Here is a 57,671-nt window from a genome sequence, read left to right on the forward strand (position 1 = left end):
ACCCATTCTAATTGGGCATTAGAATAAAGATAATTTAGAGCCTTCTCATAATTCCCCAGCTCACCGCAAACACTTCCCCGCAACAAATCACTATACGCAATGTAAAAAAACATCGGACGGCTGGGCTGCTTCTCCGCCTCCTTCACCTTACGCTGCGGTCTGTGCATCATCTCGTACTGAATCCGCGCTTTATGTCCCATCTTCTCGGCGAGCTCGTCGACTTTGTCCCAGCGCTGCAGGGAACGGTAGGTGTTCGCAAGCTCTTTCAGCGCATCGAGCTGATCAACTTCGTCAAGACGCTCCACAAAGGGCTCGAAGCGGTTGGCCGCCCACAGGTTCTGATCCTGATCGTCGCCAAGGGCGATGGTGAACAGGCGGAATTGACACTGGGCCAGTCGCTCCGAATGCTGGAAGCGCTCACCTTCCGCCACACAGTCATACAGAATCGCGGCGGCTTCCAGTTGTCCGCTGGCGAACATTTCCTCGGCCGTATCGAACAGCAGCGGCGAATAAATCAGATTATCCATAATGTGCTGGGCAATCTTCCGTACGCACTCCAGCTTGCCGAGCTCTGCGCACCGGACCAGCAGCGGTCCGACTCTGCGCCAGTCGGCAGATCCCTCAATAACATAATTATTAATGAACAGTTCATAAAAGAACCCTTCAGGGTAACCCATTGCTTCGGTGATCCGATCCAGCTGCTGCATCGCAATCGGTCTGCGTCCGCGCATAATATTGCTTAGCGTACCGGAATGCAGACTGGCATACTTCGCAAACTGGGATATCGTCAGAGATTCCTTTTTTAAATACTCTTCCAGTTCCGTAACTATCGTAAGAGCAGCTTCCAAGACATAACCCACCTTTCCTCATCGACCAGACAAACATGGTTGTTTATGTAGTGCTAATACAAAATATACCAGTGGTCGATAATAATTACAAGGTAATATTATGGCTATTTCTGGAATTAAATTAGCATTATCCTAATTTCCAGCTTTCCGGGCGTGGGCCGCTGCTTCGGCGTACTCCTGAATAATCATTCGTCCGCCGCTGTTCTCCCACTCCGACACCTCCTCCGCAAATTGCTCCGCATTCATCTCTCCGAGAATGTAGTTATAGGTGGCATCGGTAATAATCATCGACAGCTCCATATTCTTCTCGTCAAAGGTAGGGGAGCTTAAAGACACAGTCGGGTCGTCCACCAGAAACTGCTCATTGTCTTTGCTGAGCTGGTCCGCCAGGGCAGTGAGCTGCTCTTTCTTGGCAACCTCCATTATATTCTCGTTGCCGATGTCGGCAATCATCAGCGAATAGAGCGGGCTAACCTCATTGACCCGCAGCTGCGACGTCGCTTCCGGCAGGATGACCTTTCCGTCCTCCACTTTGTAATGACGGCCTTCAAAGCCGTACATCATCAGATTGGCCACATCCTTATCCATCGAACGGTCGAAGAATCCGAGCACTTGCTTCAGCTCATCTTCGGTGGCGATTGCTTTCTTGGAGAACAGGTACAAGCCGTTATAGTTCGGAATCGACCACACCTTATAACCGTATGGCCCCTCTATCCGGTTAACCAGGGTGAACTCGGCCTGCGGGTTAATCATCTTCGCTTCGATGGAGAGACGCTGCGCGTCCATCATACTGCCGATGAACACGCCGGCCTTCCCGCGGATGATTTTGTCCCGCTGCACTTCTTTGCTGGTCAGGGCAAAGTCCTGGTTAATGATTCCCTCCTGATACAATTTGCGCATGTAATTCATAGTGTTCATATACTCAGGTGTCGCGAATTCCGGAATAAACTGCCCGTTCTCCAGCTTCCAGTTATTCGGCGTGCCGAAATAAGAGCCAAGGGTCTTGAATACACCGTACACCAGATCATTGCGGTCAACTAAGCCGAAGGTATCCTGCTTGCCGTTTCCGTCCGGATCATTAAAGGTAAACTGTCTCATTACCTCATAGAGTTCATCCAGGTTCTTGGGCTGTTCGAGCTGCAGCCGGTCCAGCCAGTCCTGGCGGATGATAATGCCCTGTCTGGAGGATGGACGTTCGGTATACAGACCGTACACCTTGCCATCAACGGCCGTTTGACCTAGAATATCGCTGTCCAGCTCTTTCAAATTCGGAAACTGCTCAAGATAAGGCCCGATCTCCCAGAAAGCGCCGGAGCGGATTGCACTCTTCAGCAGATTGTAATCGGTGAATTTGACGAAGGTAACCTTCGCCAGCGTGCCTGTAGTCAGCGCCGTATTCATCTTGTCGGTATACACGCCCTCCGGCACCCAGGTAATCTCCAGATCCGTTTCGGTCAGCCTCTCAATCTCCGCAACCAGCTCCTTGGATGGAGTCTGCGGAAAATGCAGGGGAGCGAGAATCGAGATTACCGGCCCTCCCCTGGAATGCTGCGAATCAGCGTCCCCGTCATCACTGCAAGCGCTTAACAAAACAAGCATCAGGACAAGCGGCAGAATGAAGTAACACCAAGGCGAGCGGCGAGCAGATTTTCTGAACATACATATCCCCCTAAACATTAGGCACCACTATCCGCGCCGGCCGATTATTAATCCTGCGCCATGAATTTCAGTACCCAATTAACTGCTAATAATAGAATAATCTTCTTTACATAGTGATGATTTGAGATAATGATTATTGCGGCACCAGATGATTATTGTTATTATCCTAGCTGATGCATACACTAAGATAGAACAATGTTTTCCATAAAAAAGAGGTGCTGAAATCTGTGAGACATTTGAGCTTTCTGAGCAAACTGACCCTTTTCGCCTTTGTTATCAGCACGCTGCCTGTGCTGTTCATCGGCTCTTTCTCTTATCTCACATCTTCACGCGAGATTCAAAAAAATGTTAACAAAAGCAAAATGGAACTCATTTTACAAATTAACTCAAATGTAGAGCATAAGCTTACGACTGTCAACCAGACTTTGAATCAGGTGGTAAGCTCCTCGGTGCTCAAAAAAGCGTTGAACAGCGCATTAAATGTAAACGATTTCATTTTATATAATGATCTTAGATCGGAAATCCGCAATATGCAATCCTTTGATACGAAACTGGAGGATGTCATCCTGCTCAACCAACGCCAGAATTGGATGATCAAGAACTCCGGCCTGTATCGCCTGAATGAGTATCCGAATTATGAACAATTAACGAACTTGATGAATATTCCCGACAGTACCTCCTGGGTGCTTAACCCTTCCTCTCTGTTCTACAGCGAAGAGAGCGTCAATGTCACCGGCTGCGATTACAGCATCAGCCTCATCAAGAAGCTGCCGACGGCCAAGCTGCAGAAATACGGGCTGGCCCTGGCCAACATCCCGGCTTGCAGCCTGCAGGACTTCATCAATATATCCGATGTGGAGCCGCTTGACAGTATAATGGTGCTTAATGAATCCGGCATCATACTGCTGCACCCCGACCGCAGCCTGATCGGCAAACCGGCCAGCGCAGGCGGGCTAAGCGATCTACAGATTATCAAGAGCAGCAACAGCTCCTCCGGCCAGTTCCAGACAGTGATGAACAAGCAGGATTATTCGGTGTCTTATTTTCGCTCGCCTATGAACGGGTGGATCTATCTGTCCGTAACCTCGATCGACGGGCTGACCAAGCAGTCAGATAAGATCGGGCTCTATACCATCCTGGTATGCGCAGTAATGCTGAGTCTGTCTGTACTGCTGGCCTGGCTCGGCTCCCGCAAAATGTACACCCCGATCGAGCGGCTGCTCAATCAGATGGGACAGCGCCGTCCCGGCATCAAAGCCGGCCAGCGGGATGAGTTCCAGTTCATCGGCGAGCAGATGCACCATCTGTTCCAGTCCAAGTCACAGCTGGAGCGCGAGGTGAGCCAGCACATCCGCAATGTGCGGACCTTCTTCCTGATCAAGGCCTTCCAGGGCCAGGTCAAAAAACGCGAGCTGTTCGAGGAGCTGGAGCAATTCGGTTACCGTGAACAGGTGGAAGAATGGCAGACGATGGCTGTGATCATTCTCAGCATCGACTACGCCGGGGAAGACGGCTATGAGAAGAAAGATGTGAACCTGCTGCTGTTCGCGGCCCATAATATGATCGAAGAGTTAATCAGTCCCGACCGCCGGCTGGCTCCGGTCATTGTGGACGGTTCTGTTGTAACATTGATCGGCAGCCGCGAGGATCACCCGGAATCTTTTCACCGGATGCTCTATTCATTGACGGAGAATCTGCAGCAGCAAATCAACAGCTACCTGAAGCTTGCCGTCAGCATCGGCATGAGTCTTCCGTTCCATACCATTGAGAAGCTCCCTCTTGCCTATAAGGAAGGGCTGGAGGCATTGAAATACCGGATTACGCTCGGCAAGGGAATTATCATTCAATACGAACATATTAATTCCGGCAAGCACTATCTGGGGCTGAACTATCCCGTGCATACCGAGAACGATCTGATGGACGCGATCAAGCTGGCGGATGAGGCGAAAGCGAAAGAGCTGCTGGAAAAGCTGATGCGAAGTATTTTTGCACCAGGACTGCCGCCGCAGGAGTATCAGATTCCGCTGACCCGCCTGCTGAACAATATCCTGATTATGATGCAGGAGTCGGGCATTACCCTGAATCAAATCTACCATGTAAATGGCTCGCTGTTTGAAGAGCTGACCGATTTGCAGATCGCTGCAGAGATCGAGGATTGGTTCTGGAATGTTATCGTCCAGCCGATGATATCCGTCTTCCACAGCCGACAGAATGCCCAATATCATAATATATCCGAGAAAATCATTGATATCATCCAGCATGATTACGACAAGGATCTGACGCTCGAGGAATGTGCCTCGCGGCTGCATTACAACGCCAACTATATCAGCAGCGTATTCCGCAAGGAGACGCAATATTATTTCAGTGAATACCTGGCGATGTACCGCTTCAAGATGGCCAAGAAGTGGCTGGAGGAGACCGATATGCCAATCAAGGATATCGCCGCGAAGCTCCGGTACAATAACTCGCAGAACTTCATCCGCTCTTTCCGCAAGCAGGAAGGCATGACTCCCGGCCAGTACCGCGACAGCGCCGGCGGCCGGCAGCGGGCGGTGCCGGAGGAGTATTGACAGAACAAGTCCAGCTCATCCGCGGTCAATGAACAGCAGCGCCCCCGTTCCTCCGGCTGTGCAAGCCGAAGGAACGGGGGCGCTATGTCATTCATGCTTTTGGTCAGGATGGCTTAGGCCTTTCGCTTCTTGCGCGAACGGATGAACAGAATGATGGCAATGGTTATTACCAGTACAGCACCGCCGGCGACGATAACAATGTTCCGGAGGTTCGGCACCATCAGCTCCAGCTCCAGAGGCTGTGAATCGGTCAGTGTCAGATGCCAGGTCAGGGTATTGCCATCCTGGGAAACGGCGTTATTCGCCCCATAGAGATCAAAGGGCAGAGTTAATTTGAAATCAATCGCGAAGCCCTGCAGCAGCAGCCTTACAAGCGACTGCGGTACACCGACATCTCCCAGGCTGCTCAGAATCTCATCGGTATAAGCATTGAACCGGGGCTGCGCCACAATGCTGTATTTCGTATACAGCCATTTGTCCTCCTGCGTGATCCGGGTATCTACAATATCCAGATTTCCCGCAGTATCCATGGCCGGAAGATCCTTGTAGGAGGCATACACTTTCCGGAACATATACTCGGTATCGTCACCGTTCCGGGTCTTCTGCAGGACGATCCCTTCGGGCTCCAGCTTATCGGTCAATACTTCCTCCAGCTTATCGCCCACCAGTGATTCTGCACGCGCACTCAGTACCAGGCTGAACGCCAGTTCCAGACTCCCGTTCTTCTTCACGGTAACATGCGCCGTGCTCTGGGCGCAGCCGGTCAGCGCCAGCATCATTACAACCAAAAGTGCAGCAACGGCCGCTCGTATCCCTCTCAATTCAACTCCCCCATTTACGCTTCGCCAGGATTTTCTCCGCTATGCACTTATCATAGCGGGTACACGGCAGGCACTGCAACTCGCCCGGAGCAATCCCCCCCCCCGCTGTCAACCAGTTCCCTTCGGCAGCGTCTTCCGCAGATAGCAAGCCAATTGCAGATGCAGAAGATGCTCCTGATTGCTGAAGGACATGCCCAGTATCTCTTCAATCTTGTGAATCCGCTGATAGAGCGTGTTGATATGGATGTGCAGAGCGGCCGCCGTCTGCGCAGCCGATCCTCCGCTTGCCATATAAGCGGTCAGCGTATCCTCCAGCACCGCAGCCGCTCCTTTGGCCGGGCGCAGCGGCTCGAAGATTTCGTCCATGAATGCAGTCAGATCTTCAGCCGGCTGGCGGATGAACAGCCGGTTCACGCCGATGTCGGCATAACGGATGGGACCGGCCTTGCCCCTGGTCTTCTGGTAAGCCAGCGCTTTATCCGCTTCCTGATAGCTGGTGTTGACCGCCTCCACCCCCGTCCGTACAGAGCCGATCCCCCCGAACAGCGCAATCCCCGCCTTACGCTCCCATTCGGCCAGGGAGGCGATGAACCGCCGTTCCAGCTCCCCGGGCTTATATCCTTCCTGGACCATCAGCAGGAAGGTAATCCGCCGTTCGCTCGCGAAGGCCAGGGGAAGCGCCGGATGGGTCACATATTCCCGAACAAAGGAGATCAGCTGAAGGGAAAGCGTGCCGAGCGCAGCCGGGTCCCCGGACTCCGGAAATTCCAGCAGCCCTACCGCGACGCGGGTGGCCGGTCCGATGCCGATCTCTCCCGAGCGTTCCCAATACTCGGCGGAATCCTTGCTCAGACGCAGATCGTTGAAGAGCTGCTGGGTCTTCTTGAAATACAGCTCGGCAAGCGACTGCTTGCGCATCAGCTCCAGTGCGAGAATGGAGCTTCCCTGCTCCAGCGCCACCAATTGCAGCGGCGTCAGCCGGCCCTCTGCCTGAACCAGCAGGTATCCCAGGCACTGCCTTGCGGAAGCGATCGGATACAGATGGAGCAGCGGCCCTTCCCCCTCGCTTTCTACAGTCGTCAAATAGTCGGGAGGCTGCAGCGACTGGTACAGCTTCACAAGCGTCTCCATGCTCCAGCCTGGCGCCCATTCGGCACGCCGCGGGTGCCACTGCCGGTCGATGAAATCGACAAAAACCAGCGGCAGCCCGGTCACCCGCGCCATTTCGCCGGCAATGGAGCCGACCCCTTTGTTCTGCAGGGACAGCTTCATCAGCGATGAGTGAATCTCATCCCGCCGGATCAGCGCCTCATTCTGCTCACTTAATTCCGCATAAAGCTTCGCGTTGGTAATGGCAATCGACACCTGGTCCGCGAAGCTCTGCAAGAGCCGCACCTCCGCCTCGCCGAACAGCGGAATCTGGCCTTTTTGATAAAAGATCAGCACGCATTCGGTCCGCCCCTCAATCTTGATCGGCACCGAAATAATGGAGCAGACATTCTCGAAATGATAGGCCGTGTACAGATGCCGCCGGTTGTCCTCGGACATATTGCCTACATCTTCCTCCAATAGGCGCATGCTGTCGTAGAGACGCGGCTCGCCCCGCAGGAAGGTCTTGCCGATGATCCCCTCGCCCGGCTTCATCCGCATCAGAAGCATCTCTTCACCCATCTCTCCGGCCCGGGCCTTGACCTTCAAGGCGTCGGCCGCAGGCTCGTAGCTCCACAGCACCCCGATGCTGTCATAGGGGATTACGGCCAGCGCACTTGCCAGGATGCGTTCCAGCAGCTCGTCCAAATCCAGCAGCTGTGTCACATCGCGGAAACTGTTCATCATCGTATTAAGGGCTTGCTCATGTTTAGCGGCCATAAACTCGGTATAACATGGATACAGCAGAGAGGTAAGCTCCGCCAGTTCTTCCTCCGAAAGCTCCATCACTCTATAAATACGGATCGCAATGCATACATTTTGATCATATGGAAGGTAAGCTAACGTACACTCTTTCATTTCTATTATAGCTTGCGGCTTCCTTAACGTCTGCCCGGCCAACAACACAGGAGGGAGCATCTGCCGGCCTTCCGTTTGATAAATCCCCTGCCACTCCGTCCAATTCCGGCTGATCCAGAGAGCAAAGTCGGCAGTTCCCAGCCGTTCCCTTAACATTTTTTCAAAAAAAGCCTGCATACTATCCACCCCTGTCAATGTAGGTTTCCATATCAGAATGAACTTTATTATATAGGAACCTACATTGTAAAGAAAGCTGCGATCCTGTAATTTGAATATAATAAATCAATATAAATAACAATCCATGAGAAAGAAGGTAACACGATGTCGAAAGTGATCCACAGCAAGCACTTCAAGCACATTATTTTGGCCCTGTTGTTTCTCGGATGGTGCCTCGGAAATCTGGACCGCTTCGTCATCAACTACGCTGTAGTCAGCATTTCTGAGGATTTGGGGCTGAGCGCTTCCTCGCAGGGGATTATCCTCAGCAGCTTTTTTCTCGGTTATGCGATCATGCAAATTCCCGGCGGTGCGCTGGCTGACCGGTTCGGCTACCGGAAGGTGATCCTGTTCTCCCTCTTCTCATGGTCGGTCTTCACAATGATTACCGGCTCTGCCTGGTCCCTGATCTCACTTGTGCTCGTCCGGTTTCTGTTCGGTCTTGGCGAGGGCGGCTTCTTCCCCTCCGGCTCGAAGGCCATTGCCGTTAATTTCCCCGTCAACCAGCGCAGCAGTGCGATGTCTGTGATGCTGGCTTCCGGCGCCATTATGGGCGTAGTTACACCGCTGGTCTCCGGCTTCGCACTCGAATCCATCGGCTGGCGCAGTCTGTTCCACATTTTCGGCATCATCGGAATTGTCATTACGATTCTGATGTTCTTTTTCCTCAAAGAGCCCGCCCGTACTCCCGTACCATCCGCTTCCCCCGAAGCCAGAAAGAATGTCTCATTAAAAACAGTACTCCGGAATCCGATGATCTGGGGCCTGTTCCTCAGCTATTTCAGCATTTACGCCGTCAACTGGGGCCTGTCTTCCTGGATGCCTACCTACATGGTCAATGTCCGCGGACTGAATCTGAAGGAAATGGGCATGCTCTCAGCCATTCCGGCGATTATCGGCATCGTCACCATGCTGCTGGGCGGTTATGTCATGGACCGTATTCCTGCAGGCAAAGACCGTAAAATTTCCGCCGCTTTCGGATTGATCGTAGCTGTTGCCCTTTACCTGATGAGTACTGCGGAGAGCATCGCCCTGTTCATAACCTATGAGACCGTCGTCCGGATCGCCGCCGGCTTCGTGTCCACGCTGATCATCTCCAAATCCGTGAAGTCGATGCCCGAAACCGTTGCGGCGACAGCCAGCGGCTTCGTCAATACAGGCGCCCAGCTGGCCGGCTTCCTGACGCCGATGCTGATCGGCTTCCTGGTCGATGCCTCCGGAGGCTCGTATACCACCGCCTTTACGATGCTGATCGCCTTTGCCGTAATTTGCTCCGCATCGCTGCTGTTCAGCCGCCGTACCCAGCCCGATCTGCCGGCCGAGCCGCAAACGACTTGAGCACATATGGAAAAGGCCCGCTGACGTTGGCCAAGCTCATGCTTAACAGCCACACCATTTCTAATGAACGAGGTGCCTTCATACATGAATATGACGATCGACTTGACCCGTTTTGTATCTGAAGCCATTGAGCTGAAAAAAGAGCGTTTCACCTCTGCCAGTGACCTGATCTGGTCGTTTGCGGAAACGCGGTTTGATGAATATCAGTCTGCCGATACCTTGATCGGAGTGCTGGAAGCCGAGGGCTTCAGCATAGAGAGAGGGGTTGCGGGCCTGGCGACGGGCTTCATCGCTTCCTACCGCTCCGGTAGCGGCGGTCCCGTGATTGCGCTGCTTGGCGAATACGATGCGCTGGCGGATCTCAGCCAGGAGGCCGGCGTCAGCGAATACCAGCCGGTGCATCCGCGCGGCAACGGCCACGGCTGCGGCCACAATCTGCTGGGCGTTGGCGCGCTCGCCGCTGCGGTGGCGGTCAAGGATTATATGGCCGGGCATCCGGAGGCTGCCGGTGAAGTGCGTTTCTATGGCTGTCCGGCCGAGGAGAGCGGCTACGGCAAGACCTACCTTGCCCGCGAAGGGTACTTCAAGGACGTCGACGCCGCCTATTCCTGGCATCCGCATGCGCTGAATGCCGTTATGCACGGCAGCTCCAACGCAGTGATCCACGCCACCTTTGCCTTCAAGGGCATCAGCGCCCATGCCGCCGCCGCTCCGCATCTGGGACGCAGCGCGCTGGACGCCGTGGAGCTGATGAACATCGGCGCCAATTATATGCGCGAGCACATGGTGGACCAGGCCCGCCTTCATTATGCCATTACCAATTCGGGCGGCTTCGCCCCGAATGTGGTGCAGGCCGATGCGGAGGTGACCTATCTCGTCCGGGCGCCGAAATCGGCCCAGGTCCGCGAGCTGTTCGCGCGGCTCGTCAAGGTCGCCGAAGGCGCCGCGCTGATGACCGGCACGCAGATGAGCTACCGCTACGAAGGCGCCTGCGCCAATCTGATTCCCAACAGCACACTGGAGCGGGTGCTGTATAAGCATCTCAGCGCACTCGGGGCTCCGGCTTACGAGGAGACGGAGTACGCCTATGCCCGGGCGATCTATGAGACGCTGCCGGAGAGCAACAAGCAGGACGCGGCGGCCATGGTTGGTCCCAAGCTGGCGCCGCTGCTGGCCGGGCAACCGCTGGCAGGCTTCATCGTGCCTTACTCCGATGAGAAGGAAATCTTCATGGGCGGCTCCACCGATGTCGCCGATGTAAGCTGGAACGTGCCTACCGCCCAGTGCGGAGTCACCACCATGGCCTTCGGAACTCCGCTTCATGCCTGGCAGACCGTTGCCCAGGGCAAAACCTCTTACGCCCACAAAGGAATGCTCCTGGCGGCCAAGGCTATGGCGGCAGCGGCCATCGAGACGCTGCTGGAGCCGGAGCTGGTAACGAAGGCACAAGCCGAACTGCAGGAGCGTCTGGGCGGCGAAGTCTACGATTGCCTCGTGCCGGACGATGTGCAGCCGCCTAAGCAAGGAGCGGACACCCTTGCGGTTTAAGGATGTCTTCTCGATCATCGGCCCGGCCATGGTTGGCCCATCCAGCTCCCATACAGCCGGTGCCGCCCGCATCGGGCGCGTAGCCAGGCTGCTGTTCGGGGAATGCCCGGCGCAGGCCGATATTCTGCTCTACGGCTCGTTTGCCGCCACCTACCGGGGGCACGGCACAGATACGGCACTGGTCGGCGGGCTGCTGGATATGGGCACCGACGATCCGCGCCTGCCGGATGCGTTCGCGCATGCCGAAGCCGCGGGGATGTCTGTATCCATAGCCCGGGGCACAGGGCTGTACCCCCATCCCAATACTGCGGAGCTGGAGCTATCCAGCGCGGACGGGAGCAGAGCGCTGCAATTGACCGGCACCTCCATAGGCGGCGGCAATGTGGAGATCGTCAGGATTAACGGCTTCAGCCTGAAGCTGTCGGCCTCTTATCCCACCCTGACGATCCGCCACCGGGACGAGACCGGCGTAATTGCCTTCGTCACCGGCCTGCTCGGCGGCGGCGGCATCAACATCGCCCACATGTCGGTGGACCGCCGCTCCCGGCGCGGCGAAGCGATGATGGTGCTGGAATGCGACGGCGTCCCGGGAGCTGACACACTGCAGGCGATATCCGCGCTGCCGGCGGTTGAGGAGCTGCGGTTGTTGGCGATATAGGCCAGGCAGCCCCTTTCCAGCGGTCTTGCCCGCGGAATGCGGACGTGCCTGACAGACCATCTAACTTGAGCATTCAGTATGTAACCAATACTGTGGCTATCACCAGCAAAAGCGTCTCTTCTTCCATTCTGCACCGTAAAGGAGCGTCACCATGAATTTCCAAACACTGAAACAGCTGTCTGAATTAGCGGAAGCCAAAAACTGTTCGTTGGGGCAGCTGATGCTCGAGGAGCAATGCGGGGAAGCCGGGGAAGACCAAGAGACCGTCCTCGCCCGGATGTATGACTATTATCAGATCATGAAGGATGCCGTGTATAAAGGGATTAACTCCGATACGACCTCCAAGAGCGGACTGACCGGCGGCGACGCCCGCCGGATGAACAGCTACCGCAGCGGAGGGGAGCCGCTGCTCGGCGGTCCGGCTGCGCTGGCCATGACCTACGCCCTTGCCGTCTCGGAGGTCAATGCCTCGATGGGCCGGATTATCGCCACACCGACCGCAGGCTCCTGCGGCATCATCCCCGGCGTGCTGATCAGCAGCCAGGAGCGCTTCGGCTGGAGCGACGAGCAGATGGTGTATGGCCTGTTCGCTTCTGGAGCCATCGGCTATGTCATTGCCAATAACTCCTTTATCTCCGGAGCGGAAGGCGGCTGCCAGGCCGAGGTTGGCTCGGCAATCGGCATGGCGGCGGGAGCGCTCGTCGATATTCGCGGCGGCACGCCCGCCCAGGCCATTCATGCCGTCGGACTGGCGCTGAAGAATACGCTGGGCCTGATCTGCGATCCCGTTGCCGGGCTGGTGGAGATTCCCTGCATCGTCCGCAACGGCTTCGGCGCCATAACGGCGCTGGGCGCAGCCGATATGGCGCTCGCAGGCGTACGCAGCATCATCCCGTCCGACGAAGTCGTACAGGTGATGCTGGAGGTCGGCTCCGCCATGCCGGAATCGCTGCGCGAGACGGCGGGCGGAGGACTGGCCCAGACACCGACGGGCCGCAGAATTACCCGCGCGGTGCAGCAGAACGCCTGACCACTACTGCAACTGTATAGACAGCCGCCTGCAGACTGGCCCAGACACCAGAAGCCGATGGGCTGCAGGCTTAGATACAAGCTGCCCGACGCCTTTCTGTCAGCTGCTGCATGCGAACTGCCCGACGCCCTTCTCTCGGCTACTGCATGCGACCTGCCCGACGCCTTACTGTTGCCGCTGCATGCAACCGGCACAGCAAAGACCGTGAACCTGCCCGTCCAGGCGCAGATTCACGGTCTTTGTCAGGTTTCACGCGGGAATGCTCTCACTGTTCCTGCCTGGTCCCGTCAGGGCAGGGGAAGTTCGGATACTTGTCCAGGAAGAACCGGTTCGCCGCCTCCAGCTCAGCACTGTATGCACGGTAAGACGGGCTGAGCCGTTTCATCGCCGGGATGAAAATATCCCGGTAACCGGAAGCCTGCTGGAATTCAGAGAGCAGCTCCTGGAGCCTTGAAGCCGTACTGCCGCTGTAAGCGGCGGAGCGGCGGAAATCAATGTAGGCGTCTATCTTCTCCTTGTTTTCCTCCAAGTACTCGCCGATATTCTGCAGAGCCTGTCCCATTAACGCCACTGCCTCCTCCTCTAGAGCCTCATGCTCCGCAGGCATGCTTTGCTCCAGCAGCTCCACCAGCTCATCCGTCATGGGCATGGACATTTCCATCTTATCCAGCCAGGCGATCATATCGGCATAGGCCTGCCGCTGCTCCTGGCCGTTCTCCCTGAACTCCAGGAACCGGCCGAAATGTGCCGACAGAACCCTCCCGTAGCTGCCCGGAAACGCCAGCTGCAGCTTCTCTCGGATGGTAAAGGCAGCCTCGATATTGGCCGCCAGCACAGCGAGCTCGTCCGGGCCGTAACCGCCGATCAGCATGTCCATCGCCTGCAGACGCGCCTCCCCCTGCCGCTGGCGCAGCTCCATCCCGGCCCTGACAGCAGCAAGCCGCTTCGGCCTGTCCTCACTCTGCAGAATTTCCCGGATGTCTGACACTCCTACGCCCAGCTTGCGCAGCAGCGAAATCTCCTTCAGTCTCGCCACATCATCCGCACGGTACAGCCGGTAGCCATTGGCTTCAATCTCCGGGGCAATCAGGCCCTGCCGCTCGTAGTACTCCACTGCTTTACGCGTCAGACCGCAGGCGGCACACACCTCTTTGATTCTCACTGCCATCACCTCCAGTCCAGCATATAGCAGCCCCTTGGGGCCGGGTCAAGCCTGCAGACATCCTGAAAATCATTCAGTTCCTGCCGCTGTTCCAATTCATGCAGCGGGCTCCCGTAACTGAAACAGGTAATAAATTGCCCCAGCGCTACTATTCCGGTGGGAACAACAACAGCCCGGACCAGGAAATCCCTTCCCCGGTCCGGGCTGCGTCCGCTATGTCGCCTGCCAGATCAGCAGGATACCGACAATGATAAAAAACGCCCCTATCCACACGCCCACCGCCCCGGAGAATTTGCGCGCCTCCAGATAGGCTTCACTCGGCTCGCTCTCTCCGTCCACCTTCCAGCCCTCATTCATTCGCCAAGCGGATTCCGGATGCCGCCGGATGTACAGACTGTAGGCAATTATGGCAATTGCAATCAGTAGTATGAATATTCCGCCGCCCATAAGCAATCAGCTCCTTTTCCGGATTATACGCTAACAGATGGTAAAAGTTGCTTGAAGGTCAGTGACAGCAGCGGCATGCCGGTTATTTTTTCAAATGATAGGGCACTGTAGTAATAATTACATCCCTGCGGTACAGCAGATGAGCCCGGAGCAGCAGGCTGGACTGGTTATGCAAAATATTGTGCCACCCCTTGCGCGGAATGAATTGCGGCACAATGACGGTCACGTGGTAATCCGACTCGCAGGCTTTGCGCTGCACGGTGTCAATGAATTTGGTCAAGGGCTGGATAATGCTGCGGTAAGGCGAGTACAGCGTGACCAGCCGGATATCGGGATGGAACCTCTTCCACTTCTCCTCGAAGGTATGCTCTTCATCCCGTTCAAACGGAACATGTACAGCAATGATCTGGCTGGCATTCAGCGACTTGGCATAACGCAGCGAATTCTCCACCACATGGGTGACCCCCGCCACCGGCAGAATAATGACGTTGCCGTCAAATTTCATCAAAGGTTCTTCATTGTTGCTGATACTGAGCTGATCGGCGACTGCTTCATAATGCTTGCGGATCCGGTAGAACAGCAGAATAATCAGCGGCAGGAAGATCAGCACCGGCCACACCTGCGGGAATTTGGTCAGGAAGAACACAATCGTGACGATGAAGCTGATTGCCGCGCCCGTCGTATTGATGGCCAGCTTGGTGCCCCAGCCCTGCGGCTTCTCGCGGAGCCATTTAATCATCATCCCGCTCTGGGACAAGGTGAAGGGAATGAATACTCCCACGGCATACAGCGGAATCAGGTGCTCTGTACGCCCCTTGAAGGCAATAATCAGAATGATCGAAAGAATGCCCAGGCTCAGAATGCCGTTGGAATAGCCCAGCCGGTCGCCGCGCACGGTGAACATCCGGGGGATATATTTGTCCTTGGCCAGATTAACCGCCAGCAGCGGAAAGGCGGAATAGCCCGTATTCGCGGCCAGAATAAGAATCAATGCGGTCGTCCCCTGAATAAAGAAATACATCCCGCCCCGGCCAAAGATTTGCTCGGCGATTTGCGATACGACCGTAACCTCTTCTTTTGGCGTAACCCCGTAGTAATAAGCGAGCAGCACGATCCCGGAGAACAGCAGGGCCAGCAGCATCCCCATGGCCGCCAGCGTCTTGGCCGCATTGTTCGGTGCAGGCTCTTTGAAGTTGGGAATGGCGTTGGAGATCGCCTCCACCCCGGTCAGCGCCGAGCTCCCGGAGGAGAAAGCCCGCAGAAGCAGGAACAGGCTGATACCCGCCACCTGCGTGCCGAGCGGCGTATGCAGCTCAGGCGGCACATCGCCCGCCAGCACCTTGAAGATTCCGACACCGATCATAATAAATAAGGCCAGCACAAACAGATATACCGGATAAGCCAGGAACGAGGCTGATTCCGTAACCCCGCGCAGGTTCAGCGTCGTAATCACCAGCACGAACAAAATCGCAATCGGCACATTGTACGGATGCAGCTCCGGAAAAGCCGAAGTGATGGCGTCCGTACCCGCAGATACGCTGACTGCAACCGTGAGTATATAATCGACCAGCAGAGAGCCGCCGGCGATGAGGCCGGGGTATTTGCCCAGGTTCTCCTTGGAGACGACATACGCGCCGCCGCCGTGGGGATAAGCAAATATAATCTGGCGATAAGACAGGATTAAAGCCAGCAATAGCACAAGTACCCCGATGGCAATCGGAATCGAATACCAGAAGGCTGCGGCGCTGAGGGTAATCAGCACGATCAGGATTTGCTCGGGACCGTATGCAACGGAGGATAAGGCATCCGAAGAGAGGATCGCCAGCGCCTTCGTTTTGTTCAGCTTCTGCTCGCCCAATTGGTTCGATTTGAGCGGCCGTCCGATCAGAAATCTTTTCAACGAAGACATCATCAGCCTCACCCGACTTTTTTAATGTTATATTACCCTTGGCGCCCCTTAATAATCTGAGCCTAACCCACGCATATTTTGGGAAAATATCCGCCACTGATCATCATACGGTAAAATCCCGGTGATCGTAGCATAAGGACTCATAGACAGATGGTAATTTTTTGAATACAATAGCCTTTCAGTTCTCCAGCTACCCTCTCTTGAATAAATGAAACAGCGTATCTATGATATACACACCGGTATAGACAAAGATATTGGTGATTAAAAGCCCAATGTTGATATCAAAATACGATTCAAACGTGAGATAACCAGCCAGCAGGAGGAGATGCAGCCACACAAAAGTCAGATACACCCATCCCTGAAAGACAACGGTAAAGAGCGGGACTTTACTGCTATAATGTCTAAAAAACAGCAGCCTGCTGAGCCAGGAAGCAATCCGCACACGGACAAAACTCTCCTCATACCCTGCAATTCTTGCGGTAACCACCCAAAACAATACATAATTCACGACAATCGTTAAGACAAGCTTCCCCAGCATATCCATTGGCCTCACCCTTCTCTGACGGTTTAGTCTGCCGCAAATATTTTCTCAAAGATAAGTATAACAACATTCGCACCGGAATCCTGCGGGTAGAGCCAAATGCTTATGATCAACGAAAGAACAATGGCTGCTCCCCATATATAAGCATTGTTAAACCTCCGGGAAAAGTAATTTCCGGTCAGGAATATCGCAATATTGACGACATATGCAACCGGAATCGCCAGGATAAGACCCAGCCCGGTGTTCGGAAAATAGCGCCACAAAATCAGCAGCAGCAGTGTGCTGGGAATCAACGCCAATACTATTTTACGGAGAACTGCAAATGTATTCATAGCCCTACCTCCGTCAGTCATTTATTCCCATCTAATTTTTATATAACAACAATTACACATAAATAGATTCGTTTGCATCTATCTCAATCATTCACTTTCCGACAAAATCTATCAAAAATTTACATGTTTTTAGTTCTTTTGGTTTATTGTTTATATATATACCAATAATATACATTAATAGATGTAAGGTTTTTAAAAGAATACATCATAGGAGGCGGTGATTAAACCTTAAAGAAACTTTTTTGTAAGCGGACACAATTGCCCTGATGAAATTCACACTAAAATTTTATATATGTTGAAAGGAATGACATACATTGAAGAAAGTAATAAATGCTATGCTAGCAGCTACCTTGGTAAGCGCTATAGGTATACCTGTTGTTGCTCAGGCTCAAAGCAACTCGTCTGCAATTGCTGAAAGTATGGTTTCACCTGTTTCTGACACCCCTTCTGATACTCAGGCTGCGACATTTAATTTATACTCGGTTGAAACCTGCTTTTCCTTAGCACAAGATATTTTGAGGAATTACTATGAGAACATTGAGCTCGGCACAGCCCTATCCGCTAAACGATCCTTTGTTGATACAAAGTCACTGGATGCATCACTATCCAATTATCTTCAAAATAAAATAACCACAAAACAGTTTGTCGTAGACGCCGCAAATGCCCAAAAAGAGAACTACACCCTGAAATTCAACTTGCTGTCCTCCGAGGTAACCAAAGAAGGTATTCTCTTGACCATCAGCACAGAGGCGTCATTCAATTACGTTGGCTTGGATGTACAGTCCGGATTCGGCGAAGTGTCCAATATCCTGTTTAAAAATACAGATGCAGGTTTGATCGTTACCGATTTACAAATGCCGTATGACTATTACGATGAATATGTTAGAGGCCAAGAAGATCATTCCCGCGATCTTGCTTCAATCTACTCAAAGTCTAATAACGCTTCTATTACAGAAAGACAGGCTGAACTTCACAGTAGAATAACCCAGTATTTCTCGGTTGACCGCGAATTACCTGTTCAAATGAATAGTATCGATGGTGAAAAAACAACCAATCGATCCATAACACCATACGCCACGCTAACAGCACTGAATAAGACATCGATAGCAACTTATGCGAAAAACAACAAAGCCAAAACCTCCCCTTCAAGCGGCGGATCCAGTGTCCCTTATTACGATTTCTCCCAATTAACTGGAAACTGGGATTGCACAAACTTCGTATCTCATGCATTGCTAGCCGGTGGAGCAGTCCCTTATGATACAAATGGATCCGGCATTGCTTCGACGGGCTGGTACTATAGAAGCTTGAGCAACCGTGCTTCCTCATGGTCCGGTGTTCCAAATTTGTACAGTTTTCTTGTAAACAACACCACAAAAGGACCGGCAGGAACGTCCACAACATATTCGACGTTCAGATATAACTCCAACACCGGTTACCCTTATGCCGTTGGTGATATCCTGCAGTTCTATTTAAGCGGCTCCTATAACAATTGGCGGCATTCCACAATCATTACTGAATACTATGAGACAACCACAGATTTCGTCTTTGGCGCACTGGTCACCGGACGTTCCGGTCAAGGCACCTATAACGACAATCAAAAGGCTGAAGAAATTTACCCGGGGGATAGCAAAAGAGTAATAAAATTAACTGGTTATTATAAATAATATTTGAAGTAGGATGCACACCACTCCAATCATTTGTTTGAAGTGGTGTGCATCAAACATTATTGTAGATTTAAGGTAAACTCATGGTGTCCAAGAGTATTGGAGGAATGATAATGAATCGTGTTTTGCTGCTATTGCTGTTGTTACTGACTCTAACCGCGTGTAATAATACAGAGTCCCCGCCTGATACCAAAGAAAATAAATTGGAGGACCCTTCCGGATTTCCGGCCGCAGATGAAGCGGGCCTGTCCGCCTGGGATTTCGAAACGGCTTATACCATGTGCTCGGAAGCCCTGTCTGAATACTACAAGGCCGTCTGGAACCGAGCCGAGATGGATTTAGATGCTTATGTCAATAACGACAACCTTAAACAATATATGAACAAGAAGATTACATTCCAGTATGACCAGTTCCTTAAGAACAAGCTTACGGATAATCTGGTAACTGGTGTTGATATAGGTGTCAGTCATGCAGAGTTTGCCGGAGGGGATCACCCTTATTACTATTTAAAATTAGATGCCCGGGTTACAAAGGATGTGGGCAGTTACGCCGAACCTACTGAATTTCTTGTGCAGAGTCTAAATGGAAAGCTCGTTATTGCGGATTGGTATACGCCTGCCAAGGATAGCTATGACTCCCTCACCCGTGGAGAGCAGCAGACCATCAACAATCCTGAAATCTGGAACGATAGCGAATGGGTGAAGAGATTAGGAGTGCTAACGGAGTGATTGTATCTGCTACAAGTGCCCTGCTGCTTCGTGCTGCGTCCCCGCCTTGTCCTCCCCCCGCCCGCCGGGATATAATGGCCCATATATTGGGGGGATCGACTGATGAAGCTGTTTAACCGGAGAACGGTCCATGTGCCGTATGCCAAACTGAAGAAAGCCAACATGCTGCGCAATGAGTCCACCAAAGACGACTGGGTGCATTGGGCGGATTACCGTGAGCAGATCCGCGAAGTTATCGCGAAGACGGTGGATGAATATCAGCCGGGCCGTGGACACATTCTGCTGCTGGGTGCAGGGAACGGCAACGATGTGCCGATTTCGTATATTGAGACCGTCTTTGACCGGATCACCATCGTCGACATTGATGAACAGGCGCTTGACCGCCTGATTGCCAAGTCGGCTTACCCCGGCAAGTTCCGCAAAGCCGTCATTGATTTGACGGGGCTGGGTCAGACGGTGACTTCACTGGCTGATCTGAAAAATAATATCGACGCGCTGGAGCCTGCCGTCGACCTGTCCAGGATTGCGGCTCCGGTGGATGTGGCGATGAATTTATGCTTCACCACCCAGCTCTTGTCGGCTTATTTCCACCGGGAGAAGGATAAGGAAATCTCGGCCGAATTCAGCGCCGGACTGGACCGGCTGCTGGAGCGGATACACTTCAGCCTCTTCGAAGGCCTTGCCGGGCTGCTGGCTGATAACGGGCTGGTCATCCACCTGACCGACACCCTGCTGCTGCAGACCAAGCAGGATTATGTCAGTCCGGCGACGCCCAAGGTGGATGCTGTGGTTAAGGGAGACCGTAAGGGTAACGCCCACCTGCTGTATGGGCATCTCAAGGAGTGGGACCGCCAGGGTCTGTGCCTCCCGGGAGCCTTCATTCCCAGACACCCCGGCATTCTGAGCCGCTTTGCAGCCGGGCCGCATTACTCCCTGCTGTGGCAGTTCGTTCATGATGAATATGAAGACAGGGACTATTATGTGACGGCGCATGTGCTGGTCAAGAGAATCAAGGACTAGCACCCGCTAATCTTAGGGACTTTCAAGGGACTTCATGTGTGGAGGCCTCCCGGCCTTTCTCGCCAGAAAGATGGTGCATAGTTGCGGTTGATGCCGCAAAGGGACTAATTGGATAGGGACTAATTGGATTTTTGCTACTTAATTCCCGCGTAGCAGGCTATATTCCGATTCTAGTTGGATTTCCGCCACCTATTTGGACGATAGTACGCTCCAATGGCCGTTTTGGCTGATATTAAGTGGCGATTTTCCAATTAGGCTGCAGCTAACCGGCATATAGGAGCATTTTAAGTGACGAAAATCAAACTAGTTTATGAATCCAATCAATCCAGTAAGGACTACATAGGAGTTCACCGGGGTTTGGCGGCAATTCCTTGCGGTCATGCCAAGGTATAGCTATTACCGCGACTCCAACAAAGAAGCCTTTCCCGCATTCAGCGTGGAAAGGCTTCTTGTGATCTAAAGGTTTCTAATGCTCGACCCTTACCGTTACCGTTGCCGTGGTCCGGTTGCCCGCTCCATCCACCGCCTCATAGGTGATGGTATAGATCCGGCCGCTGCCCTTGCCCGAACGCTCGGCGCGCAGCTCGAAGTCAAAGTCGGCAGTGCCGTAGGCTGCGCCCTGAATATCATTGTCGGTGTTGCCGTCTCCCTGGCCGTTGTCCGGTTCATTGCTGGTGATGGACAGCAGGGTTACCGCGGCCACCCCTGAATCGGCATCATACACATCGGCCGTAACCTGAATCCGCTCCATCCGGTGGCCTTTGGCCTTAAGCACCGGCTTGTCGACTGTCAGCCGGAGGATCGGAGGCTCGGTGTCTGTAACTTCAGGCTCCTTCACCGTGAACTTGATGGTATAGACCTGCGCGCTGCCGTCCTGTGCGGTGACCGTAATCACGGCCGTGCCGGGGAGCGCTGCCGCCTGCTCTACCGTGACCGTTGCCGCAGCCGCTATGGCTTCGGCTGCTACCACGGGAACCGCGCTGCCAGCTTCGACGATCACCGTATACTCCGTCACGGAGTGGTCAAAGCCGGGCAAAGCGCTGCCGTCCACCGTGAGCCCTGCCAGCTCGCGGCTGCTTCCGGCAAGGCCGGGCAGCGCCGCCGGGTTCCAGCCGTCGCTGCCCGCCAGCAAGCTGGCCGGAATGTACAGCGCCGCTTCCTCCGGCGTCAGCTGCTGCGACCAGCCGGCTCTGGCTGCGGGAGCCGCTCCCGGGCCGGAGCTGGCGAATTCGCCGTAGCGGGCCGTCTTCTCATTGGCGGCATTGCCCCAGTTGTTCCAGCCCGCAGGGGCAATATGCCCGCCCAGGTAGCTGTTGATATAGACGACATTGGCATCGGGGCGCCAAGGTCTGCCCAGGGCTACGCCGGTAATACCGGGCTCGGCGGTCACCCGGGAGTTCAGGAAGATGTAGCCCGGCTTGCCTGCACCGGTGGAGGCCGCTGTCACATATCCGCCGCCGAGGCTGTGCAGGGTGCTGTTCTCGAAGACGGCGGTGGCATTGCCGAAGATGAAGTCGACCGTGCCCTCTATATAACTATCGAGGTAATATTGCCGTCCGTTATTGGCATACAGCGTATCCTGATGTCCGCGCAGGCTGACATCCTTGAACACCAGCCGGTCAGCGTTGGCATACAGCGCCACCGCCTGCCCGGCATTGATTCCGGCGTCATTCTGGATCGTCAGGTGCTCGGCTGTGAAATCGCTGGCCTGCACCCGGAAGCTGTAGCTGCCCGAGGTGCCGAGCGCATTGCCGCTGGCATCCAGCGTGCTTGCTGCATCCCCGTACAGCAGCACCGTGCCCTCCCGGCTCTCGCCGATCATCCGCACCTTGACCTTCTGGGACGAAAGGTCAAGCTTCTCACGGTAGATGCCGTCCCGGATCTTGATAACCGTTGGCACGGTACTGTTCGCCGGGACGGCATTGATGGCCTCCTGCACCTTCGTGAACTGTCCGCTGCCATCCTTGGCAACGGTCAGTACCGGCGCAGGCACTTCGCTGGCAATCGCCGAAGAAGGCCCTTCCCCCGCTGCGTTCGCTGCGGAGACAAGATAATAGTAGCGGGTGCCGTTCACAAGACCGGCATCGGTATAGGACATGCCCGTGAGACCGGAGGCAACCGCTTCGAACGGACCGGCCGGAGCTACGCCCCGCCGCACGGTGTAGGACACGGCGTCCGGCACAGACTCCCAGCTTACTGCAACGCTGGCGTCATCCGGGACGGCCGTAACTCCCGCAGGTGCGGCAGGCTTGCCGTCGACAGCCACGGGCCGTACACTTGCCGCCGCAGAGTCCAGACTGTGTGTGCTGCTGTTCGCGGCTGCCACCTTATAATAGTACGGCGTGCCGTTCACAAGGCCCGCGTCGGTGTATGCCGCTTGCGTAACCGTGGCAATGGCAGCATACGGGCCTTCAAGCGTCTCCGCTCGCTTCACCTCATAGGAGACGGCTCCGGCAATGGCCTCCCACTGCAGCTGCGCCGCATTCGGCAAGGACTGCGCCGACACCGACGGCGTGGTCAGATGAGCAGTCGGTGTTAAGGCGACCGGAGCCGAATCCGGTCCCTCCCCGCCGATGCCGGTCGCCGATACCACATAATAATACGTGGTACCGTTCGTCAGTCCGGCATCCCGGAAGTAAGCCGCTGTAACGGCGGCAGCCACCGCCGTATACGGTCCCTCCGCAGTCAGGCTGCGCTTGACGGTATACCGGATCGCATTCTCCACTTCCTGCCACTGCAGGTCCGCCTGCGCACTGCGTGCCGAGGCAGTCAGCCCCAGCGGGGCAGCCGGAGTCACCGCAGCCGTGGATGGCATTGCCGACACCTGGTTGGACGGGCCGCTCTCGCCGGTGGATCCGGTGGCTGTAACGACATAATAATAGGCTGTGTCATTCTGCACCGTCTCGTCGATATAGGTGACATCGGTCAGGCCAGAAGCAACCGCCGTGTACGGACCACCGTCCGTCGTACTGCGTTTCACCGTATAGGTGGACGCTCCATCGGCGGCGGACCATTCCAGCTTGATTTTGCCGTTGCCGGGGGTTGCGCTCAGGCCGTTAGGACTCTCTGCCGGCTCCACGTACACCTTAAGGTTGTCGAAATACAGCGTACCTTTGCCGGTGCCCGGCGTCTTGGCGGAAATCCGGGCGATGCCGCCCGCCGTCAGATCGGACTCCAGCGGCGCATCATCCTGAACGAGTACATCGTCGATGTAGATGTCGGCCGTCTTCGCCGGCACGTTCACGATCAGCTTCAGGCTGTACCACTGATTATTCACCGGCGGGTCCATCAGCTTGTAATCGGCGCCGTTCCTCTTGTAGATCAGTGTATAATTCCCTTCCGCTACGGGAGCGGTCGGCTTACGGAGCTGGAAGGAAAGCGCGGTCTTGCTGCCCGCTTCATCCTGCAGGTTCAGTACCGTCGCCGTGCCCGGCCAGCCCGGGGAAGTAATGTCGGCCTCCAGGATGAACTTACCCTTTTGCGGCGTGAACTTACGGATCATCTCCGTGTTGCCCGCAGCATTGTCGTAGACGATCAGCGCTTTCTGCGAGTCATTGCCCGTTGTGGCCGCAGGGATGTCAGCCACCGTCACCTTGTGATCCGCATCCGGCGGATTCGGTGTGAACGTGTAGCCTTCCGGTGTCACATCATTGGCTGCCGCTTCAAAGTCATCATTCACATAAAAGACCGTTTCCGGCTCCCCTTCCGGTACAGCGTTCACCACGGCGGAGTTGAAGCTGGTTCCGCTGGCATTGGCAGCGGTAATGACATAATAGTAGGTTTTGCCTACGGTCAGGTCGGCGTCGGTGTACGCATTCTCCGTAATTCCGGCGGCAACCGCCGTGAACGGCCCGCCCGGCATTTCGCTGCGCAGCACATTGTAGCTCTCGGCTACTGTAACCTCATCCCAGCTAAGGTTTACTGATCTAACACCGGCTTCCGCCGCTACATTCACCGGAGACACCGGATAATCCGCAGGCAGCGGGTTAACGGCCGCACCGGAGAACACGGTGGCGTTGTACTTGTGCACATCGTCATCCACCTTGGCCGCATCGGCCGCCAGCCCGAAATAGACCGTTTCCGGCAAGGACAGATTAACGGTGTCAATCACTGACCAATCTGTTCCGTTATCTGAAGCCAGCGCGGTAATCTGATTGCCCAGGCGCACCAGCTTCACCCAATAAGGCGTATTCATGAACGCCTCTGGTTCTGTTTTAACTGCGGCTCCACCGGCAGACTGCCGGGACAGAGCGATGGTCTTCTTCCCGTATTTCACATACGAGGCCATCAGTGCAGCGAAGCGGGCCGATCCGTCCAGGCCGTCGCGGATCATGACGCCGCCTTCGGCTTCGTCGTCCGTGGCGGTAATGCTCTCGACACGGGCCACGATCTCCCCGTTGCCGGTCAGCTCCTGATAGGCATAGTGGAAGCTGTCGGCGCTGCCGCCGATGTCGCCCGCCGATTTCACGGTCACGTCTGCGGCTGTGGCACCGAGCTGCGTATGTCCGGATATACCCGGAGACCCCACATCCGCAGACTGCCAGGGCAGCGTGCTGCCTGCCTTGTTGACGTGAACGGCCACATTGGCCGATTGCGTAGAGGTTCCAGTGTCATCAATGGCCCGTACGGTCAGGAAGTGGGTACCGTCCTGAACATTCTCCCAGTTGAAGGTATACGGTGCCGTGCTGTCCTCACCCAGCAGCTCATCGTTCCGGTAAAATTCCACCCTGGCCACAGTACCGTCCGCATCGGTGGCGGCAGCTGTAATTTCCACGTCTGCTCCCTCTGTCACAATCGTGTGATCTGCCGGGGAGCTGACGGTGGTTTCCGGATTGGCCGAACCGTTGCCGTCAATGCCGTTCAGATAGACCTCCAGATAGGTATATCCCGAGGAATGGATGGCGTTCCGGTCCTCCGGATCGGCCGGATTCAGTCCGTGCGCCGTCTCCCATTCATCCGGCATGCCGTCGTGGTCGCCATCGGCCAGCGCCGATACCGCCGGAGTGAACTCCGGATATCCGCCAACCTCCCGCTGCGAATTGATATGCCGTCCCGTCCGGTTCTTCACATCATTCACGATCCGCGCATCGACGGCATCTCTGCGGGGCAGGATGGCTCCCGCACCTTCAAGCACACGCTCGTAGGCGACCTCGGCGGAATCGGGATTAGCCGGGTTCGGCATAACCACCGGCTCGCTCAGCACCGAATCGGGATTGGCCACATCGCCGACCCCCAGCCAGTTATCGGCCGATACCTCAAGAGAACCGTCCATGATATTGCCGCCGATGAAGATCCGCGTATCCGCGCTGACCCCGAGGAACAGCTGCTCCCTTACCGAACGGTAGGTGCTGGGGCCGTATTTATAGTAGTTATTCCGCAGATTATAGTTGCCCTGCTCGCCTCCATAGGAAGAGAAGAAGCCCCAGTTGTAAATAATATTGTTGTACATATCTGTAGGGAAATCCGGCGAACCGGCAAACCGCGGATTGCGGCTGACATTGTGGGCGATCAGATTATGATGGAAGGAAGCATTGTTGCCGCCCCAGATGCCCGCATAGCCGTGTCTGCCCTTCTGGTGCGAGGTCATCAGCATACTCTCGGAGACGATGGACCATTGGACCGTCGTATTCTCATTGACATACATGCTGAGCACTTCATCCACCGACCAGCTGAACGAGCTGTGGTCGATAATGATGTCTTTATGGTACCGTCCGCCAAAAGCATCGTCCTCGCTCGGATGCCTGTCGCCGAGCCGGAAGCGCATATAACGCACAATCAGATTGTCCGCCTCAATGGAGGTATAGTAGTCGGAGACGGTGATCCCCTCGCCCGGCGCTGTCTGCCCGGCGAGGGTCAGATTCGAGCCGGTAATCTTCAGCGGCGATTCCAGATGAATCGTACCGCCCACCCGGAACACGACAGTCGTATTGCTCAAGGCCACCGCTTCACGCAGCGAGCCTGGCCCGGAATCGGCCAGCGTCGTCACTTCATAGACGGCACCGCCCCTGCCGCCGGTAGTATACATCCCCCCGCCTTCGGCTCCCGGAAAAGCCGGAAGCGGCAAGACCTGCGCAGCGGAAGCCGCAGCGGCTGGAGCTCCGGCCGGCAGCAATCCCAGCAGCAGGGAAGCGGCCAGTAAACCTGATAGCATTTTTCTCAAAACAGTTCCTCCTTCATCGGATTGAATTACGTTTCGAACCCTTCACCCTGAAACCGCTGTTAATAGAATGCATAGCAAAAAGCGCACCCGCTGCATCCAATCAAATTGAGCCAAATCTGGTACGGATCATCCCATCCGTTAATGCCATAATTGTCCCTCTGATGTGCTGCGCGGGTGCGCGTAAAGCTCAGTTTACTGCGGATAACCGGCTGTTGCTCAGCCGTTTACCTCTTTATAGGCGGCTTCGTATTCGGTGATAATCTTGTCTCCGCCGCTCTTGCGCCAGTTCGCTATCTCTTTCTTGAAGTCGTCCAGGCTGATTTTGTCGAGAATGTATTTATAGGTAGCGTCGGTAATGATCTTCTGCAGTTCAGAGCCCTGGGTGGAGAACGTCTCCGATTCCAGCGAATATACCGGATTCAGCACCGCGTATTGTTCATTCTCATGTATCAAACGGGCGGCCTCGGTCCGCAGCGGGTCGGAATCATGGATTTCATAGCCCGGCTCCTTCGGACGCGACGAGGAGAACGGCTGCACTTCCTGCTGCCATAGGTCCTGGTTCGTGATCGTCACCGCTTTATTGGCATCAACGCTGTAGTGCACGCCCTCAATGCCGTAGGTCATCAATGCGTAGATTTCTTCGGACATCAGGTCATCCATGAATTTCAGGATGCGCTTCAGCTCCGCTTCATCCTTGACCTCCGATTTCGGGAAGGCCAGCAGGCCGCCTACGCCGTTGCTTGTCGTCCAGATGGCCCGGTCGGCCGGATTGCCGGTGGAGGTAATATCATTAACGAGTACCAGCTCCATATCATCCTGAATTCCCTTGGCGGAGTTCAGCATGTTCTTGCTGTCAAACAGCGCTCCGACATAAATGCCTGCTTTACCCTGGGAGAAGCCCTGCTGCTGGTCCGTCTTGGCCGTTACGGCAAAGTCCTGGTTAATGTAGCCGCCCTTATACAGCGCCTTCATATAATCCATCGCCTTCACATAGCCCTCGGATTCGAACTCCGGCGTCACTTTGCCGCTTTCGTCCACATGCCAGCCGCTTGGCGTGCCAAAGTAGGAGCCGAGCGTCTTGAAGGCGCCGAATACCAGGTCACTGCGGTCAATAAAGCCGGTAGTGTCTTTAACGCCGTTGCCGTCGGGGTCTTCTTCTGTAAACGCTTTCGCAACAGCCATCAGCTCATCGGTTGTCTTGGGAACAGCGAGACCCAGCTTATCGAGCCAGTCCTTGCGGATAATAACCCCGTTCCGGGAGATGTCCTTCTGCATCGGAATGCCATACAGCTTGCCGGCGATAGAAGCCGAGGTCCGCATATCCTGCGAGATCGTCGCCAGGTTCGGGAACTCGTCCAGGTAAGGGCTGACCTCCCAGAACACGCCGGCCTTCAGGGCATTACGCACCGAAGAATTCTCCAGAATGGTCAAAGTTACGATATCCGCCAGCGAGTCGGAGGCGAGCGCCGTGTTGATCCGTTCTTCCTTGGAAGCATCGGGAATCCAGGAGAAATCCAGATCGGTATTGGTTACTTCCTCTATCTTATTGAGGATGGTATCTGTCGGCGGCGAGGCGGTGTGCAGAATATTCATCCAGCTGATCTTGGCGGGTGTATCGGCCGCTTCGGCCCCTCCGCTTCCGGTATTGCCGGCGGCAGGCTCCGTGCCCGCATTTCCATTATTGTTGTTGCCGCCGCAGCCGCTGAGCAGCAGTGCACCGCTGACCGCAAGTGCGGCGAATTGCGTGATTTTCTTGTTCATGTCCCTTCCCCTTTTCTGGTCGTATGGGTTGCCTGCACGCCTCATATACAGTAACGGCGGAGGCAGGAATTCAAGCGGCGTTTAGTCCGCCTGTTTAATCTCGGGTTAAGCATACTAGCGGCTCAAGTGTTACGTATATAATCATTTGGTATCGTGTCCAAAGAGGCCTTTTCGCTGCCAGGATACGCGCTTCCTCGGCAATCGTTGCTGCTGATTATCCCCGTAATGGCCCGCCCGCAGCCTCATTCCGGCATGGATTCCACCTATAATCCCTGGCTACGGTACGCGTATTATCAGGTTAGCACACCGGGGAAGGCCAAGCCACCCCAAAATACCTTCAATATGCACTCCCCAGCGCTCAAAAAAATGGCAGCCCCGCACGGAAAATCTCCGCCCGGGGCTGCCGCTGCACACTGTACAGTCAACGCTTGCTTATGTGTTGGTTCAAAGCTTATTTCAGTCCAGCTTCCAGCCGGGCAAATACGCCTTCGTATTCTGAAGCATTTCGTCCATCAGGCTGCGGGCATCCTGCACGTCGATCGCGACCAGCGGATCGGCGGCAAAAGCGCGGAAAGCCACATCGGCATCCTTACGCAGCCCCGCCTGCAGCGTCGTCTCCTGATTCGCAACATGGCGGAGCACCAGCGACTCCACTTCCAGCGGCAGCCGGCCGGCGGTGACCGGGGCAATCCGGTTCTGCGACAGTACAGCGTTCGTCTCTACTACACTGTGGAGCGGCAGGCCGCCCATTTGTCCGATATTCGGGATGTTGACATTGGTCACCATATCGCCGAGGCCCAGCAGCGCCTTGATCTGGCGCACCCCTTCCTCGCCGGAATTCTTCAGACTCAGCTCCTCTTCGCCGCGGAACATCCGCTCCGATTGCTCCAGCAGCCGTGTGCGGTTCTCCATCCGCCAGGAGACCGGGGTCAGCGCGAAATTCCAGGAGTCGATATGCTCCGGGGAAGTGAGATAGGCTTTGCCGCAGAACTCGGCCAGATGGCGGTCTCCGGCCGCCGCGATGATACCGTACCGGCGGAACAGATCAAACTTTACACGGTGTGCGGAGTCGAAGAATTTGTTCATCCAGTGCTCTTTTTTCTGCTTACTGAAGCCTTCTTCATAGTATTTATCCACAAATTCCTTGTACAGCGGCAGCAAATCCATTCCCTCATACTCCGCGCGGTCAATCCAGGTAAAATGGTTAATCCCCAGCACGTTAGTCTTGATGTCCTCGCGGCGGACGCCGGTCATTCCTTTCATATCGCCCAGCATATCGGCCAGCAGCTTCTGTACCTCGAACACCTCATGGCAGCAGCCGAACGCCTTGATCTCCGGGAATACTTCGTACAAGGTGCGCGTGCATACGGTCATCGGGTTGGTGTAATTGATGACCCAGGCATCGGGACAATGGGCCCGGACCGCTTCGGCAATCTCGGCAAATATCGGAATCGTCCGCAGGGCGCGGACAATACCGCCAGGTCCGACGGTGTCGCCGACGGATTGATAGATTCCATATTTCTCCGGCGTATGCACATCGGATGCCATCTCACCGAAGGTGCCCGGCACAATGGATATAATGACGAAATCGGCGCCCTGCAGCGCTTCCTTCATCGTATCTACCGCCTTGTAGCTCCACTGGCCCACGGCCTCGGGACGTTCCTGCAGCCGGTTCCCGATCACTTCGTTGCGGGTTGCCGCTTCTTTATCGATATCGTACAGCTTGACCGTGCCGGACAGCTCCGCGCTCAGCGCCAGATCACCCATCAGCCCCCAGGCCCAGCCGCGTGAGCCTCCTCCAATATATGCAATGTGCAGCTCTTCCACCCGATTGTCATGTTTAATCAATGGACTTCCTCCTCTATAGTTGCAGGTTGCAGGCGAACCTTTATCTACCGCCAGCTTACCATAACATTGGAGGGGAATCGCCGCATTATAACGCATACATAGTGCAAATGCCGCTTTTATTGCTGTACCTTTTTTTGTATAGTAACAAGTGAAGATGCTTTGTGAGAGGAGGAGGTCGCCATACCTCTGCAGCTGCTTCCGGATATGCTGCGCTTCGGCGCCAGCCCGGACCCGTTCTACCTGGAGTTTGACCGCAGACCCGGCCATTTCTCCATGTTCACCAACCACTATCACAGCCATTATGAGCTGTACTATTTGTTCAGCGGGGAACGCAATTATTTCATCAAGGAGCGGGCCTATCACGTTCATCCCGGGGATCTCGTGCTTGTCGATTCGGATGCGGTACATAAAACCTCGGACCTCGGAATTCCGGGCCACGAGCGGGTGGTGCTGTATTTCTCGCCTTCCTTCTTTGAAGCCTACGGGCCGGACGAGCGGGAGCTGCTCTTAAGCTCCTTTGCCCAAGGGTCGCCGCTGCTCCGGCTTAATCTGCAGGAGCGGCTTCATGCCGAGGGGCTGCTTCGCTCGCTGCTCACAGAGCTGAACGAGCAGCCGCCCGGCTACGGGCTCCACCTCCGGCATATGGCCGGTGAGCTGCTGCTGTTCACCGCCCGCAGTATGCAGAAGCGCCAGGGCGTGCCCGATGTCGAGCCGACGCCGGTGCAGCGCAAAGTATCGGACATTGTCCGCCACATCAACCTGCACTTCGGCGAGCCGCTGGAGCTGGGCAAGCTGGCCGAGCAGTTCTTCATCAGCAAAAGCCACCTGAGCCGGATGTTCAAGGAGGTCACCGGCTTTGGCCTCAGCGAATATGTCAATATTACCCGGGTGAAGGAGGCGCAGCGGCTGCTGCGGGAGAGCGATTACAGCGTCACCCGCGTCTCCGAGCTGGCCGGCTTCGACAACTTCTCCCACTTCGGCAAAATGTTCAAGCGCCTCTCCGGCCTCACCCCCCGCGCTTACCGGAAGATGGCGGAGGGGGAGTAGAAGAATACGCAGTCCGTTCGCTTCTTGCCCCTTCGCATCGCAGATACTGCGACAGGAAAGCTCTAACCGGCGCCCCGACTGGCTGCCACGATGCCGCAGATTGCCGGTCAACACACACAAGCAGCTATCCTCTGATTACATGAGGATAGCTGCTTGTGTGTTAATATAATCAGGCGCTTACTCTTCCAGCCCCTGATAGCGGAAATAGCTGAAATCGGCGTAGCTGCCGAGGAACTGCTGCATATCATGTGCGGCAATGCCGACGAAGTTGCCGGTGAAGCCCCCGGACAGGAAGCCGATGTGGTACGAAGCGCCCAGCGGCTGCCACTCCCCGGCGCCGCTCACCCTGTACAGGAACTGAGCGTTTGTACCGTGCACCTCCACCGCCAGCCGCAGAGGTTGTCCGGCAGTTACAGGTATAATCACCGGCTCGGCCGTGAACTCGTTGCTGCGGCAGCCCATCAGCCGCAGCACCTTGCCTGACCCTTCCTCATGGGTGGTATAGGCGTACAGATAGTTGTCTTCATTCAGATAGAGCGCGAGCCCGGCCATCTGCAAATAGCATTCCGGCTCATGCTCCAGCTCCGTCTCGGCGCGGAAGCTGATATCGGTCTGGCGTACCGCCACGATGTGATGGCGGAACAGGCTCTGCATCGACTCGCCTGCGTAGATGCGCAGCTTCCCCGGCCGGGCGCGCAGTGTGCACCAGCGCTCGTCGGCGCTGATCCGCAGCGTGTTCCAGTGCTTCTTCAGCGCCGGGCCGCTGAAGTCGTCCTCGAACACGCACGGCTGCACGGCCGCCGCAGGCTTCGCCCCCTGCGGCGCCGGTACCGCAAGCAGCGGCGCATTGCCGCCGGCGGTCAGGCGCAGCCAGCCCGCTTCGTCCCAGCGCACCTGCTGCAGCGCCGTTTCCCGGCCCAGAATGGCATATTCGCCATTCACCGGCCGCGTGCACAGATGCGCCATGTACCACTCGCCGTCCGGTGTCTCGACCAGGCTGCCGTGCCCGGCGCATTGCAGCGGCAGCTCCGGACGGCCGCTGGAGGTCAGCATCGGGTTAAGCGGGTCCACCTCGTACGGACCGAGCAGGTCCCTGGACCTTGCCACGGTGACCGCATGGCCGCTGCCGGTACCGCCTTCCGCCGTAATCAGGTAATAATAGCCGCCGCGCTTGTAAATATGCGGCGCTTCGGTCTTCATCAGCGGGGTGCAGTCAAAGAGTTTGACCGGCTTCCCGGTCAGCCGGCCCAGCTGCGGATCATATTCCTGAATGACGATACCGCTTGATTTGTTACTCTCTGTCATCCGGTAATCCCAGATCTCGTTCAGCAGCCATTTGCGCCCATCCTCATCGTGGTAGAGCGACGGGTCAAAGCCGCTGCTGTTCAGATAGACCGGCTCCGACCAGGGACCGGTAATGTCGGGAGCCGTGATCAGGTAATTGTGGCAGTCCTTGAACGGCCGCTTGGTGCTTTTGACATCGGTATAGATGAGATAGAATAAGCCGTCATGATAGCTCAGCTGCGGCGCCCAGATGCTGCAGTTCTTCGGATTGCCCCGCAGATCAACCTGGTGAGTCAGTATGTCGGTAGCATGCTCCCACTCCGCCAGATTCCCTGATTGATATACGCGCACACCCGGCAGCCACTCGAACGAGGAGACCGCAATGTAATACAGCCCCTTCGCCCGGACAATACACGGATCGGGATTAAAGCCTCTGAGAATCGGGTTCTGAATCACCCCGGTCAGTACGTTATCCGTAATCATCGTCGTTCTCCTTCCTGTTCAGCCTGCCTGGCCCTCATCTCCGCTCAAATCCTCCTGCGAAGGCGTTACGGTCACTTGCCGTACCAGTTCTTCAGGCACACGCGTATTGCGCGACTGGCAGTCCTTGATCTCAATATTCTCGCCGTTCTCGATATAGAAGGCCGGGCCCTCATGGTCCTCAACCGTCACCTGATGGAAGCGGATATCCTTGACGTTGCCCAGATAGAAGCCGCGCCGCGCCATTTTTTCAAGGCCCGACATCATTGCCGGATAACCGGGTACGGCATCCCTGGCCATCGAGATATCGATATCCGTGAAGGTAATTTCCGAGACATAGCGCTCGGCCAGGCCATACAGGAATCCTGCGGCCGCATGCACGTTCCTGGCGGTGATGCCGTTAAAATGGATGCGCCGGAAATTCGGCGTCTCCTCCGTAACCGGATAAGGATTCTTGTCCCAGACATATTTGTCTTTGCCGCGCGGGCCGCAGAAGTAATACAGATTAAGGATGAACGGGCAGATGACATCCTCCATCACGATGTTGCTGACGCGGATATCCTCAACCACCCCGCCGCGCCCGCGCCGCGATTTCAGCCGGATGCCGCGGTCTGTCTGCTTGAACACGCAGTTGCTGATGGTCACATTGCGGATATCGCCGCTCATCTCGCTGCCGAGAACGACTCCGCCGTGGCCGTGAATCATCGTGCAGTTCGTAATGGTGATATTCTCGCAGGGAACGCGCTCCGGGGTATCCTCCGTCCCTGCCTTGATCGCGATGCAGTCATCGCCCACATCGATATGGCAATTGCTGATGCGCACATTGACGCAGGATTCCGGATCAATGCCGTCTGTATTCGGCGAATCGGCCGGATTATGAATGGACAGATTATCGATGGTTACATCGCTGCAGCGGATCGGATTGACCGTCCAGCTCGGAGAATTCACCAGTGTCAGGTCCTTGATCGTCACTCTGCGGCAGTTATCGAAGCTGATCAGCTTCGGACGGGGATACTCCAGCTCGGATGGAGCGTTCCGGTGCCTCTCCCACCATGGCGCTCCTCCGCCGTCCAGCCTTCCGCCGCCGGTAATGGCCACATTCTCCAGATTCGCACCGAAGATACAGGAGGCGTACACCTGCCTAGCCACACCTTCCCAGCGGGATTCCACCACCGGGTAATCCGCCGGGTCGGAGCTGAAGGCCAGCACGGCCCCCGGACTGAGGCGCAGCTCAATATGGCTCCCCAGCAGAATCGCTCCGGTGCGGTAGGTGCCGGAAGGCACATATACAGTGCCTCCGCCCGCTTCGCCCGCTGCGGCGATGGCCGCTGCAATCGCTGCTGTTGACAGCTCGGCGCTGTTCTTCTTCGCACCGAAATCGTCGATATTATACATTGACATCGCTCTTCGCCTGCTCCTTCCCGGCGGCAGCCCGCCGCGCTTCAACCTCCCCGCAGGCCTGCAGGAATGCGCCGAGCCCTTTCTGGTCGTTGGTGATAATCGGCTCGCTGATGTAATAAGCATACGTGCCGTCACGGCGCTCATCGCCGCCCAGCCCGGCGACCTGGCAGGTCTTGTTCAGATTCACCCAGCCGCGCTTCGTCACCGTGATGAATTCGTCTATGAGACCGGCATAAGCACGGTCCAGCGTCTCTGCCCAGCCTCCTTCATCCAGCACGCCCAGCCGGAGTCCCTTGGCGATGGCATAGGTAATCATACTGGACGCCGAGGCCTCCAGATAATTGCCCTTGCGGCTGCCCTCGTTCACCACCTGATACCAGACGCCGGAAGCTTCGTCCTGATTATTGCGCAAGGCCGTCAGCGTATCGCGCAGCATCCTCGTTAGCTCTGCATAATCTATATGCTCCTGCGGCAGCAGCTCCAGCACATCGGCCAGAGCCATGACGAACCAGCCCATCGACCGGCCCCAGACATTCGGGGACTGTCCCGTCTGCGGGTCACACCATGGCTGCACACGCCGCTCATCCCAGGCGTGCCGGAGCAGCCCGGTCTTGGCGTCTCGGGTATGGCGCTCACAGAGGATGAACTGCTTCGTCACATCCTCAAGACCCTGCCCGTCTTCGAAGGTCAGCAGGTACTCCAGATAGAACGGGGAGCCCATGTACAGTCCGTCCAGCCAGATCTGGTACGGGTAAATCTGCTTGTGCCAGAACGCACCTTCAGAAGTGCGCGGGTGCTGCCTGAGCTGCCCTCTGAGGTTGGCGGCCGCCAGCCTGTATTTCTCCTCCCCTGTCTCCTTATATAGCAAGAACAGCAGCTTTCCGTTATTCAAGTGGTCGATATTGTATTCATCCGGCCGGTAGCCCTTGACGGAGCCGTCCTCCCCGATGAAGTAATCCATATTGTCCCGGATATACCGGAAGTATTTCTCCTCACCCGTCAGCCGCCACAGCAGCTCGAAGCCCTTCAGAATGACTCCGTAATCATAGGACCATTTGCCCTGATACCATTCGTTAGCTTGATACAGCAGCGGCGTCCGCTCCATGATGGAGCTTGCCATACGTACCGCCCAATTTGTCTTGTCCGTCATCGTAACCTCCACTTGTTAAAATAATTAATACACCCCGTCCTCCCCGATCTTCTTGGCGAGCTTGTTGGACAGCATGACGAGGATCAGGCCGACCACGCCCTTGAACAGGCCGACGGTGGTGCTGAAGCTGAGCTGGCCGTTCTTCAGACCGGCGGTATAAATGTAAGTATCGAAGATTTCGCCGACCTCGCGGTTGAGGGAATTCAGCAGCAGGTACATATGCTCGAAGCCCAGGTCGAGTGTGTGGCCGATCTTCAGAATCAGCAGCGTGATAATGACCGGGCGGATGGCCGGCAGGGTGACATGCCAGGTTTTGCGCAGGCGGCCTGCGCCGTCCATCTCGGCAGCCTCGTACAGCTGCGTATCCACCACTGTAATGGCGGCCAGATAAATAATGGTCGACCAGCCGAGCTCTTTCCAGATAATCTGGCCGATATAGACAATGCGCAGCCACTCCGGAGAAGTCAGGAAGCTGATCTTCTGACCGCCCATCGCGGCAATCATCTCATTCAGCACCCCGCCGTCCACATTCATGAACACATAAGTAATGGATACGATGATAACCCAGGACATAAAGTGCGGAATGTAGATGACCGTCTGCACCACATTTTTAAAGACCTTGTGCCGCACTTCGTTCAGCATCAGCGACAGAATGATCGGCAGCGGGAAGAAGATGATGATGTTCAGCGCGAACAGAATCAGCGTATTTCGCAGCAGCATCATAAATGTTGGCTCCGTGAATAAACGGATGAAGTGCTTGAAGCCGACCCACGGGCTGTCCGCAATCCCCATATAAGGCTGATAATCCTGGAAGGCAATAATCAGCCCGCCCATCGGCAGGTATTTGAAAATCACGAAATACACAAATCCCGGCAGTATCATCAGATATAACAGCTTGTTTCTTCTCAGACTCAGCAGGTTTTGCATGGTCCGTGTTTTTTTTGCCGGCGATGCAGGTCCCTTCACCGCGGCGACATTTGCCTCTTTCACCAGAATCGTCCTCCTTGAACGCGTTTCTTTACGGTTCAAGCTTAAGGCGCCCGGGCGTATTACGTATATAATCATTACTTACTGTAGGCCAACAATCCGCGCCGCTATGCGCTTTTGACTGTCCCGAACCTGTGCAAGGATACCTATCGTACCTGAAGAGCATGTCCGCTGCAGCCCGTCATTTCACCCCCTCTCAAAGCGATAGCTAATGATTATATACGGAATGTCCTCCCCTTGTTACAGTGTCAATGAAACGATTACGAGGAGGATAACCGCATGGCGCAATCATCATTAAAAAAAGAAAGCATGGGCGGCAAACTGTTCACCATCGTCAATACCACCCTGCTGGCTCTCATTGCTCTCATTTGTCTTTTACCTTTTGTCAACGTATTTGCCAGTTCCTTTGCCACTACACAGGAGATCGTCGAGAAGAAATTCGTCCTGTTCCCGACCACCTTCTCGCTGGATGCCTACCGCTTCATTCTCTCCACGCCTACCATCTTCAGAAGCCTTGGCGTGTCCATAGGCGTCACTCTGGCAGGTACTGTCGTCAGTATGGTCCTGACCGCGTTAATGGCTTACGGCTTGTCGCGCAAATACCTGCAGGGCCGTGACTTCATCAATTTCGTGGTCGTCTTCTCCATGCTGTTCAGCGGCGGCATGATCCCTACCTTCCTGGTGGTCAAATCGCTCTCCCTGATCGATTCCTACTGGTCCATGATTATCCCGGTGGCAATCAACGCCTTCAACCTGATCATCATGCGCAACTTCTTCCAGGCGCTGCCTGAAAGCCTGGAGGAGTCGGCCAAGATTGACGGCTCCAACGATTTCGGCGTCTTTCTCAAAATCATGCTGCCGCTGGCGCTGCCCTCCATCGCAACCCTGTCCCTGTTCTATGGCGTCGCTTACTGGAACACGTATATGAACGCCATCCTGTATATCAACGATTCCGTCAAATGGCCGATTCAGGTGCTGCTGCGCCAGATCGTTATCGTCTCCAGCGGGATGCAGGGCGACAATACGTCGGTCGACATCATACCGCCGGCCCAGACGATCAAGATGGCAGTCATCGTGGTGGCGACGGTGCCGATGCTGATTGCCTACCCGTTCGTACAAAAGCATTTCACCAAAGGCGCCATGCTCGGCGCCGTCAAGGGCTGACAAGCCTTTTGGCCTATCCTCAGTACAACGGCCAGTCCCTCTACCGGAGGACTGGCCATTGCTGTCTGGATAATGAGGGCAAAGGAGTATTTAAACCTACAAAATCAAATAACTTAGGATAGTCGTGTAATTCTATTCCAATGCCTACACTTCTCTCCTGTAGATAAAAAACTCTTCTGCATGCATGCCAATGACATGTAACGCTTTGAACTCTAGTTCATCTTCTGCAGTTTCTACAACATTTTAAACTTGCCTGTTACCCACCTAATATTATCAATTCTCTTTTCGACAGCCTAATGTGACAGTAAACGACAGATCAATAACTCTATAATGTATATATTAGTCGGATAATTACTATGAAACCTAGGTTGAAAGGAGCAATTTTGAGAGATTCATTACTTATGGGGGGGTATTATTTTGCCTATTGATCAACTTGTTACATACTCTAAGGCCTTAGATTTAAAAGAAAAAATAGATTCATTAGTTAGTTTACGACATGTTGCAATTAACAGCATCGAACCGATAGTTACAGATATTAGTAGTGATAAATTTCCCACTGAAGCTACACTCAATAATGCGCTTAAAGCACTTTCCAATCTCTCAGTGAAGCAAAAAGATTTACTTGAATATTTATCCCTTGATGACGAACAAAAAATAGTTACTTTACAAGATATCAATGGAATGTTGAAAGAAATTGAGATTAACGAACAAATTTCAGAAACGGTTGATAATATAAAAAAAAGTATTTCTAAATTCATTGCATTACAATGTGTTAATGAAGACTTTATAGAGGAAATCAAGCAGCAGCAAGCAACAGCTAAAGAATTGCTTGAAAGCTACTCGTCAAATGAAATGCTAATCGAATTAGGGGGAAAATATGATTTAGCCATAAAGATTGCTTTTAAACTGATAATTCCCGATGCTAATCATTATAGTCGAATAACAAAAGAAATAGGACTTGCTACAAGCTATGCCCTTAGAAAAGGGTTATTTAATATTCCAATTCCATCTGTAAAAGAATTAGATACTACCTCAAATGAAATTTTCCCAACCATTAATCTGTTCAGTAGTAAAATAAATAATCCGCTCCCACTTATTCCGACTGACGATAGCCTTGTCCAACCTAATGACGACTTTTTATTTACTACTGATTATAAAATATCCTACTATGGAAAAAAGCTGCAAAGATTTTCAGCAAGTAAATTTGAACAAGATTTAAAGAGAATTTCTTCCCATCGGGGCCCTTCTTCATTTCTTTTAACCTATATAAATAATTATGGAATATTAGGGGAAGATGAGTTATCTCTATTCATTCCAGAAACTTCTCCATCTTCTGAAGAAAAACTCAATCTCTATCGAATGATTCTTCAAGGTTTATGCCACAAAGGATACCTAACTTCTTGTACAGTTATCTTAAATAATGATAGCTTTGTCTTCTATACTCTCAGCCCTATTGGAATTGAGGCATTTCAAAAAGAAACCAGCCGTAAACAGTTACTATTATATTCATCACTTAAACCTATTTATCGACAATTTGGGGAAGAACTTTGGAGTTTGGAAGATCACGAAAGCCCCTTCTCGATTGCTCGTCAGCTAAGCATGATAAATCAAGCACAGGGACTATTGGAGAAAGCATTAAAAACATATTTTATTTTAGATAATTGGAAAACTCTCATTCCTATACCTCATAGGGATCTTGAGTTCAGAAAGTTAGGAATCCGTATAGTAATCATGGCGCCATTCTCCGAATTCGAAAGTTCAAAAAATGATTTAATTAACATTGAGCAGATTGTTCAAATGAAGACAGATTGTGTGCCAATTATTTGGACATCCTCTCGGATAGATGGCTGCTCTTGGGCACAAGCTTTATCTGGGAATAACCAATCAGTATATTTTCTCACAAATGAGAATGGCACTCTATTTTTAGGTAATAAAGAAGGTTTAGATTGCTTCTCATTAATTTTTGATCAAATAAACTTAATTGCGGAAAAAAGGGATGAGGTATCAGAAAGTTTAGATATCTTAGATGCTACCGTCTCTGTTAAAGGAGAAAATAGAGTCGTAGAACAAGAAGATATAAAAAATACAGATATTTATACTACATCAGATAATAATGAAAAATCTGAATTAGTTAATCTAGTTGCCCAAGAAGATCAAATCCTGAGTGATGAAACTAATCTGTCTAAGAGTGAGGAGCCACCAACTGAACTTTTGCCGTATATTGAAAATAGTGACTTCCAATCAGTTATTGAAAAAGCATTACTAATGGTTGCAGAGAGTAAATTTGCAGAAGCCATGATATTGCTTCATTCTGTAGCAAACTTCTCATCTGAAGCAAAAATATTGAAGGAAAAGATCTCTTTTATTTTAGAAGATCCTTTATGCAAATATGAAGATTTATTCACATTAAGCGATACTCCAATTAATCTTTTCGTGAAAAATGTTGATGCGCTTAATGATTACTTGAACATTGCAATGTGGTTACGCATTTTTTTCAATCCCGATAATCCTAATGATCATCGTTTAAAGTCACGTTGGGGACAAATCAGTAGTGATTATTCCAATCCTATATTACAAAACTGTCCTGCTTTAAAACAGCTAATTAGTCATTTTTGGTTGTTCCTAGAACGCCATAATACTGGTTTTAAATTCTGCACTTCAGGAACTGCACGCATTCAAATGGAACTAACTAATAAACTTAACAAAACAAATCAACAACTCTTAGAAGCTCTAAGTATTTTTAATACTCGTAATATTAAAGCCAAAATTGGTCATAGGAAGGCTCATCAGCTTGTTTTGGAATTTTATAGTAGTAATGGAGTGTTGACAGAAATAGTACGTAAAGCTCCTTCAATGCCTTTAGATGATTTAAGAACCTTCTGTCAGCAGTTTACTGTTATAGATTTATTGTCTAACACTTCCCACCTTAATACCATTCCAGATGATAAAAAACTTGAAGAGTTTATTGATAAATACTGGGATGCTATGAATTTTAAATCCAATTTCGGAAAAAATGTATCATTTTTAGGGAAAGAGCGCGACCATCAACGTAGTTGGCTTCGTGAGGCTGTTACTCCATTAATAAATTGCTATATCTGCCGAGTTAACGTAGAAAAGCAGGGCATGATGGATTTAGTTAGTCCAGAGGCTGTCAAGAAATATCGTAATACAGCAAGTGAACTTATGACGGAAATATTACAGCAACTTTCTCAATACGGACAAGATGATATTGTTGATTCGGGTTTCTCAATCCTTCGTGTAGTAATCAACCAACTTAAAGATTCTTTAAATGAAGATATTGAACAGGAATCATACTTCTATGAGAGCTTACTTCTTACAGGTGAAATTGAACTTGATGATCAATACTTACCTGTTCTAGACAATTGGATGTATGAGTTGCCAAATATTTCAGGTTTCCGTTTATGGGAGAGAGCAATTCGCCACTCCAATAACCATAACCATACATGGCAAGATGCGGCTTTAAGTGCACTCCGTGACTATGATATAGGGAGATATGATTTAATTATCCGCAGGTTCGGACAAGAAATATCTCTCGATGAATCAGCAGTGATTAATACACGTAAAAAGGCACCTTCTCAGATAACTCGTTACAAAGAAGAGTTTATGACCAGTGTAGAAATTGCTCAGAACTATGGGCAAATTTCAAGCAAGGGAATTATGGATAATTACTTCCGTCTTGCTATTGCAGCGCAACAGCATGCAGAAAAGATGAATAATTGCGGATTTTACAACAGACTTCTTGACGCTTGCAACAAACAGATAAAACAGGATTCCAAGGAACGAATGGAAGCGACTCAGACTAGGCTGGAGGAACTTAAGCAAAATATACTTCTAGCCGCAGAAAACAATTCGGAAAATATTGATAAAGAAGTGGTATTTAAAAGTTGGCCAATTCTAGATAAAATCGATCAAATGCTTGAAAAGCGAAACATGACAGTTGCAGAAGATTACATTCAATTGGCAAACAATGGTTATGGACAACAAGATATACCTTCAATTCAAAAGTATGCTTCTGATCCTTTTAGCTATTTCTACGAACGCTACCAAACTCTTTATAATGCTTGTAATACAAACAAAAGCGTTGATTTGAATCGTATTTATGAAAAAGAGGTTAAGTCAAGCTTCTTTGCAAATCAACGTAACCGCAATACAGTAAATGCTGATGAATTTATCCGCTTATGGTCGAAACTCTCTAACGCTGAGAATATTCAGTCAATAATAAAACATTTATCTTTCCATGAAATCAAAAAAGTTACATCAGGAAAAAATAAAGAACTTTATATTTTTCCTGAAGCTATTGATGGGACCCTTGGTCAGTACAGTCACCCATTTGCTGCTTTTGGGACACAAGCGTTTCAGAAAGGTTTACGTGTTATTCACATGGCTGGAACTAGATCAGCTGATAATATTTTAGATGAAATGATACAGCATGGGGCTAGTGGAGCAGCTTCAACGATAGTTCTGTTAGACTATGCATTACCGCTCGCAGAACGTACACTCCTTGCAAAGTCAATTAAACTCAGAGGAATTCCTGAAATCATCTTGGTCATAGACCGCGTGATGGCACTCTTTCTTGCTGGATATAACCAATTAGAACGCGGCAATGTAATGTTACAGATAGCACTTCCTTCTAGTAACGTTCAACCTTATATACCCAATGGAATTATTCCTCCTGAAATGTTCATTGGGCGAACAGATGAACTTAATAGAATTCGTAACTTAGCAGGACCTGTATTGGTATATGGTGGAAGGCAGCTTGGGAAAACGGCTTTGCTCCGTCAAGCTAAAAACCTTGATCATCATCCTGAAAAAGGAAGTTATGCTGTTTTTATTGATCTTAAGCAGGATAATTGCCATACCGCTCCAAAAAAAATAAGTGAAGAACTTGTTTTTTCCAACATTTTAGACCAGGAATACTCAACTTGGGAAGAATTAAAAACGGCTCTGAAAATTCGTCTTAACAGTAAAGAAAAACCCATCAATAAGCTTTTATTATTACTAGATGAAGCAGATCGTTTTCTTTCAAGTTGTGAACAGGACAATAACCGGCCACTTGAGATCCTTAAAGAAATTAAAGATTCTTTTAACGATCAGTTTAAATTTGTACTGGCTGGTCTCCGTGACGTTGTTCGTTTTAATAAGCGGCGCTTAAGTGGTAATAGTGTTCTAGCACACATGGGACACATCACAATACGTCCACTTGCATATACTGATGCTTGTGATCTGTTGGAAAAACCTTTACATTATTTAGGTTTTCGTATTGATGAAGCCGACGATTACATGATTAGTTTAATTTTGGCTAAAACAAATTACTATCCTGGATTAATTCACTTCTACTGTCAGAAACTGATTGAAGCGACTGCTGACAGTTACAAAAACGGTAGTTACAATGAAAATTCTGCTCCCCCGTATCTACTTGATGAGAAACATCTGAAGACACTTTTGGGACAATCTGAATTTTTGGAAATGATTGAGGATAGATTTCGTATTACTCTTCAATTGGATAAAGACGATCTTTATGATATCTTGGCAAATGCTATGGCATATTTCTACTACTCAGAAGGTATAGGTAAAGCTGCTGCAGTTAAGGATATTATGAATGTTTGCAAAGATTTTGAAATTAAGAAAATTTGTCTTATGTCTGAGGACAACTTGAAAGCCCTTCTTGAAGAAATGGATGAACTCAATATTCTTAGACAAGAGCAAATGGGCTCAGAAAAATATATTTTCAATCGGTATAGCTTCTTTCAAATGTTAGGAAGTTTTGAAAATGTATTTGAACAATTATTAAAATATGCTGAACAAGGAGTGCAGTAATGTTAAATGAGGAAACTCTCTGGTGGAGTCAAGTATCAGGACCATCTCGATACTTACAGGATACTCTTGAAGCTGTTTCAAACGGTGGAGTTACTGTCCTCGAAGAAACAGCATACATGGGTCAATTTCTATCTATGTTAAAAGACAAGCTACTTTATAAAAACAGCAAATTACAAATTATTAACTATAATGCGGATGATTTTTTGAATTCAGAAAACATTGAAGAATATTTGCTTTTTAAATTTGCTCCCGATTACAATTATCACCCTATAGAGGGTCCGCCTACTAGAATTATTGCTAAAAATAATTTATTGGATGGACGGGTTCTAATTATTCGTCACATAGAGAAGGATAAGCGTTGGATGGATGTTGCAATGGAATTCGCCAAATATTGCTCATTCCAAAGTGGCTCGATTGTATTTACTCTAAAAGGAGGAACTCCTCAACTAAAGAAACAAAAGAAAATTGAAGTACTTGAACTAAAAAATTACATTACCACTTATGACATGCAGTTATTTGCTTCTTATTGCATATCGAATCTTTCTAATTTATCGTCACCGATGAAAAATTACATCACACAAATTGCTTCAACCTTAGCTGGAAACAATCCCGAGTTATGTAAAGAGTTGGCTGTTGAAGAACTCGCAGTTGATGTATTCGGTTTATTAAATCGCCTATCTCAATGTTCTCCTAATTCAGCACTTATTCCGGAAAACAAATCGAATGTAGACCATATTCTTTGGGAAGCTCAGATTCAAACGGTTTTTCCCATTATTGAGCAAGAAAGACGTAGAATAATTGAATCTTATTATCAAGAACTTCTAAATATTCTTCCTGTGACAGATGAATTCGGAAGAAAGATTGAGATTCCAGAGGATATGGAGTTACGCCATATTCACTATTATTATTTTAAAAATGCTGGTAGTTTTAAAAGCAAAGAAGATAATGATACTTTTAAACTAATTTATAACAGCAGAAATGATCTTGCTCATCTAAATCTATTAAACGGAACAGTCATTAAGAATATATTTTCATTACGAAGTAACAAGATAATTCGTAAATAAAAAATCAAAATTTCTTCTCCAAACAAGTTAAAGAATCTTTATTTTTACAAAGTCGCTTTGCCTGGTCATTCAGCGGCCAAGAATTTTATTATTCAGCGGTAATAGTAAAAAAGCAAGTTTTAAGATAACTAACAGATCCCTGAAAGATGAATCCAAAGATTTTGGCAGCAGTCTATGGCTTCAATTTCTTCTCCACTACCAGTAGGCAGCTTAAAGGGCCATCCCGATCCGGAATGGCCCTTTTTTTTTCCGCTTTTTCAATGAACGTTATACGTTAACACCATCGTTACTTTTTCTTTACGGGTATCCAGATCTCACCCTGTGTATGCACCGCCGTGCCATAATACATTTCGAATTGCGGCCCTTCAACCTGTTCGTACCCGGAGATCGGAAACCACTCGGTGTAGATTCGCTCCCACAATGGCTGCAATTCACATTGCGGCTCCGGGAAGATAGCCCATGTTAATTCCGGAACAGCAAGCTTCGTGAACCGCTCCGGAAGCTCAAGCCCCGGCGGTAAATGATAGCCTACCATGTACTTGAAGGATTCTCCCGAGTAATCATATAAGGCAGCGTGCAGTACAGTATTGCTGAACCGCCCCAGCAGCCCGTTCATTAACTCCACACTGCCGTCTTCATCACATTGCTTACGGAACTGGGGCACATCTGCAAATGCCGTTTGCATCTCCCGGCTGACCAGACCAGAAACACCGAACATCTCAAACGCCCCTCTTTGTTCAATCCGGTAATTCATCTCGGCATCTCCTTTGATTGAGAGTTGAAAGGACATCCGGGGATAGGCTTTTAGGGTAACGCCTTTATCGCGCGCAGATACCGGCATCATCCCATGGAGATTCTTGAACGCCCGTGCAAATGCTTCCGGCGATTGATATCCGTATTTCATGGCTATATCGATCACCTTGGCACCGGTTGTCTGCAGTTCAAACGCCGCCAAGGTCAACCGCCGGTGCCGGATGTACTCGGATAACGGGACTCCGGTAATGAACGGAAACATCCGCTGAAAGTGATACGTAGAACAGCAGGCAATCTTCGCGATCTCATCATATGAGATCGTATCCGCCAGATTCGTTTCGATATAATCCATGGCCTGATTCATTCTCTCCAGCCAATCCATCGTTTTCCCTCCCCTCGAGCTCAATACTATCGCAAGAACAAATGGCCTACCGTGCAATTCCTGCACGAAATTGTCAGGTTCCTTGTCTATAGATCACTCCAATAAATCCTATGTATAGGGTCGATCAGTCTGCTTCCTTGAATTGTTGAGTGGCATACATGCCTTCCTCCCAAAGCTTGCCGTTAGACAAATGGTATTCGCTTTCCACTGAACCGTCTGTCCTGGTGTAGGTGATCGCAAAGACCTGGCCTGTATCGATCAGCATCGGGTATTCACTGTAAGGGAGATAGTTATCCGCCAGAGGCAGCCCTTTGACATCTTCATAGGCGTCCTCCAATCGCCAGAATTCCCGGTAGGCGTAATCCTTGAACCCGGTCAAATCCTGCTTCCCAAAATATGATGCCGGATACTCCTTGCCCTGTAAAGTGATGCTATCCACTCTGGATGACTCAATGTCTTTAGCAATCCAGCTTAGGTCCTCCGAATAAATATTGTCACCGTAGTACTTCTGTAATTGATTGGCCATTGACGGAATCGATTGGTTACTATAAACCATTCCGTCGAGCGCGGTATGTGCTGAGCCGTAAATGCCCATGACATTCTCACTACCCAGCTTTTCAAATTCGCGGATAAAATTCTCTGTCATCTTGTTTTCCCGGTACACTTCGTCATCTTTGCTGTAATAATAACGGCCCTGCTCGATCGCTTCCTTCGTTAAATGATATTCTTCCGATCCTATCAGATCGTGTACGTCAAGATAGGATAAGAAGCGGCTCCCGGTAGTATCCTCCTGATGCCCGATATCTGTGCCGTGGAAAATCGTCTCGGGACACTCGCTCTTAATTTTTCGGTAGAACGTCTTCGTATATGGAGTATGAATCTGGGTTCCCTCCCAGTCCTCATAAATCTCCTCCAGAATATCGTCGTTGTCCGACTGCATCCACAGGTTCAAAAATTCGGCAGTGAAATAGGACAATTCAACGAATAAGTGCCTCATCCCCTTGGTATGGTAATATTCCGACCACCATTCAAATTCTTTGTCCATGATCTTGTCCACGCCATGGGCTTCACCGTACAGATAAATGCTGCCCGATGCTGGCGTCACTACAGGCGTATCCTGGGTCGGCTGCGGAGACCTGTTTACTGGCATGTCTGCGGAAGAATTATTGCAGGCTGTCAGGCTGCCGATGACAAGCGCAATGGTCAGGATCAGCAGTACGGGGTGTGCAAGCAGTGTTTTGGCTTTGGCTAAGCAGGGGTGATGGTTATCATTCATAAGCTAGGAACAACCTTTCAAGTTCATTTATAAATCCAAAATCAGGTATTCTCTAGCTTATGAGGAAAATCCTGCTATCCTGTCTCATCTCTCCTGCTTCATCGCCCGATAAGCCCCAGGTGTGACATGCTCCTTCTTGCGGAAGGAGCGGATGAAATTCTGCGGATTATGGTATTGCAGCCGCTCGCCGATCTCCTTGATGGTCATATCGCTCTCCACCAGCCATTTCTTGGCCATCTCCAGCCGGTAGCTCATTACATATTCGCTGAAGGTCATGCCGAACTCTTTTTTGAAAATGCTGCTTAAGTAATTCGGGCTGTAATGCAGCCGTTCGCCGATCATCTCCAGCGACAGCTCCTGGTCGTATTCCGTACGCACAATGTTGGCGATCTGGTCGGCAAGGCCGCGGAATTGGCGGGTCGTCTTCTCCTTCATGGAGGCGACCATCGGCTGGATAACCTCTTTGACCAGAATGCGCTCAATCTCCTCGGGATTGCGGATATCGAGCAGCCGGTGGTACAGCGCATAATTGTCCTGGGTCAGCAGCACCTCTACACCGATGAGCTGCTCCAGCTGAATCAGGTTATTCACGAACCGGATCAGCGTCACCTCGAAATTCAGCGGGTTCTTGCTGTGCTTCATCATCTCGCCGAGCAGCGGATAAAGCGAACGCGATACCTGCTCCTCGTCGCCGAGCCGGATGGCGTCAAACAGCTGCGATTCCAGCTCCGAGGGGTAATGCAGCAGGACAGGACCCGAGATAACCTTGGAGATATCCTCGTAGAAAATAATCGATTCCTTCCCCAGATGCAGCCGGTGATGCAGGGCCTCCTTACTCATCTCGCAGGCTTCCTTGCTCCCGCTCAAATCCGTATAGAAGTTACTGATGCCGACGCTGACCGACAGCTTGAGCAAATCCCGGACCGTCTTGATAATCCGCTTGGCATCCTCCAGCACCTGCTTGCGGTTCTCCTGGTCGCTGCCGCCCTCGAAGATCAGAACCGTCGCCTGTGTGCGGTCATTCAGCAGCACGGGGATCATCCGGCGTGAAGCCGGAAGCAGCTCCTCCACCAGCTTATTTACCGCCACGAGCAGCAGATCCTTGTCGGAAGCCTGCCTTGCCCCGTAATTGTCAAGCTGGATCAGCATCGTTGCGTAGCAGGAGTGTCCCGTAAGCGAATACCCGAACCGGTTCATGTTATGCTCCAGTTCTTCCGCAAGGATACGGCCGCGGAACAGGTTCAGGATGAACTGGGTCTCGAGCTGCGGCAGCTCCGACTCCAGCAGCCCCTCCAGGCTTTGCTTCTCGGACAGGATATGGTCAATGGAAGTGATTATCCAGTCAATCTCGTCCTTAGGAGCCGGCTGTCCGCCCACGGAGAGCTTGCGCTGAATCTTCTGGATCCGCTTGGTGAAATGCAGAGCAATACCGTAGGCTACCACGACAATCAGCAGCGTAATCAGGACGATCATCATAATCAGACCGAAGCGTGTAGTCTTCAGTGCATCGGCGATCTCTTTCTGATCCAGCAGCGTAACATAGGTCCAGTTATTATAAGAGGACTTCGCATAAATCGCTTTGACGTTCTTGCTGCCAGGGGAATCGAGGGACAGGGTTCCCGGCTCTCCGGAGCCGCCCGCTGCCTTAGTGATCTCCTGCAGCTGCCCGGAGGTCAGCAGCCCCTGGGCCGAAGCCGATTCGTACAGCAGCTCGCCCTGGCGGTTCAGCAGGAATACCGGGATATTGTCCTCAGTCTGCAAAATGCGCTGCAGTGCCTTGAGCGAAATATCGGACAGCGCAATCGCCTGCTTCCGCTGCGAGAACACCGGCAGCGTATTGACCATCCGGATGCCGTCCTCCGTCTTGATCCAGAACAGCGACCGCTTCTGATCGTCGATGTAGCTCTGGTGCAGAAGCTCCCGGTCCTCCTCCGTCAGATGCGTAAGCCGGCCGTTCGCGATCTGCCAATTCTGCTCCAGACTGATCAGCGAGTACGCCACGCCGTCCACACCCAGCGATGCGATGTAATTGAGCTGGGAATTGACATTGCGGTAAGCCTGGAAGTCCGATACCGTAATCGGATTCTTGATCACCTCGCTGAAAGAACTGGTCGTGCTGTAGGTGTTGAAGGCATACTCGATCGTCTCGATCTTCTGCTCCAGCGTATTTTTGACCTGCGTAATCAGGCTCTGCTTGCCGACGGCAACCCGTTCATTCACCGAGCGGTTCGTCGTCAAATAAATATAGCTGCCGAAGCTGATGACAAGGCCTACGCCCAGTACAAGAATAGGAATGAAAATCTTGTAGAACATTCTGCCTTTTCGCATGGCTAAACTCCTTCAGTATTGGAATCATACCAATTATAGCGTTTTCATAAAATGGAGTTCAACCCATTTTTCACACGTGTGCATAGTTTATACGAATCGCCGTAAATACACAATTACATAGGAGACAGACACGCTCATCTTAGCCCATGCCAATAAAGCCTCCGCCGAAACGGAAGCCCAGCTTTATAGAGTAACGGCTGCAACTCCTGAGAGGTTACTTTGGTTGCGATGCCGCATGCCGGCGATAAGCCTGTCTCAACATATTGCTATAGCTCAGCATAATTGTATTTCGTACAACTATATCCTGGAAAAGCAGCGGTTTCTGCAGGATAGTTGCACTTGCTGCAATTATATCCCGGCAAAACCGCCTGAAAGGGATAATTTGCCGATTATAGTTGTATCAAATACAGCTATTTCCGTTCAAGCGGAATTTGCGAGACTTTTAGTTGTACAAAGTGCAGTTAAGCACCCTGACCTGAAGGTTTAACCCCCAGCCCACCGGGGCTTATACGGTCCTGCGATCCCAGCCTCACAGCCAGTCCTCGGCCAGCAGCCGCTTCAGTTCCTGCACCCGCTGCGCACCCAGCTTCTCCGTAATGCTCCGCTCAACGTCCTGCTTGCACTCCAGCAGCTTCCGGCCGGTCTCCAGACCCTTGGGCGTCAGGACGATATGCTTATCGCGGCTGTTCCCCGCAACCTGGGCAATCTCTACGTAGCCTTCGGCAAGCAGACCGTTCACACATTTTTGCGCTCCCTGGCGGGAGATATTGATCATACGGCTGATCGCGGAAATGGACAGCTTCCCGTGCAGCTCCAGCTTGGCAAGGACATGAGTCTCGCTGTGATTCAGGGGGCTGCCGCTGCGCTCATCGAGCTTCTCGCGGAGTGCCTTATGCTTCTCGCTCATTAAGTCGATCAGATTCAGCTCTAGAAAATAATCTTTCATGGGATTCCTCCAGATACAGTTGATGAAACAGACAGATACTCATCAGGAGTATTGTCAACCAGGTTGACAATAAATCCGCCCGCTGCTATTATAAGTGAAGTTTTAGAAATCATAAAGGATAGAGGAGTTAAACCTATGGGCAGAAACAAAAAGGAATCTCTCATTTTCACTTCAATGATGTGTGTATTGATGGTCTTCGGCATGAGCGTTTACAACGTTATGATATTCAGCGGCCTGACTCGCTCTCTGCTTGGCGATGTGCTGGCTACCTTGCTTCCCGCACTGGCCGTTGCCTTGGTATGCGATATCTTTATCGTCGGCAGATTGGCCAAAGGGGCTGCGGGCAAATGGCTCAAGCCGGACGCGCCTGTCATTCAAAAGGTGCTGACCATCTCCTGTCTCATGGTCTGCGGAATGGTTCTCTGCATGTCTCTATATGGGACACTAGCACATTACGGATTTACGGGCAACTTTATCGGCCACTATCTGAAGACCGCCGGACTTAACATTATTTGCGCCCTGCCGCTGCAGCTGCTGGTGGTCGGACCGTTGACCCGGCTGCTGTTCTCGAAGCTGTTCCCTCCGCATTCCGCTGTTTCACATTAGGAGTTTCCGCTTGCTTGGAGTGCGCAAGTCCGGGGTAATGGGTATTATTACCACGGCATACGAAAGGACGTGACACCATGTTCAGCAAAAAAGATGGTATCCCTCTCCTTGCACTCATCGCGGCCTTGATTCTCATTAATGTATTCGGCACCACCCTTGATGCGCAGCTGTGGCCAAGGTTTACACTTCTGGCCAACTGTATTCTGGTACAAGGGATGTTTCTTACGCTGCTGGGTCTGTTCCGGAACAGCGCGAACCGTACCCCCTCCATCGGCCTGATTCTTTTGTCGCTGCTGACGGGCTTCATCTCATTCATCATTATATTCAACTCTGCGATCGACTCTCTGAATCAGGTGCTCGTATTGGTGCTGCAAGTGATTATCACCTACACGGAGGCCAGCCTGCTGCGCAGAGAACTCAGAAACGAGCGGGGCCGGAAGATTTGACACGAGACATGAAGTAGCGCAGCCGGAAGGTATATCTCGTCAAATAAGCATCAGCAAAAGACCCGGAACCAATTAATGGTCCCGGGTCTCGTCATGTGTGCTCCGGGCCGCCGTCAGTAGTCGGCCCCCTCCTTCATTTCATAAACCTCCATTGTTCCCTCATGCAGCTCCACGGCAACTGTGGTACCCTCCTTCCGGAAGAACTGGACATGTCCGATCCGATCTTCTTTCAGTTCGGACCATCCGGCTGCCTGCAGCTGTTCCCAATAATCCTTCGGAGGATCACCGGCCTGTGCCCCATCCGCGCTTTGCAGCTCATACTTCACACCTTGCCTGATGTTGGGATTGGCAGTGTCTGTAATAACCCCGACCTGGCTGGCGTACCCGGGAACGGGAAAGTCAGCGAACAGGGAACCCTGCGCTTGTCCTTTGCCCTCTGAGTCTGCAGCAGAGCAGGCAGAAGACATCACCAGCAAAGGCAACAACAGCATCAGCTTACTTAACCTTTTCAAGTGTAAGAATCACTCCTTGTTAAGCTTCAATTCGGTGTACAGTCCCAGCGGGAATGCGCAGCGGCTCTCCATCGACGGAGATCCAGACGTCAAGCGCCGAAGGATTGCCTATCATCGTCCGGTCTGCGCTGAAATACAAGGAACGGAGCGCTGTGACATAATCATAAATCTCAATGTTGGTTGCGTACCAGACATCCTCTCGGCCGCCGGCCTGGGCACAGAAGTCTTCAATCAGGTCCCAGTTGTCCTGACTGGCAAACTCATAGCTATGGCCCCAGACATAACAGAGGCACAGGCTATGGGACAGCGGCTGGGTGATAAACCGCTCCCAAATTTCCGCAAGCCCGTCGCTGTGATGGCAGGTAGGATGCCACTTCATGAAGTCGGCAGGGACCCCGAAATACTTGGTGGCGTTGACCGTCCGGCTGTACACGAGCCCCAGGGAGCGCAGCACCGGAATCAGCTCTTCGGAATAGCTGCCGAATGGATAAGACATCCCTCTTACCGGGTAACCGGCCAGCTGTTCCAATGCCCTGCGGTCTTCCAGCATTTCATGGACTGCCAGCGGGGCAGGCAGCTGCTCCAGATGCGGATGGGTGACGGAATGGGCCGACACCTCGTGTCCTGCCAGAACCTGCACGACCTCGTCTTTGCTCAGGAATCCCTCCCGGCCGAGGTTAGCGCTGTTTAAATGAAAGGTTCCTTTAATTCCGTACTTGTCCATGATGCCGGCCAGCCGGACATCATGAACCTGCCCGTCGTCATAGCTCAGCGTCAGCGCTTTTGGCAAGCCGCCCGGGAACAGATTGAGTTGCAGTTGCATCGGATTCACTCTCCATCATATGTAGTATCAATTATGATCTTTCTACTATTTAAAAGGATTCTGCGGCATGATTGTCATCCCTTTATTTAGAGCCAATATTTTCGCACAGTTCAAATTTAATTATTTAAAATTTCACAAAATTGCAATCACATTCTCATGAAAACCTATGGAAACAGAACCGTTTTCGATTTAAGATAGGGGGAAACTATTTTAACCGTAAAGGCGGGAACGAACACTGAATAAATATGGATTCGGCCAGACCGTCACAGAGCTGCTGGCACGTTCGGGCAATGGCGTTGCCGTCAAGTTTGAGCCGAGGTTTCCGGGGGGCCGGATGGTCGGGGGCAAGTATCAGATGAGCACGCATACGATTTATTTATATATAGAAGAAATTATCCGCCAATGCCGGTTGATGTTCGGCTCTACCGGCAGGCTCATGGAGTATTTCGCCGTAATTATGGCTCATGAGCTGGGTCACTCCGCAGATGAGGAACTGGAGCAGCTCGCCGACCGGCTGGACGAACCGCTTACGGCCTGTGAGCGGGCGGAAATCCAGCTGCGGATCGAGGAGAATGCCTGGAGCTATGCTGCGGCCTTGCTGCCGGACATCGACTCCGCATTTATGCAGCGCATTACCGACGAATCGCTCTCAGCATATCGGCGGCGGCTGGATTCCGATATCGCCTGACGGCGGCGGGGGAAACACCCTCCCGGCGCGGGATTCCGATGGCGCTTGATTGGGGCGGGGGGAATCCCCTTCCGCTGGATGGTGCGACTTCTATTACTATAGGTTGTCCTGCCCCGTCAAACGGGGCTATCTAAGATAAGATAAACAAAGCCAGGCCCCGCCATGGGGACCTGGCTTTGTTCATTGGTTCATTGGTTCACTGTTATCGTTACTGCACCTGTTTTAGTTATCGCGTTGACGGGCCCTGGCCTCGCCGCCCTTGCGCCCTGCTTCCTCACGGCTCATTTTGCCGTCATTGTTACCGCCGTTGGAACTGCCATTGGAGCCGTTGCGGGCTTCTCCGCCCTTTTCACCGATCTCCTGGTAGAACTCGCGGTCATGATTTCTGGATGTTGCCTCTCCACCTTTACGGCCGGCTTCTTCGCGGCTCATCTTGCCATTCTGGTTGTTCTGTGCCATTCTGAATTCCTCCTTGTTAGGTATAGAGTATCGTGTTGCATATATACTTTAACCTTGCCTCCCGGAATGAAACATCGTACTCCTCAATATAATTCTCTTTCCCGGACCGCCTAAAGCTCCGAACGCCGATGGAATGCAGCCTCCCGCCGCCGGGGGGCTTGACAGGCATGTGGTATAATTATTTTAGAGATGCCGGATACGGTACTGCAAAATATGCAGTCCAAGGCCTAGCCCTTCCGGCCACAACGTCGGTAGTGATTAATAAATAACCAAGGAGGGATATCATGCTGGTATCTGGAGATGAAGTGTTTTATCCGAATCACGGAGCAGGCTTTGTAAAGGATGTGGAGACCCTTCAGCTTACGGAATCCCCGCAGGAATACTATAACATTCATATTCAGGCGAACAGCCTGAGCCTGTTCGTGCCCACGCAGGAAGCCCGGAACATGGGCCTGCGCAAGCTGTCCTCGCCGGAACAGCTGGAAGAAGCGCGCGGCCGTTTTTTTGCCGGATCACACAAGCTCCCCCTAAACAACACCGAGCGCAAAACAATGCTGAAGCATAAGCTGCATTCAGGCACTACGGCCGATCTGTATGAGATTCTCCGCGATATGGTCTGCTGCAAGCAGCATGCCACCAAGTTAACCTCCGACGACAAGCATATCATGGAGCACACCATGCACCTGCTGACGAGCGAACTGATGATGGTCCGCAAGATCCCGCTGGCGGATGCTGTGCAGTCGCTCAAAGATGATATGGAGCTGCGGTCCGCTAACATTGGCTGAAACAGCAAGCGCCCCTTCCCTGCCGGTTGCCCGGCGCCGGAAGGGGCGCTTTTTCCATCATTCCCTGCTGTTATCTAGCCGTTCTCACTTCGGAGTCGTCGTCCAGTACTGAGCCAGCACTTGAAGCGCATCTCCGCGTTTCTCTGCCACCGCCTGGGACCAGGCAATTCCGGTAGAGGAGGAATAAGTCGCCATTGCCTGGACAAGCTGTTCAATCTGCGTATTTTTAATTTGTGTGCCGTCTTGTGCCGTAAGCACTTCGGTCTGATAATAGCTGTTTGTGTACCAGTTGGTTACAGTGGCCCGGTCTGTGCTGCCCATGATTTCGATCACCAGATCGTTCGCATTCTTGCTGAACACCACTTCATCGCTGTTCACCAAGAGCTTGATAATGTCGGTATTGCCGCTGCCTGTGTCGTAATCATAAATCTTGTCCTGGCCATAGCCTTTCCCGAAGACATACGTATCGCCACCTCTGGAATCCGTTGAGAAATCATCGTTATTGCCCAGCAGATAGTCATTGCCTGCTCCGCCGTCCAGTACATCGGAGCCCGCTCCGCCGAACAGCGTGTCGTTGCCTGCTCCGCCCAGCAGCTGGTCATTGTCTGCTCCCGCATACAATGTATCGTTTCCTTCTCCGCCATACAGGTTGTCCTTACCGCTGTAGCCGTACAAGGCGTCGTCGCTGCCGTAGCCGTATACGTTGTCGTTCAAGCCGTTCACACCATACAACGTATCTTCTGCTTCTGTGCCCAGGGTCAGCACGTTCGCTTCCAGCTCCGCCTTGCCCCACACCGTTCCGTCTGCGAAGGCAACCTTCTCAATCTGGTAATAGCTGCTGTTAAAATAATACCGGATCGTCAGCTGTTCGCCCGTCTCGATGATCCGCAGCGTCAGATTGCCGTCCTTCTGCACCACCTCGATATCGGCTGGGTTCACCCGCATTTCGATGGTGTCGATATTGCCGCTGCCGGTGTCATAATCATAAATCCGGTCCTGGCCGTAGCCTTTGCCAAAGATGTAGGTGTCGCCCCCATTGGCGCTGCCCGTAAAATCATCGCTGCTACCCAGCAGATAATCGTTGCCTGCTCCGCCATCCAGCACATCGGTGCCTGCCCCGCCGAACAGCGTGTCGTCCCCGTCGCCGCCCAGCAGATTGTCATTGTCCGCTCCCCCGTACAGCGTATCGCCTCCGGCGCCGCCGTACAGGTTATCCTTGCCGCTGTAGCCGTACAGGTTGTCGCTGTTCCCGTAGCCGTAGATGTTATCGTTCACGCCGTTCACACCATACAACGTATCTTCCGCTTCTGTGCCCAGGGTCAGCACGTTCGCTTCCAGCTCCGCCTTGCCCCACACCGTTCCGTCTGCAAAAGCAACCTTCTCGATCTGGTAATAGCTGCTGTTAAAATAATACCGGATCGTCAGCTGCTCACCGGTCTCGATGATCCGCAGCGTCAGGTTGCCGTCTTTCTGCAGCACTTCGATATCGGCGGGATTTACCCGCATCTCGATCGTGTCAATGTTGCCGCTGCCGCTGTCATAATCATAAATCCGGTCCTGGCCATAGCCCTTGCCAAAAATATAGGTATCGCCACCGTTCGTGCCGTTCGTGTAGTCATCATTGTTGCCCAGCAGGTAGTCGTTGCCCGCTCCGCCGTCCAGCACATCGTTGCCTGCTCCGCCGAACAGGATGTCATCCCCGTCGCCGCCGTACAGCTTGTCGTTGCCGCTGTAGCCTTGCAGGGTGTCGTTATTCCCGTAGCCGTACAGGTTGTCGTTCACACCGTTCAGCCCGTAGAGCGCATCCGCCGCTTCCGTGCCTTTGGTCAGCACATTCGCTTCCAGCTCAGCTTTGCCCCACACCGTACCATCCGCAAAGGTAATCCGCTCAATCTGGTACGCCGAGCTGTTGTAATAATAGCGGATCGTCAGCTGCTCGCCGGTTCCGATGATCCGCAGCATCAGGTTGCCATCCTGCTGCAGCACTTCAATATCGGCCGGGTTAACCAGCATTTGGATCGTATCGATATTACCGGTAGTGGTGTCGTAGTCATAGATCCGGTCCTGTCCGTAGCCCTTGCCGAAGACATAAGTGTCGCCTGCTTTGTAATCGTAAGTATAATCGTCATTGTTGCCCAGCAGGTAATCGTTGCCCGCTCCGCCGTCCAGCACATCGGTGCCGGCCCCGCCGAACAGCGTATCGTCGCCGTTGCCGCCGTACAGGGCATCGTTGCCGCTGTAGCCATAGAGCGTATCGTTGCCGCCAAGACCGGTGACTTTATCGTCGTATGAGCTGAGACCATAGAGCGTATCTGCTTCTTCCGTGCCTTTGGTCAGGACATTCGCTTCCAGCTCTGCCTTGCCCCAGACCGTTCCGTCGGCAAAGGTGATCCGTTCAATCTGGTAAGCCGGGCCGTTAAAATAGTAACGGATCGTCAACTGCTCACCAGTCTCCATGATCCGCAGTGTCAGATTGCCGTCCTTCTGCAGTACCTCGATCTCAGCGGGCTTGACCCGCATTTCAATGGTGTCAACATTTCCGGCGGTGGTGTCATAATCATAGATCCGGTCCTGTCCGTAGCCTTTGCCGAAGATATAGGTGTCGCCTGCTTTGTAATCGTAATTGAAGTCGTCATTGTTGCCCAGCAGGTAGTCATTGCCCGCACCGCCGTCCAGCACGTCGGAGCCTGCCCCGCCGAACAGCGTATCGTCGCCGTCGCCGCCGTACAGGGCATCTTTCTCTGTACCGCCGGCCAGCGTATCGTTTCCGTCACCGCCATACAGGGTATCTTCGCCGGACAATCCGCTGAGCGTATCCTCTCCGGCTTCACCGTACAATTGATCTGCACCGTTGTCGCCGGCGATAATGTCGTTTCCGTCACCGCCATACAGAGAGTCGTTGCCGTTCATCCCGTTCAGCGTATCATTGCCTGCGCCGCCGTAGACCAGATCGTTGCCGCCCAGAGCGTTTACCGTATCGTCGCC

Annotated in this window: 40 protein-coding genes (2 of these 40 running past the window's edge); 16 read left to right on the forward strand and 24 right to left on the reverse strand. The window is 52.4% G+C overall.

The window, feature by feature from the left end:
- On the reverse strand, positions 1-848 hold the 5' portion of the coding sequence (locus tag F1379_RS09815) for a helix-turn-helix domain-containing protein (protein ID WP_150269011.1). Its footprint begins 550 nt before the window's first position; only the first 848 of its 1,398 coding nucleotides appear in the window; it begins with the start codon at positions 846-848; its stop codon lies beyond the left edge, outside the window.
- A 132-nt stretch (positions 849-980) separates the two neighbouring features.
- Complete coding sequence (locus F1379_RS09820; protein WP_150269013.1) at positions 981-2,507, reverse strand: extracellular solute-binding protein; 1,527 nt, start codon at positions 2,505-2,507, stop codon at positions 981-983.
- 227 nt (positions 2,508-2,734) lie between these two features.
- Between F1379_RS09820 and F1379_RS09825 the strand changes: the two genes are divergently transcribed.
- On the forward strand, positions 2,735-5,077 hold the full coding sequence (locus tag F1379_RS09825) for a helix-turn-helix domain-containing protein (protein WP_150269015.1): 2,343 nt from the start codon (positions 2,735-2,737) through the stop codon (positions 5,075-5,077).
- Positions 5,078-5,190: 113 nt separating this feature from the next.
- Here F1379_RS09825 and F1379_RS09830 read toward each other — a convergent pair whose 3' ends face one another.
- Both F1379_RS09830 and F1379_RS09835 read right to left on the reverse strand, forming a co-directional pair.
- Positions 5,191-5,898, reverse strand: a complete 708-nt coding sequence (locus tag F1379_RS09830; RefSeq protein WP_150269018.1) for a hypothetical protein — start codon at positions 5,896-5,898, stop codon at positions 5,191-5,193.
- Between the two features lie 108 nt (positions 5,899-6,006).
- Positions 6,007-7,734, reverse strand: coding sequence for a helix-turn-helix domain-containing protein (locus F1379_RS09835; RefSeq protein WP_162551114.1), 1,728 nt, complete (start codon positions 7,732-7,734; stop codon positions 6,007-6,009).
- Positions 7,735-8,226: 492 nt separating this feature from the next.
- Here F1379_RS09835 and F1379_RS09840 point away from each other — a divergent pair, with 492 nt between their 5' ends.
- From F1379_RS09840 to sdaAA, 4 genes are all read left to right on the forward strand, one after another.
- On the forward strand, positions 8,227-9,459 hold the full coding sequence (locus F1379_RS09840; protein WP_203457075.1) for an MFS transporter: 1,233 nt from the start codon (positions 8,227-8,229) through the stop codon (positions 9,457-9,459).
- Between the two features lie 84 nt (positions 9,460-9,543).
- Positions 9,544-11,007, forward strand: coding sequence for an amidohydrolase (locus F1379_RS09845; RefSeq protein WP_239004616.1), 1,464 nt, complete (start codon positions 9,544-9,546; stop codon positions 11,005-11,007).
- Positions 10,997-11,665, forward strand: coding sequence for an L-serine ammonia-lyase, iron-sulfur-dependent subunit beta (gene sdaAB, locus F1379_RS09850; RefSeq protein WP_150269022.1), 669 nt, complete (start codon positions 10,997-10,999; stop codon positions 11,663-11,665). Before F1379_RS09845 ends, sdaAB begins: the two co-directional genes overlap by 11 nt.
- Positions 11,666-11,816: 151 nt before the next feature.
- Positions 11,817-12,695 carry an L-serine ammonia-lyase, iron-sulfur-dependent, subunit alpha gene (sdaAA, locus tag F1379_RS09855; RefSeq protein WP_150269024.1) on the forward strand — a complete coding sequence of 293 codons (879 nt, stop codon included), beginning with the start codon at positions 11,817-11,819 and terminating at the stop codon, positions 12,693-12,695.
- A gap of 265 nt (positions 12,696-12,960) precedes the next feature.
- Here the strand turns inward: sdaAA and F1379_RS09860 are convergent, their stop codons facing one another.
- The 5 genes from F1379_RS09860 to F1379_RS09880 form a co-directional block, all read right to left on the reverse strand.
- Entirely contained in the window at positions 12,961-13,857 is an 897-nt protein-coding gene (locus F1379_RS09860) for a MerR family transcriptional regulator (protein ID WP_162551115.1), read from the reverse strand.
- A gap of 213 nt (positions 13,858-14,070) precedes the next feature.
- Positions 14,071-14,304, reverse strand: coding sequence for a DUF6199 family natural product biosynthesis protein (locus tag F1379_RS09865; protein ID WP_150269028.1), 234 nt, complete (start codon positions 14,302-14,304; stop codon positions 14,071-14,073).
- Between the two features lie 82 nt (positions 14,305-14,386).
- Positions 14,387-16,216 carry an APC family permease gene (locus F1379_RS09870; RefSeq protein WP_150269030.1) on the reverse strand — a complete coding sequence of 610 codons (1,830 nt, stop codon included), beginning with the start codon at positions 16,214-16,216 and terminating at the stop codon, positions 14,387-14,389.
- A gap of 187 nt (positions 16,217-16,403) precedes the next feature.
- Positions 16,404-16,757, reverse strand: a complete 354-nt coding sequence (locus F1379_RS09875) for a hypothetical protein (protein ID WP_150269033.1) — start codon at positions 16,755-16,757, stop codon at positions 16,404-16,406.
- A gap of 23 nt (positions 16,758-16,780) precedes the next feature.
- Positions 16,781-17,086 (reverse strand): hypothetical protein, encoded by a 306-nt coding sequence (locus tag F1379_RS09880; RefSeq protein WP_150269035.1) that lies wholly within the window; start codon positions 17,084-17,086, stop codon positions 16,781-16,783.
- A gap of 314 nt (positions 17,087-17,400) precedes the next feature.
- On the opposite strand from F1379_RS09880, the gene F1379_RS09885 reads away from it, so the two are divergent.
- The 3 genes from F1379_RS09885 (at position 17,401) to F1379_RS09895 (ending at position 20,498) form a co-directional block, all read left to right on the forward strand.
- Positions 17,401-18,750: an amidase domain-containing protein gene (locus F1379_RS09885; RefSeq protein ID WP_150269037.1), complete on the forward strand. Its 1,350-nt coding sequence runs from the start codon at positions 17,401-17,403 to the stop codon at positions 18,748-18,750.
- A gap of 113 nt (positions 18,751-18,863) precedes the next feature.
- A complete protein-coding gene (locus F1379_RS09890) occupies positions 18,864-19,478 on the forward strand; it encodes a lipoprotein (protein ID WP_150269040.1) in 615 nt (204 codons plus the stop codon).
- A 102-nt stretch (positions 19,479-19,580) separates the two neighbouring features.
- Entirely contained in the window at positions 19,581-20,498 is a 918-nt protein-coding gene (locus tag F1379_RS09895; protein ID WP_150269042.1) for a hypothetical protein, read from the forward strand.
- 466 nt (positions 20,499-20,964) lie between these two features.
- Here the strand turns inward: F1379_RS09895 and F1379_RS09900 are convergent, their stop codons facing one another.
- From F1379_RS09900 to F1379_RS09910, 3 genes are all read right to left on the reverse strand, one after another.
- Entirely contained in the window at positions 20,965-26,649 is a 5,685-nt protein-coding gene (locus tag F1379_RS09900; RefSeq protein ID WP_239004627.1) for a pectinesterase family protein, read from the reverse strand.
- Between the two features lie 225 nt (positions 26,650-26,874).
- On the reverse strand, positions 26,875-28,419 hold the full coding sequence (locus F1379_RS09905) for an extracellular solute-binding protein (RefSeq protein ID WP_150269046.1): 1,545 nt from the start codon (positions 28,417-28,419) through the stop codon (positions 26,875-26,877).
- 456 nt (positions 28,420-28,875) lie between these two features.
- A complete protein-coding gene (locus F1379_RS09910; RefSeq protein ID WP_203457081.1) occupies positions 28,876-30,264 on the reverse strand; it encodes a family 4 glycosyl hydrolase in 1,389 nt (462 codons plus the stop codon).
- A 207-nt stretch (positions 30,265-30,471) separates the two neighbouring features.
- Between F1379_RS09910 and F1379_RS09915 the strand changes: the two genes are divergently transcribed.
- A complete protein-coding gene (locus F1379_RS09915) occupies positions 30,472-31,314 on the forward strand; it encodes a helix-turn-helix domain-containing protein (protein WP_338046130.1) in 843 nt (280 codons plus the stop codon).
- A gap of 177 nt (positions 31,315-31,491) precedes the next feature.
- Here F1379_RS09915 and F1379_RS09920 read toward each other — a convergent pair whose 3' ends face one another.
- Genes F1379_RS09920 through F1379_RS09935 form a run of 4 tightly spaced genes read right to left on the reverse strand, consistent with a single transcriptional unit; the run spans position 31,492 to position 36,556 of the window.
- Positions 31,492-33,081, reverse strand: a complete 1,590-nt coding sequence (locus tag F1379_RS09920) for a glycoside hydrolase family 43 protein (RefSeq protein ID WP_150269052.1) — start codon at positions 33,079-33,081, stop codon at positions 31,492-31,494.
- An 18-nt stretch (positions 33,082-33,099) separates the two neighbouring features.
- Positions 33,100-34,479 carry a glycoside hydrolase family 28 protein gene (locus F1379_RS09925; protein ID WP_150269054.1) on the reverse strand — a complete coding sequence of 460 codons (1,380 nt, stop codon included), beginning with the start codon at positions 34,477-34,479 and terminating at the stop codon, positions 33,100-33,102.
- Positions 34,466-35,629: a glycoside hydrolase family 88/105 protein gene (locus F1379_RS09930; RefSeq protein WP_150269057.1), complete on the reverse strand. Its 1,164-nt coding sequence runs from the start codon at positions 35,627-35,629 to the stop codon at positions 34,466-34,468. Before F1379_RS09930 ends, F1379_RS09925 begins: the two co-directional genes overlap by 14 nt.
- Positions 35,630-35,653: 24 nt before the next feature.
- Positions 35,654-36,556, reverse strand: coding sequence for an ABC transporter permease (locus F1379_RS09935; protein ID WP_150269306.1), 903 nt, complete (start codon positions 36,554-36,556; stop codon positions 35,654-35,656).
- 339 nt (positions 36,557-36,895) lie between these two features.
- Between F1379_RS09935 and F1379_RS09940 the strand changes: the two genes are divergently transcribed.
- From F1379_RS09940 to F1379_RS09950, 3 genes are all read left to right on the forward strand, one after another.
- The gene (locus tag F1379_RS09940; protein ID WP_150269059.1) at positions 36,896-37,780 is read left to right on the forward strand and encodes a carbohydrate ABC transporter permease; all 885 of its coding nucleotides are present in this window, start codon (positions 36,896-36,898) and stop codon (positions 37,778-37,780) included.
- A 417-nt stretch (positions 37,781-38,197) separates the two neighbouring features.
- Entirely contained in the window at positions 38,198-43,618 is a 5,421-nt protein-coding gene (locus tag F1379_RS09945; RefSeq protein ID WP_150269061.1) for an AAA family ATPase, read from the forward strand.
- Positions 43,618-44,682, forward strand: coding sequence for a hypothetical protein (locus F1379_RS09950; protein WP_150269064.1), 1,065 nt, complete (start codon positions 43,618-43,620; stop codon positions 44,680-44,682). Before F1379_RS09945 ends, F1379_RS09950 begins: the two co-directional genes overlap by 1 nt.
- A 286-nt stretch (positions 44,683-44,968) precedes the next feature.
- Here the strand turns inward: F1379_RS09950 and F1379_RS09955 are convergent, their stop codons facing one another.
- The 4 genes from F1379_RS09955 to F1379_RS09970 all read right to left on the reverse strand — a co-directional run bounded on the left by F1379_RS09955 (position 44,969) and on the right by F1379_RS09970 (position 50,367).
- Entirely contained in the window at positions 44,969-45,817 is an 849-nt protein-coding gene (locus F1379_RS09955; protein WP_150269066.1) for an AraC family transcriptional regulator, read from the reverse strand.
- Between the two features lie 124 nt (positions 45,818-45,941).
- Positions 45,942-47,093 (reverse strand): hypothetical protein, encoded by a 1,152-nt coding sequence (locus F1379_RS09960; protein WP_203457076.1) that lies wholly within the window; start codon positions 47,091-47,093, stop codon positions 45,942-45,944.
- A gap of 84 nt (positions 47,094-47,177) precedes the next feature.
- Positions 47,178-49,421, reverse strand: a complete 2,244-nt coding sequence (locus F1379_RS09965) for a helix-turn-helix domain-containing protein (RefSeq protein ID WP_150269068.1) — start codon at positions 49,419-49,421, stop codon at positions 47,178-47,180.
- A gap of 529 nt (positions 49,422-49,950) precedes the next feature.
- Positions 49,951-50,367 (reverse strand): MarR family winged helix-turn-helix transcriptional regulator, encoded by a 417-nt coding sequence (locus F1379_RS09970; RefSeq protein WP_150269070.1) that lies wholly within the window; start codon positions 50,365-50,367, stop codon positions 49,951-49,953.
- A gap of 135 nt (positions 50,368-50,502) precedes the next feature.
- On the opposite strand from F1379_RS09970, the gene F1379_RS09975 reads away from it, so the two are divergent.
- On the forward strand, positions 50,503-50,973 hold the full coding sequence (locus tag F1379_RS09975) for a DUF2798 domain-containing protein (RefSeq protein ID WP_150269072.1): 471 nt from the start codon (positions 50,503-50,505) through the stop codon (positions 50,971-50,973).
- Between the two features lie 77 nt (positions 50,974-51,050).
- Positions 51,051-51,419, forward strand: a complete 369-nt coding sequence (locus tag F1379_RS09980; RefSeq protein ID WP_150269074.1) for a hypothetical protein — start codon at positions 51,051-51,053, stop codon at positions 51,417-51,419.
- A gap of 113 nt (positions 51,420-51,532) precedes the next feature.
- Here the strand turns inward: F1379_RS09980 and F1379_RS09985 are convergent, their stop codons facing one another.
- Both F1379_RS09985 and F1379_RS09990 read right to left on the reverse strand, forming a co-directional pair.
- Positions 51,533-51,931, reverse strand: coding sequence for a hypothetical protein (locus F1379_RS09985; protein ID WP_150269076.1), 399 nt, complete (start codon positions 51,929-51,931; stop codon positions 51,533-51,535).
- Positions 51,932-51,950: 19 nt separating this feature from the next.
- Entirely contained in the window at positions 51,951-52,754 is an 804-nt protein-coding gene (locus tag F1379_RS09990; RefSeq protein WP_150269078.1) for a polysaccharide deacetylase family protein, read from the reverse strand.
- Between the two features lie 355 nt (positions 52,755-53,109).
- On the opposite strand from F1379_RS09990, the gene F1379_RS09995 reads away from it, so the two are divergent.
- Complete coding sequence (locus F1379_RS09995; RefSeq protein WP_239004617.1) at positions 53,110-53,442, forward strand: hypothetical protein; 333 nt, start codon at positions 53,110-53,112, stop codon at positions 53,440-53,442.
- A 222-nt stretch (positions 53,443-53,664) separates the two neighbouring features.
- Here F1379_RS09995 and F1379_RS10000 read toward each other — a convergent pair whose 3' ends face one another.
- The gene (locus tag F1379_RS10000; RefSeq protein WP_150269082.1) at positions 53,665-53,901 is read right to left on the reverse strand and encodes a KGG domain-containing protein; all 237 of its coding nucleotides are present in this window, start codon (positions 53,899-53,901) and stop codon (positions 53,665-53,667) included.
- 284 nt (positions 53,902-54,185) lie between these two features.
- Here F1379_RS10000 and F1379_RS10005 point away from each other — a divergent pair, with 284 nt between their 5' ends.
- Positions 54,186-54,686: a CarD family transcriptional regulator gene (locus F1379_RS10005; RefSeq protein WP_150269084.1), complete on the forward strand. Its 501-nt coding sequence runs from the start codon at positions 54,186-54,188 to the stop codon at positions 54,684-54,686.
- Positions 54,687-54,770: 84 nt separating this feature from the next.
- Here the strand turns inward: F1379_RS10005 and F1379_RS30530 are convergent, their stop codons facing one another.
- On the reverse strand, positions 54,771-57,671 hold the 3' end of the coding sequence (locus F1379_RS30530) for a calcium-binding protein (RefSeq protein ID WP_162551116.1). 13,812 nt of this gene lie beyond the right edge of the window; 2,901 of the gene's 16,713 nt are visible here — the last part of the coding sequence; its start codon lies off the right edge, out of view; the stop codon is at positions 54,771-54,773.

Source organism: Paenibacillus tepidiphilus (assembly GCF_008635795.1).
Lineage (GTDB): Bacteria > Bacillota > Bacilli > Paenibacillales > Paenibacillaceae > Paenibacillus_AQ > Paenibacillus_AQ tepidiphilus.

Bases quoted from the DNA above. Each gene is read 5' to 3' on its own strand.
- F1379_RS09820 (WP_150269013.1), bottom strand. From the start codon at position 2,507: ATGTTCAGAAAATCTGCTCGCCGCTCGCCTTGGTGTTACTTCATTCTG.
- F1379_RS09835 (WP_162551114.1), bottom strand. From the start codon at position 7,734: ATGATGAACAGTTTCCGCGATGTGACACAGCTGCTGGATTTGGACGAG.
- F1379_RS09840 (WP_203457075.1), top strand. From the start codon at position 8,227: ATGTCGAAAGTGATCCACAGCAAGCACTTCAAGCACATTATTTTGGCC.
- F1379_RS09845 (WP_239004616.1), top strand. From the start codon at position 9,544: ATGAATATGACGATCGACTTGACCCGTTTTGTATCTGAAGCCATTGAG.
- sdaAA (WP_150269024.1), top strand. From the start codon at position 11,817: ATGAATTTCCAAACACTGAAACAGCTGTCTGAATTAGCGGAAGCCAAA.
- F1379_RS09865 (WP_150269028.1), bottom strand. From the start codon at position 14,304: ATGGGCGGCGGAATATTCATACTACTGATTGCAATTGCCATAATTGCC.
- F1379_RS09870 (WP_150269030.1), bottom strand. From the start codon at position 16,216: ATGATGTCTTCGTTGAAAAGATTTCTGATCGGACGGCCGCTCAAATCG.
- F1379_RS09875 (WP_150269033.1), bottom strand. From the start codon at position 16,757: ATGGATATGCTGGGGAAGCTTGTCTTAACGATTGTCGTGAATTATGTA.
- F1379_RS09880 (WP_150269035.1), bottom strand. From the start codon at position 17,086: ATGAATACATTTGCAGTTCTCCGTAAAATAGTATTGGCGTTGATTCCC.
- F1379_RS09890 (WP_150269040.1), top strand. From the start codon at position 18,864: ATGAATCGTGTTTTGCTGCTATTGCTGTTGTTACTGACTCTAACCGCG.
- F1379_RS09895 (WP_150269042.1), top strand. From the start codon at position 19,581: ATGAAGCTGTTTAACCGGAGAACGGTCCATGTGCCGTATGCCAAACTG.
- F1379_RS09900 (WP_239004627.1), bottom strand. From the start codon at position 26,649: ATGCTATCAGGTTTACTGGCCGCTTCCCTGCTGCTGGGATTGCTGCCG.
- F1379_RS09905 (WP_150269046.1), bottom strand. From the start codon at position 28,419: ATGAACAAGAAAATCACGCAATTCGCCGCACTTGCGGTCAGCGGTGCA.
- F1379_RS09915 (WP_338046130.1), top strand. From the start codon at position 30,472: ATGCTGCGCTTCGGCGCCAGCCCGGACCCGTTCTACCTGGAGTTTGAC.
- F1379_RS09920 (WP_150269052.1), bottom strand. From the start codon at position 33,081: ATGATTACGGATAACGTACTGACCGGGGTGATTCAGAACCCGATTCTC.
- F1379_RS09925 (WP_150269054.1), bottom strand. From the start codon at position 34,479: ATGTCAATGTATAATATCGACGATTTCGGTGCGAAGAAGAACAGCGCC.
- F1379_RS09930 (WP_150269057.1), bottom strand. From the start codon at position 35,629: ATGACGGACAAGACAAATTGGGCGGTACGTATGGCAAGCTCCATCATG.
- F1379_RS09935 (WP_150269306.1), bottom strand. From the start codon at position 36,556: ATGCAAAACCTGCTGAGTCTGAGAAGAAACAAGCTGTTATATCTGATG.
- F1379_RS09940 (WP_150269059.1), top strand. From the start codon at position 36,896: ATGGCGCAATCATCATTAAAAAAAGAAAGCATGGGCGGCAAACTGTTC.
- F1379_RS09950 (WP_150269064.1), top strand. From the start codon at position 43,618: ATGTTAAATGAGGAAACTCTCTGGTGGAGTCAAGTATCAGGACCATCT.
- F1379_RS09955 (WP_150269066.1), bottom strand. From the start codon at position 45,817: ATGGATTGGCTGGAGAGAATGAATCAGGCCATGGATTATATCGAAACG.
- F1379_RS09960 (WP_203457076.1), bottom strand. From the start codon at position 47,093: ATGAATGATAACCATCACCCCTGCTTAGCCAAAGCCAAAACACTGCTT.
- F1379_RS09965 (WP_150269068.1), bottom strand. From the start codon at position 49,421: ATGCGAAAAGGCAGAATGTTCTACAAGATTTTCATTCCTATTCTTGTA.
- F1379_RS09970 (WP_150269070.1), bottom strand. From the start codon at position 50,367: ATGAAAGATTATTTTCTAGAGCTGAATCTGATCGACTTAATGAGCGAG.
- F1379_RS09975 (WP_150269072.1), top strand. From the start codon at position 50,503: ATGGGCAGAAACAAAAAGGAATCTCTCATTTTCACTTCAATGATGTGT.
- F1379_RS09980 (WP_150269074.1), top strand. From the start codon at position 51,051: ATGTTCAGCAAAAAAGATGGTATCCCTCTCCTTGCACTCATCGCGGCC.
- F1379_RS09990 (WP_150269078.1), bottom strand. From the start codon at position 52,754: ATGCAACTGCAACTCAATCTGTTCCCGGGCGGCTTGCCAAAAGCGCTG.
- F1379_RS09995 (WP_239004617.1), top strand. From the start codon at position 53,110: ATGAGCACGCATACGATTTATTTATATATAGAAGAAATTATCCGCCAA.
- F1379_RS10000 (WP_150269082.1), bottom strand. From the start codon at position 53,901: ATGGCACAGAACAACCAGAATGGCAAGATGAGCCGCGAAGAAGCCGGC.
- F1379_RS10005 (WP_150269084.1), top strand. From the start codon at position 54,186: ATGCTGGTATCTGGAGATGAAGTGTTTTATCCGAATCACGGAGCAGGC.